The 56,816-nt window shown below is 38.9% G+C and carries 64 protein-coding genes (2 of these 64 running past the window's edge); 37 read left to right on the top strand and 27 right to left on the bottom strand.

Annotated features, from left to right (window positions below):
• The 34 genes from PHY84_RS03815 to PHY84_RS03650 all read left to right on the top strand — a co-directional run.
• A protein-coding gene (locus PHY84_RS03815) for a DNA mismatch repair protein (RefSeq protein WP_299857907.1) crosses the window boundary here: on the top strand, positions 1-2,251 show its 3' portion. It extends 764 nt beyond the left edge of the window; only the last 2,251 of its 3,015 coding nucleotides appear in the window; its start codon lies off the left edge, out of view; its stop codon occupies positions 2,249-2,251.
• 148 nt (positions 2,252-2,399) lie between these two features.
• Positions 2,400-3,497 (top strand): succinyl-diaminopimelate desuccinylase, encoded by a 1,098-nt coding sequence (dapE, locus tag PHY84_RS03810; protein ID WP_299857905.1) that lies wholly within the window; start codon positions 2,400-2,402, stop codon positions 3,495-3,497.
• A gap of 4 nt (positions 3,498-3,501) precedes the next feature.
• Positions 3,502-3,897: a thioredoxin family protein gene (locus PHY84_RS03805; RefSeq protein WP_299857903.1), complete on the top strand. Its 396-nt coding sequence runs from the start codon at positions 3,502-3,504 to the stop codon at positions 3,895-3,897.
• Between the two features lie 112 nt (positions 3,898-4,009).
• Entirely contained in the window at positions 4,010-4,384 is a 375-nt protein-coding gene (locus PHY84_RS03800; RefSeq protein ID WP_299857901.1) for a RidA family protein, read from the top strand.
• A complete protein-coding gene (locus tag PHY84_RS03795) occupies positions 4,381-5,601 on the top strand; it encodes a TolC family protein (RefSeq protein ID WP_299857899.1) in 1,221 nt (406 codons plus the stop codon). Before PHY84_RS03800 ends, PHY84_RS03795 begins: the two co-directional genes overlap by 4 nt.
• Positions 5,598-6,347, top strand: coding sequence for an efflux RND transporter periplasmic adaptor subunit (locus PHY84_RS03790; protein ID WP_299857896.1), 750 nt, complete (start codon positions 5,598-5,600; stop codon positions 6,345-6,347). The genes PHY84_RS03795 and PHY84_RS03790 overlap by 4 nt, the downstream gene beginning before the upstream one ends.
• Complete coding sequence (locus PHY84_RS03785) at positions 6,348-9,392, top strand: efflux RND transporter permease subunit (protein ID WP_299857895.1); 3,045 nt, start codon at positions 6,348-6,350, stop codon at positions 9,390-9,392.
• 130 nt (positions 9,393-9,522) lie between these two features.
• Positions 9,523-9,831, top strand: coding sequence for a 50S ribosomal protein L21 (rplU, locus tag PHY84_RS03780; RefSeq protein WP_299857893.1), 309 nt, complete (start codon positions 9,523-9,525; stop codon positions 9,829-9,831).
• Between the two features lie 32 nt (positions 9,832-9,863).
• Positions 9,864-10,121 (top strand): 50S ribosomal protein L27, encoded by a 258-nt coding sequence (rpmA, locus tag PHY84_RS03775; protein WP_299857891.1) that lies wholly within the window; start codon positions 9,864-9,866, stop codon positions 10,119-10,121.
• Between the two features lie 130 nt (positions 10,122-10,251).
• Complete coding sequence (gene obgE, locus PHY84_RS03770; protein ID WP_299857889.1) at positions 10,252-11,358, top strand: GTPase ObgE; 1,107 nt, start codon at positions 10,252-10,254, stop codon at positions 11,356-11,358.
• Positions 11,359-11,368: 10 nt separating this feature from the next.
• Complete coding sequence (proB, locus tag PHY84_RS03765; protein ID WP_299857888.1) at positions 11,369-12,133, top strand: glutamate 5-kinase; 765 nt, start codon at positions 11,369-11,371, stop codon at positions 12,131-12,133.
• A complete protein-coding gene (gene fmt / locus PHY84_RS03760) occupies positions 12,133-13,041 on the top strand; it encodes a methionyl-tRNA formyltransferase (protein ID WP_299857886.1) in 909 nt (302 codons plus the stop codon). The genes proB and fmt overlap by 1 nt, the downstream gene beginning before the upstream one ends.
• Positions 13,022-13,657, top strand: coding sequence for a biotin--[acetyl-CoA-carboxylase] ligase (locus PHY84_RS03755; protein ID WP_299857884.1), 636 nt, complete (start codon positions 13,022-13,024; stop codon positions 13,655-13,657). The genes fmt and PHY84_RS03755 overlap by 20 nt, the downstream gene beginning before the upstream one ends.
• The gene (locus PHY84_RS03750; protein WP_299857882.1) at positions 13,654-14,439 is read left to right on the top strand and encodes an AAA family ATPase; all 786 of its coding nucleotides are present in this window, start codon (positions 13,654-13,656) and stop codon (positions 14,437-14,439) included. Before PHY84_RS03755 ends, PHY84_RS03750 begins: the two co-directional genes overlap by 4 nt.
• Entirely contained in the window at positions 14,436-15,278 is an 843-nt protein-coding gene (locus PHY84_RS03745) for a ParB/RepB/Spo0J family partition protein (RefSeq protein WP_299857880.1), read from the top strand. The genes PHY84_RS03750 and PHY84_RS03745 overlap by 4 nt, the downstream gene beginning before the upstream one ends.
• A 120-nt stretch (positions 15,279-15,398) precedes the next feature.
• Entirely contained in the window at positions 15,399-15,821 is a 423-nt protein-coding gene (locus PHY84_RS03740; protein WP_299857878.1) for a FoF1 ATP synthase subunit B', read from the top strand.
• 9 nt (positions 15,822-15,830) lie between these two features.
• Positions 15,831-16,349, top strand: coding sequence for a F0F1 ATP synthase subunit B (locus tag PHY84_RS03735; RefSeq protein ID WP_299857876.1), 519 nt, complete (start codon positions 15,831-15,833; stop codon positions 16,347-16,349).
• Positions 16,350-16,883 carry a F0F1 ATP synthase subunit delta gene (locus tag PHY84_RS03730; protein ID WP_299857874.1) on the top strand — a complete coding sequence of 178 codons (534 nt, stop codon included), beginning with the start codon at positions 16,350-16,352 and terminating at the stop codon, positions 16,881-16,883.
• Positions 16,884-16,904: 21 nt separating this feature from the next.
• The gene (gene atpA / locus PHY84_RS03725; protein WP_299857871.1) at positions 16,905-18,422 is read left to right on the top strand and encodes a F0F1 ATP synthase subunit alpha; all 1,518 of its coding nucleotides are present in this window, start codon (positions 16,905-16,907) and stop codon (positions 18,420-18,422) included.
• A gap of 10 nt (positions 18,423-18,432) precedes the next feature.
• Positions 18,433-19,320: an ATP synthase F1 subunit gamma gene (gene atpG, locus PHY84_RS03720; RefSeq protein WP_299857869.1), complete on the top strand. Its 888-nt coding sequence runs from the start codon at positions 18,433-18,435 to the stop codon at positions 19,318-19,320.
• Between the two features lie 11 nt (positions 19,321-19,331).
• Positions 19,332-20,726, top strand: coding sequence for a F0F1 ATP synthase subunit beta (atpD, locus tag PHY84_RS03715; RefSeq protein ID WP_299857867.1), 1,395 nt, complete (start codon positions 19,332-19,334; stop codon positions 20,724-20,726).
• A 16-nt stretch (positions 20,727-20,742) separates the two neighbouring features.
• A complete protein-coding gene (gene atpC / locus PHY84_RS03710; protein ID WP_299857865.1) occupies positions 20,743-21,135 on the top strand; it encodes an ATP synthase F1 subunit epsilon in 393 nt (130 codons plus the stop codon).
• 9 nt (positions 21,136-21,144) lie between these two features.
• Positions 21,145-21,711, top strand: coding sequence for a MotA/TolQ/ExbB proton channel family protein (locus PHY84_RS03705; RefSeq protein ID WP_299857863.1), 567 nt, complete (start codon positions 21,145-21,147; stop codon positions 21,709-21,711).
• Between the two features lie 3 nt (positions 21,712-21,714).
• On the top strand, positions 21,715-22,107 hold the full coding sequence (locus PHY84_RS03700; protein WP_299857861.1) for a biopolymer transporter ExbD: 393 nt from the start codon (positions 21,715-21,717) through the stop codon (positions 22,105-22,107).
• Between the two features lie 85 nt (positions 22,108-22,192).
• Positions 22,193-22,864 carry a TonB C-terminal domain-containing protein gene (locus PHY84_RS03695; RefSeq protein WP_299857859.1) on the top strand — a complete coding sequence of 224 codons (672 nt, stop codon included), beginning with the start codon at positions 22,193-22,195 and terminating at the stop codon, positions 22,862-22,864.
• Between the two features lie 10 nt (positions 22,865-22,874).
• Positions 22,875-24,125: a Tol-Pal system protein TolB gene (tolB, locus tag PHY84_RS03690; protein WP_299857857.1), complete on the top strand. Its 1,251-nt coding sequence runs from the start codon at positions 22,875-22,877 to the stop codon at positions 24,123-24,125.
• Positions 24,126-24,196: 71 nt separating this feature from the next.
• On the top strand, positions 24,197-24,730 hold the full coding sequence (locus tag PHY84_RS03685; protein WP_299857855.1) for an OmpA family protein: 534 nt from the start codon (positions 24,197-24,199) through the stop codon (positions 24,728-24,730).
• Between the two features lie 11 nt (positions 24,731-24,741).
• Positions 24,742-25,668, top strand: a complete 927-nt coding sequence (locus PHY84_RS03680) for a tetratricopeptide repeat protein (RefSeq protein ID WP_299857853.1) — start codon at positions 24,742-24,744, stop codon at positions 25,666-25,668.
• A 43-nt stretch (positions 25,669-25,711) separates the two neighbouring features.
• Entirely contained in the window at positions 25,712-26,224 is a 513-nt protein-coding gene (locus tag PHY84_RS03675) for a peptidylprolyl isomerase (protein WP_299857851.1), read from the top strand.
• Positions 26,190-26,969: a Fis family transcriptional regulator gene (locus tag PHY84_RS03670; protein ID WP_299857849.1), complete on the top strand. Its 780-nt coding sequence runs from the start codon at positions 26,190-26,192 to the stop codon at positions 26,967-26,969. The genes PHY84_RS03675 and PHY84_RS03670 overlap by 35 nt, the downstream gene beginning before the upstream one ends.
• A 2-nt stretch (positions 26,970-26,971) precedes the next feature.
• On the top strand, positions 26,972-27,910 hold the full coding sequence (gene fabD / locus PHY84_RS03665; RefSeq protein ID WP_299857847.1) for an ACP S-malonyltransferase: 939 nt from the start codon (positions 26,972-26,974) through the stop codon (positions 27,908-27,910).
• 1 nt (position 27,911) lies between these two features.
• Positions 27,912-28,640, top strand: coding sequence for a nitrilase-related carbon-nitrogen hydrolase (locus PHY84_RS03660; RefSeq protein WP_299857845.1), 729 nt, complete (start codon positions 27,912-27,914; stop codon positions 28,638-28,640).
• Positions 28,637-29,329, top strand: coding sequence for a 5'-methylthioadenosine/adenosylhomocysteine nucleosidase (locus PHY84_RS03655; protein ID WP_299857843.1), 693 nt, complete (start codon positions 28,637-28,639; stop codon positions 29,327-29,329). Before PHY84_RS03660 ends, PHY84_RS03655 begins: the two co-directional genes overlap by 4 nt.
• A 16-nt stretch (positions 29,330-29,345) precedes the next feature.
• Complete coding sequence (locus tag PHY84_RS03650; protein WP_299857841.1) at positions 29,346-30,077, top strand: ATP-binding protein; 732 nt, start codon at positions 29,346-29,348, stop codon at positions 30,075-30,077.
• Here the strand turns inward: PHY84_RS03650 and PHY84_RS03645 are convergent.
• On the bottom strand, positions 30,067-30,558 hold the full coding sequence (locus PHY84_RS03645) for a hypothetical protein (protein WP_299857839.1): 492 nt from the start codon (positions 30,556-30,558) through the stop codon (positions 30,067-30,069). The genes PHY84_RS03650 and PHY84_RS03645 overlap by 11 nt on opposite strands.
• Positions 30,559-30,631: 73 nt before the next feature.
• Here PHY84_RS03645 and PHY84_RS03640 point away from each other — a divergent pair, with 73 nt between their 5' ends.
• Complete coding sequence (locus tag PHY84_RS03640; RefSeq protein WP_299857837.1) at positions 30,632-31,342, top strand: YebC/PmpR family DNA-binding transcriptional regulator; 711 nt, start codon at positions 30,632-30,634, stop codon at positions 31,340-31,342.
• Positions 31,343-31,358: 16 nt separating this feature from the next.
• Here PHY84_RS03640 and PHY84_RS03635 read toward each other — a convergent pair whose 3' ends face one another.
• From PHY84_RS03635 to PHY84_RS03550, 18 genes are all read right to left on the bottom strand, one after another.
• Positions 31,359-32,606 (bottom strand): type II secretion system F family protein, encoded by a 1,248-nt coding sequence (locus PHY84_RS03635; protein ID WP_299857835.1) that lies wholly within the window; start codon positions 32,604-32,606, stop codon positions 31,359-31,361.
• On the bottom strand, positions 32,606-34,297 hold the full coding sequence (locus tag PHY84_RS03630) for a GspE/PulE family protein (protein WP_299857833.1): 1,692 nt from the start codon (positions 34,295-34,297) through the stop codon (positions 32,606-32,608). The genes PHY84_RS03635 and PHY84_RS03630 overlap by 1 nt, the downstream gene beginning before the upstream one ends.
• A 54-nt stretch (positions 34,298-34,351) precedes the next feature.
• Positions 34,352-34,897, bottom strand: coding sequence for a hypothetical protein (locus tag PHY84_RS03625; RefSeq protein ID WP_299857831.1), 546 nt, complete (start codon positions 34,895-34,897; stop codon positions 34,352-34,354).
• The gene (locus tag PHY84_RS03620; protein ID WP_299857829.1) at positions 34,894-35,799 is read right to left on the bottom strand and encodes a CDC27 family protein; all 906 of its coding nucleotides are present in this window, start codon (positions 35,797-35,799) and stop codon (positions 34,894-34,896) included. The genes PHY84_RS03625 and PHY84_RS03620 overlap by 4 nt, the downstream gene beginning before the upstream one ends.
• Entirely contained in the window at positions 35,792-36,607 is an 816-nt protein-coding gene (locus PHY84_RS03615; RefSeq protein ID WP_299857827.1) for an ATP-binding protein, read from the bottom strand. The genes PHY84_RS03620 and PHY84_RS03615 overlap by 8 nt, the downstream gene beginning before the upstream one ends.
• Positions 36,604-38,205 (bottom strand): pilus (MSHA type) biogenesis protein MshL, encoded by a 1,602-nt coding sequence (gene mshL / locus PHY84_RS03610; RefSeq protein ID WP_299857825.1) that lies wholly within the window; start codon positions 38,203-38,205, stop codon positions 36,604-36,606. The genes PHY84_RS03615 and mshL overlap by 4 nt, the downstream gene beginning before the upstream one ends.
• A 9-nt stretch (positions 38,206-38,214) precedes the next feature.
• The gene (locus PHY84_RS03605) at positions 38,215-38,685 is read right to left on the bottom strand and encodes a hypothetical protein (protein WP_299857823.1); all 471 of its coding nucleotides are present in this window, start codon (positions 38,683-38,685) and stop codon (positions 38,215-38,217) included.
• Positions 38,685-39,323 carry a type 4a pilus biogenesis protein PilO gene (gene pilO / locus PHY84_RS03600; protein WP_299857821.1) on the bottom strand — a complete coding sequence of 213 codons (639 nt, stop codon included), beginning with the start codon at positions 39,321-39,323 and terminating at the stop codon, positions 38,685-38,687. Before pilO ends, PHY84_RS03605 begins: the two co-directional genes overlap by 1 nt.
• On the bottom strand, positions 39,320-40,876 hold the full coding sequence (locus PHY84_RS03595) for a hypothetical protein (protein ID WP_299857819.1): 1,557 nt from the start codon (positions 40,874-40,876) through the stop codon (positions 39,320-39,322). The genes pilO and PHY84_RS03595 overlap by 4 nt, the downstream gene beginning before the upstream one ends.
• Positions 40,873-42,177 (bottom strand): M99 family carboxypeptidase catalytic domain-containing protein, encoded by a 1,305-nt coding sequence (locus PHY84_RS03590; RefSeq protein WP_299857817.1) that lies wholly within the window; start codon positions 42,175-42,177, stop codon positions 40,873-40,875. The genes PHY84_RS03595 and PHY84_RS03590 overlap by 4 nt, the downstream gene beginning before the upstream one ends.
• Positions 42,178-42,180: 3 nt before the next feature.
• Positions 42,181-43,149 carry a L,D-transpeptidase family protein gene (locus PHY84_RS03585; RefSeq protein WP_299857815.1) on the bottom strand — a complete coding sequence of 323 codons (969 nt, stop codon included), beginning with the start codon at positions 43,147-43,149 and terminating at the stop codon, positions 42,181-42,183.
• Positions 43,146-44,024 carry a GTPase Era gene (gene era, locus PHY84_RS03580; RefSeq protein ID WP_299857813.1) on the bottom strand — a complete coding sequence of 293 codons (879 nt, stop codon included), beginning with the start codon at positions 44,022-44,024 and terminating at the stop codon, positions 43,146-43,148. Before era ends, PHY84_RS03585 begins: the two co-directional genes overlap by 4 nt.
• A gap of 8 nt (positions 44,025-44,032) precedes the next feature.
• Complete coding sequence (gene hslU / locus PHY84_RS03575; protein WP_299857811.1) at positions 44,033-45,361, bottom strand: HslU--HslV peptidase ATPase subunit; 1,329 nt, start codon at positions 45,359-45,361, stop codon at positions 44,033-44,035.
• Positions 45,352-45,903: an ATP-dependent protease subunit HslV gene (hslV, locus tag PHY84_RS03570; protein ID WP_299857809.1), complete on the bottom strand. Its 552-nt coding sequence runs from the start codon at positions 45,901-45,903 to the stop codon at positions 45,352-45,354. Before hslV ends, hslU begins: the two co-directional genes overlap by 10 nt.
• Complete coding sequence (gene rplI / locus PHY84_RS03565; RefSeq protein ID WP_299857807.1) at positions 45,903-46,349, bottom strand: 50S ribosomal protein L9; 447 nt, start codon at positions 46,347-46,349, stop codon at positions 45,903-45,905. Before rplI ends, hslV begins: the two co-directional genes overlap by 1 nt.
• Before the next feature lies 1 nt (position 46,350).
• Positions 46,351-47,088 carry a ferredoxin-thioredoxin reductase catalytic domain-containing protein gene (locus PHY84_RS03560; RefSeq protein WP_299857805.1) on the bottom strand — a complete coding sequence of 246 codons (738 nt, stop codon included), beginning with the start codon at positions 47,086-47,088 and terminating at the stop codon, positions 46,351-46,353.
• 23 nt (positions 47,089-47,111) lie between these two features.
• Positions 47,112-48,347 (bottom strand): argininosuccinate synthase, encoded by a 1,236-nt coding sequence (locus tag PHY84_RS03555; protein WP_299857945.1) that lies wholly within the window; start codon positions 48,345-48,347, stop codon positions 47,112-47,114.
• A 124-nt stretch (positions 48,348-48,471) separates the two neighbouring features.
• Positions 48,472-48,855 carry a flagellar protein FlaG gene (locus PHY84_RS03550; protein ID WP_299857803.1) on the bottom strand — a complete coding sequence of 128 codons (384 nt, stop codon included), beginning with the start codon at positions 48,853-48,855 and terminating at the stop codon, positions 48,472-48,474.
• A 27-nt stretch (positions 48,856-48,882) separates the two neighbouring features.
• On the opposite strand from PHY84_RS03550, the gene PHY84_RS03545 reads away from it, so the two are divergent.
• Together PHY84_RS03545 and PHY84_RS03540 are read left to right on the top strand one after the other, a co-directional pair.
• Complete coding sequence (locus PHY84_RS03545) at positions 48,883-50,166, top strand: MFS transporter (protein ID WP_299857801.1); 1,284 nt, start codon at positions 48,883-48,885, stop codon at positions 50,164-50,166.
• A 10-nt stretch (positions 50,167-50,176) separates the two neighbouring features.
• Complete coding sequence (locus PHY84_RS03540; protein WP_299857799.1) at positions 50,177-51,028, top strand: DUF808 domain-containing protein; 852 nt, start codon at positions 50,177-50,179, stop codon at positions 51,026-51,028.
• Between the two features lie 2 nt (positions 51,029-51,030).
• Here PHY84_RS03540 and PHY84_RS03535 read toward each other — a convergent pair whose 3' ends face one another.
• The 8 genes from PHY84_RS03535 to PHY84_RS03500 form a co-directional block, all read right to left on the bottom strand.
• Positions 51,031-51,357, bottom strand: coding sequence for a hypothetical protein (locus PHY84_RS03535; RefSeq protein ID WP_299857797.1), 327 nt, complete (start codon positions 51,355-51,357; stop codon positions 51,031-51,033).
• Positions 51,351-52,499 carry a HAMP domain-containing sensor histidine kinase gene (locus PHY84_RS03530; RefSeq protein ID WP_299857795.1) on the bottom strand — a complete coding sequence of 383 codons (1,149 nt, stop codon included), beginning with the start codon at positions 52,497-52,499 and terminating at the stop codon, positions 51,351-51,353. Before PHY84_RS03530 ends, PHY84_RS03535 begins: the two co-directional genes overlap by 7 nt.
• Entirely contained in the window at positions 52,486-53,148 is a 663-nt protein-coding gene (locus PHY84_RS03525; RefSeq protein WP_299857794.1) for a response regulator transcription factor, read from the bottom strand. Before PHY84_RS03525 ends, PHY84_RS03530 begins: the two co-directional genes overlap by 14 nt.
• An 85-nt stretch (positions 53,149-53,233) precedes the next feature.
• Positions 53,234-53,482, bottom strand: coding sequence for a hypothetical protein (locus PHY84_RS03520; protein WP_299857792.1), 249 nt, complete (start codon positions 53,480-53,482; stop codon positions 53,234-53,236).
• A gap of 59 nt (positions 53,483-53,541) precedes the next feature.
• Positions 53,542-54,255, bottom strand: a complete 714-nt coding sequence (locus PHY84_RS03515; protein WP_299857790.1) for an ABC transporter ATP-binding protein — start codon at positions 54,253-54,255, stop codon at positions 53,542-53,544.
• A gap of 1 nt (position 54,256) precedes the next feature.
• Positions 54,257-55,402 (bottom strand): ABC transporter permease, encoded by a 1,146-nt coding sequence (locus PHY84_RS03510; RefSeq protein WP_299857788.1) that lies wholly within the window; start codon positions 55,400-55,402, stop codon positions 54,257-54,259.
• The gene (locus PHY84_RS03505) at positions 55,399-56,544 is read right to left on the bottom strand and encodes an efflux RND transporter periplasmic adaptor subunit (protein WP_299857786.1); all 1,146 of its coding nucleotides are present in this window, start codon (positions 56,542-56,544) and stop codon (positions 55,399-55,401) included. The genes PHY84_RS03510 and PHY84_RS03505 overlap by 4 nt, the downstream gene beginning before the upstream one ends.
• Positions 56,541-56,816 carry the 3' portion of a TolC family protein gene (locus tag PHY84_RS03500; protein ID WP_299857784.1) on the bottom strand. The gene runs 966 nt beyond the window's last position, so the window shows 276 of its 1,242 coding nt (coding positions 967-1,242); its start codon lies off the right edge, out of view; the stop codon is at positions 56,541-56,543. Before PHY84_RS03500 ends, PHY84_RS03505 begins: the two co-directional genes overlap by 4 nt.

The following is a 56,816-nucleotide window of genomic DNA, read 5'->3' as shown; positions in this document are numbered from 1 at the left end:
CTCTCTTCTCTCTCCCATAGAGCACTTGGACTTGGAGCGAAGTCCGATGATTACGGAGTCTTTGGCGATTTTGATTCATTTTGTCATAGAGCATGATATACATATCGTCCAAAAGCTTGACTATCCAAAAATCATCGATAACAGACGCTTTATGTATCTTGGCAACAACGCTTTTGAGCAGATGAGTGTTATCTCCAAAGATAGAAACGAACTGACACTGCTGAGGCTTCTTGACAAGAGTGCAACTGCGATAGGACGCAGGCTTTTAAAAGAGAGACTTTTAAACCCCATTATGGAAAAAGAGGAGCTTGAACGCCGATATAACCTTATAGAAAAAGTTGCACCCCATGTACGCTATCTGGATGAGGTTATGCGTGGGATTTATGATGTGGAGAGACTCTCCCGCAGGCTATATCTGGGCAGACTGCACCCATTTGAGATAAACCACATTTACGATTCTATGCTTAGTGTAAAAGAGCTTACAGGATACGCAAAAAAGCACAAAATACAAAAAATCCCTTTTCACGAGAGCGAGGTGGATGAGTTTTTGAGAGATATCTCCAAAAGTATAGATTTGGATATCTCCCGCCGTTTTACTACTGCAACCATTGATGACAACTTCTTGATGGGCGGCGTGGATGAGGCTATCGACACGCTTGTCAAAGAGAACCAAACGATGCTTATAGCCTTTGGCGACATGATGTCAAAGATAGAAGCAATGCTTGAGGCAACGGGTGCAGGTGGTGCAAACTCAACGGTGGCACTTGGTCTTTTGGAAAAAGAGGGGTACTACATCTCTTTAAGCAAAAACAGATTTTCGATGATAGAGAGTGAGTTTGTCAGAAGCGAGGAGTTCAAAAAATGTGTGATAAAAAAGTTTACCAACAGTGTAAAAATCACCTCTGATTTTACAGATGCTCTCTCAGACCGCCTGATGAAAAACCGCCGCAAGATAGTTACCTTGGCAAAAGAGAGATTTGTACAGCTTCAAGGAGTGTTTGAAAAACGTTACGCACTCCTTTTTGACCGTGTTATCGCCTATGTTGCCGATTTGGATGTCGGAGTAAGTTCCTCAAAAGTAGCTCAGATGTACAAGCATACAAGACCGATGATAGTGGATGTAAAAAGAGATGAGAACTTTTTGCAGATGATGCAGTTGCGTCACCCGCTCATAGAGATTCAGGAGCGAGGCGGTCTGTATGTTCCAAACGATATCGTGATGGGCAACCGTGAGTATGTTGATTTGCCGCACCCAAAAACGGTTATGCTTGAACTATCTGTTCATGATGGGCATCAGATAAACGGGGTTTTGCTTTACGGCATCAACTCTAGCGGCAAATCCTCTCTTATGAAAAGTATCGGACTTGCCACGCTTATGGCTCAGGCAGGATTTTTTGTAAGTGCTTCGGCTATGAAATTTTCCATTTTTGATTCGCTATTTACCCGCATTGTCTCAAGGGACAACCTTGCAAAGGGACTCTCAACCTTTGCCGTAGAGATGCTTGAACTCAAAAATATTTTTAACCGTGCTGGTGTACGCTCGCTTATCCTCGGCGATGAGATAAGCCACGGAACAGAGACGCTCTCGGGTGTTGCCATAGTCTCAAGTGCTATCATCAAACTTGCCCGTATGCGCTCGCTCTTTCTTTTTGCGACACATCTGCATCAACTCTCCACGATGCGAGAGATACGTGCACAAAAGAATGTCGTGGATCTGCATCTAAGTGTTGCGTATGACGAGGCGCAGGACAAACTTCTCTTCAACAGGGTGCTTCAAAGCGGGAGCGGAAGCAGTATCTATGGTTTGGAATTTGCAAAGTCTCTCCACATGGACGGTGATTTTTTAGATATGGCAAACAAGATTCGCAAAAGATTGGCAAAAGATTTTGATGAGTTAGAACTGCTTGTCAAGAAAAAAACAAGCAAGTACAACAAAGAGCTTTATGTGACAAAGTGCGTTATTTGCGGTGCTATGGCGGAAGATGTCCATCACATCAACCACCAATCTTTGGCAGACAGCAGCGGTTTTATAGGGCATTTTCACAAAGACGCAAAACACAACCTTGTTCCTCTTTGCAAAGAGCACCACAAAGCCATCCATGACGGAGCTATAAAAATAGATGGTTTTATGATGACAAGCAGCGGTTTGGAGCTAAAGTTTGAAGAACGTTTGAGTAAAAAAGAGGTGCAAAAAGCACAAGAGCCGGAGATAAACGAATCAAATGGATTTGTGCTTGATGACTGGGACTAGACAATAGACTTCTTGCAAAACTAAAAACACATTCACTAAGGCTTCACGGTGGGTACCCCAAATCTAGCTTGCTAGATTTGACCCTTCCGTTGCAGAATCGTTCATTTAGTTTTTAGTTTTGCAAGAAGTCTAATAAACAGGATAAACAATGAAAATAATCGAACTTTTTAAATATATGATAGAGCAAAAGAGCCAAACACCCGACGATGGGGGACTTTTGGATTTTATAGCAGAGTACCTTGGAGGTTTTGAAGCAATCCGTGTGAATGTTGAGGGTGTAAAAAATCTTTTTCTATTTAAAAAATTTGGCGAGGGAGAGCATCTCTGCTTTGCTGGACATGTGGACGTAGTGCCGGCGGGCGATGGGTGGAGTACAGACCCATATAAAGCCGTTGAAAAAGACGGCTATATCTATGGACGAGGCACGCAAGATATGAAAAGCGGCGTTGCGGCGTTTGTTCAAGCACTCAAAGATACAAAAAAATTTAACGGAACGCTCTCTCTTTTGCTTACTTCCGATGAAGAGGGCGAGGGGACGTACGGCACCATAGAGATGCTGAACTATCTCAAAAAACACAACATGCTTCCAGATGCCGCAGTGGTGGCGGAGCCGACATGTGAAGCGGTTTTTGGGGATGCCATCAAGGTTGGACGACGCGGATCTATTAATGGCTACCTTACGTTAAAGGGTAAACAGGGGCATGCGGCATACCCAGAAAAAGGGGTCAATCCCATAAATCTTATCGCTCCAAGGCTCTCAAATATGGCAGGAGTAGATTTGGATGGCGGCGATGAGTTTTTCTCTCCAAGCAAGTTTGTCATCACAGACATAAGAGCGGGAATGCAGGTGACAAATGTCACGCCAAATGAACTAAAGATGATGTTTAATATCAGAAATACAACGCTCACAACTCAAGAGGATGTGCATACGTTTGTGGCAAAAAACCTTGAGGGCTTGGAGTATGAACTTGCTCTCACGCAAGGCTCTTACCCTTTTATAACCGACACGAGTTCAAAAGTGGTTAAAAATATTGATGCGGCGATAGAGGGAGTAACCCACATAAAACCAAAACACTCAACAGCAGGCGGAACTTCCGATGCCAGACACATGGCTCCGCTTGGTATAGACGTTGTCGAATTTGGCGTAATAAATGATACAATTCATGCCGTAAATGAGAGAACTTCGAGCCAAGAGGTAGAAAAACTCTATGAAGTTTTCAAAAATCTTATAGAAAATTGGGAGTAGAAAAATGAGATTTATAGTTCTTATGATGGCACTCTTTGCGATGCTTATGGGTGTGGAGCTGAAATGGGGAAGCGACTATGAAGCGGCGCTTGCAGCGGCAAAAAAAGAGAAAAAAGATGTCTATCTCTTTTTAGGTTCTGAGTATTGCAAATATTGTGAAAAATTTAAAGAGGAGGTTTTGGTACGCAAGGATGTGGAGGCAAAACTCAAAAAAAAGTATGTTTTGCTCTATCTCTCCAGAGATATCGATGACATCCCCGCACATCTTGAAACCAAACCCGTACCAAGACACTACTTTTTAAAGAGTGACGGCAAAATCATCTACACTACCATCGGCGGCAGAAGCCTTGAGGGATTTGATGAGATGTTGGCTGATGTCGATGAGATGAGAAAAAATTAAAAACTCTTAACATCTGCCTATTTATGAGGCAAGCTTTAGTGACCATAGCGGTCTTAGCGTAGGTAGCGGAATTACTTCCGATACCGTTATAAATAAAATGAGGATAAAAAAAATGAAATTCGTACAAACAAACAAAGCGCCATCGGCAATAGGTCCATACTCACAAGCAGTAGTGGCGAACGGAATGGTTTTTACATCGGGGCAAATAGCACTTACACCTGAGGGTGTTATGCTTGAGGATGATGTCGTCGTGCAGGCAAAACAGGTTCTTAAAAACCTTCAAGCGGTTTTAGAGGAGGCAGGAAGCTCTATGGGCAGTGTTGTCAAAACAACCATCTTTTTAGCATCCATGGATGACTTTGCAACCGTCAATGAGATTTACGCTGAGGCTTTTGGTTCTCATAAACCTGCACGCTCTACCGTGGCGGTTAAAACACTTCCTAAAAATGCTTTAGTAGAAATCGACGCCGTTGCTCTTGTCGGATGAAAAAAGCACTTTTGCTTCTTCTTCCCGCACTTATGTTTGGGGAGAGTCTCAAATACATCTTAGAGTATGCAAGCCAAAATAACAATCTCTTAGAGGCGAAAAAACTGACAAAAAGTGCAAAAGAGCATGAGGTTGCATCCAAAAAAAGTGATTATTTTCCAAAGATAGATATCGGAGCTTCTTACCAAAACAGTACCGATACCACCCTTTTTCAGATACAAGATATCTATACGTTCTATGGCAAAGTCGGAGTGGATATTTACGACGGCGGCGCAAAATCTGCACTTTTAAAGAGAGCAAAAGATGAGCTTGGAGCAGCCTCTTATGATGTGCAAGAGACCAAAGAAGCTCTTTTGCTTAATGTCGTCAAAGATTTTTATACCCTCAAAACACTTCAAGCACGCCTTAGCGCACTTGAAGATGCAAAAAGGTCTCTTTGGGAACAAAAAGAGAGGGTAAGATCGTTTTACGATGCAAAAATGGCAACACAGGATGATGTTGCAAGACTTCAGGCTTCGTATGACCAAAAGAGTTATGAGATAGAGTCGCTTCATTTTGAGATATTGCGCGTAAAAAAATCTCTAACGCTTCAAGTAGGCAGGGAGATAGAGGATTTTGAGCCCTCTGTATTTAACGAAAGCATATCGTATGAACCAAAGAGTTCTCTAAAATCGCTAGAGCATAAAGAGAGTGCGCTAAAAAGCGGTGCAGAAGCGCTAGAGAGTGTCTATGCTCCAAATATAAAGCTAGAAGAGAGATACACGCTGTATGAGTATGGCGATATCGCTTCAAACCATCCGGCGAAGATAGATAAACAAAATGTTCTTATGCTAAATCTAAATATGAGAATCTTTGACAACGCAACTGCAAAAGAGGCAAAAGAGGCACTTCTTTTGGATGCAAAAGCTCTAAATGAGGAGATAAAGTACCACGCAAAAGAGCAGAAGATGCTTTATGAGCTTTCCATCGCAAGAACAGCATCGCTCAAATCCAAGATAAAAAGTGCAAAAAGTGCTTTGGTTGCCGCAACAAGCGCATTTACAACCATAAACGAGAAGTACAGCGCAGGAATCGTTGATTATGTGGTTTATCTCGATGCGCTGAGTGCTAAAACGGACGCACTCTCTCTTTATGAGAGTTCGCTTTGCGATTTGCAGATAGCTTATGCAACAAGCTGCTTTTACGGCGGTAAAAAACTTCAGGAGTGTGTAGAGTGAAAAAACTGTTTTTTGGATTATTGCTTTTTTTTGCGCAACTTCATGCCGAGGAAGTTTATGCAAACTTTTTCGTCAGAGCGCATCAAGATGCGACACTTGCCTTTCATGCAGGCGGGATTATCAAAACACTTCACGCAGATATTGCGCAGGGTGTAAAAAAAGGGAGCTTGGTAGCAGAACTTGCCAACGAGGAGCAAAAAGCTCTTTTAAATGTTGCAAAAGCGGATGTCGAAAATGCAAAAGTTGCACTCAAATATGCCCAAAGAGATTATGAGAGAGGACAAAAAGTGAAACATCTGCTTGATGAGGCACGCTTTGATGTTTACGAACTTTCCTATGAAAAGGCGAAGACAGCACTCTCTCTTGCGCTTGCAAACCTCTCCTATAAAGAAGCACTTTATAACAAAACGCTTCTTCAAGCTCCGTTTGACGGAACTATCTATGAAAAAAACGCAGAAGTCGGGGATGTGGTCACGGAGATGTCGCCAAAGAGCGTTTTTAAGATTTTAAGCAAAAAGAGAAAACTTGTTTTGGAGTTTGACCAGAAGTATTGGAAGAGCGTAAAAGCGGGGCAGGTTTTCAAGTATAAAGTAGATGGCGATACAAAAGAGTATCAAGGTGTGATAACAAAAGTCTATCCGCATGCAGATGCAAAGAGCCGAAAAATCAGTGCCGAGGTTGAAGCAGGAGATTTTGCGATTGGGCTTTTTGGCGAGGGCACTATAGTTACAGAGACGACAAAGTAGATGTTTAAGAGAGCTATAACACGACCCATAGCGACATTGATGTATGTCATCACGCTTGTTATCTTTGGATACATGAGCTACAAAGCGATGCCCTCTGCACTTTTCCCAAATGTTGACTTTCCCATAGTTACCATCCAGACAAATTACCCAGGCGCAGAGGCCAGCACGATAGAGTCGCAAATCACAGATGAGATAGAAGAGGCGATTTCAAGAATCGGCGGGGTTGACAGCATCACTTCAAACAGCAGTGACGGCGTGAGCATCGTTACGGTAAAATTCTTTTTAGAGCGTGATATTGATGAAGCGACTAACGATGTCAGAGACAAAGTTTCAGCCATTAAACTTCCAAAAGATGCCCAGACGCCGCTTGTAAGCAAACTGGACATCGGCGGCGCGCCAATTATCAATATTTTTTTAACCGCCAAAAAAGAGAGCCTTCAAAACCTTATGCTTTTTGCAGATGAAAAAGTAAAACCGGCACTTCAGAAGGTAAACGATGTCGGTGCTATCAACATTGTGGGCTACAAAGATAGAGAGATAAAGATATTTCCCCATGCAGAAGCCCTGAACAAGTACGCCATAACTATTGCGGAACTAAATGATGCAGTTGCAAAGGAGAACCTCAAGCTCGGCGGTGGCAAGCTTATCACAAAGAGCCAAGAGTTTGTACTTGAGACAAAAGCAGACGCACTCAGCATTGAAGCGTTAAAAAATATCAAGATAAAAGAAAATATACGGCTAAAAGATATAGCAAGTGTTGAAGACTCTCTAAGTGATGCCAAAAGCTATGCTTCTTACAACGGTGTAGAGGGCGTAATGCTTGAGGTTCAAAAAATATCGGGAACAAACACCGTAGATATCATCAAGCGTGTCAAAGAGGCGGTGCCAAAACTTCAGTTGATGGCAGGAGAGAGATTTGGCGTGGAGGTTCTAAACGACACCTCTACGTTTATCTTGCACTCTTTGAGCGATGTTGTGTTTGACCTTGTTTATGGTTCGATTTTGGCGGCAATCATAGTTTTTGTCTTTTTGCGAAATTTCACCATCACTTTTGTCTCCGCACTCTCCATTCCGTCCTCTATTTTCGGCACATTTGCGCTTATGGACTATATGGGTTTTGAACTCAACAAGATGACGCTCATAGGACTTACTCTTGCGATTGGGATTATTATTGACGATGCTATCGTTGTTATCGAAAACATCTATAAAAAGATGGAGGAGGGTTTAGGCAAATACGAAGCGGCATACGAGGGGACAAAAGAGATGGCTTTTACCATCATGGCTATCTCCGCTATGCTTCTTGCTGTTTTTATCCCCGTCTCTTTTATGAGCGGAATCGTCGGGAAATTTTTTGAGAGTTTTGCCATGACGGTTGGTTTTGCCATCATCATATCTTACACTATAGCCCTTAGTTTTATACCGAGTTTAAGCGCACGGGTTTTACGCAAGGATGAGAGCAGATTTTATAGCCTTACCGAGCCTTTTTTTAAAGCTCTTGAACGCATTTATGAAGCACTTCTGCTTCAAATCTTGCGCCGAAGATACACAACGCTTATAGTTGTTTTTGCCCTCTTTTTTGTCTCTCTTAGTCTTTTTCCAAAAATCGGTATGGACTTTATCCCAAAAGAGGATAAGGCGGAGTTTGAGATAAAAATCAAAGCAGATGCAGGCATCTCTCTTGAAGAGATGATTCGCAAATCAAAAAGTGTAGAAGATGTCGTAAGAAAAGAGCGTGATGTTGCATATACAACTCTGAGTATCGGCTACAATGCAATGCAGGAGAAACACAAAGCACTCATCTATGTCAAACTTGTTGAAAAAAAACAAAGAGAGCATGACCAAGAGGAGGTTATACAAGATTTTAGACAAAAACTCGAACCCTTTAAAAAAGAGATGTTTATAACAGCTTCTGCCATTCCAAATATCAAAGGTGCGGGTGTTTCAGTGCCGTATCAGATAGTTTTAAAAAGCGATTCGTTTGAAGCACTTGAAGAGGCGAAGAAAAATCTAGTCGCACATCTGGCAAAAAAAGAGGGTTTTGTAGATATCGACACCGATTTGGATGAGCAAAAACCCAAAATCGACATCAACATCATAAGAGAAAATGCCTCACTTTTGGGCGTGTCCGCTTCACAGATTGCAGAGGCTGTTGCTATCGCATTTTCAAGCGATTTGGAGATTTCCTACTTTGAAGAAAACGGCAAGCAGTACGATATTACGCTGAGACTTAGTGACGCAAACAGAGTAAGCCCAGAAGATATCAAAAAGCTTCAAGTACGTGCAAAAGACGGCTCTTTGGTCTATCTTGACGGTTTGGTTTCGTTTGAGAGCTCACAGACGCTTGGAGCTATCAACCACTTTGACAGACAAAGGGAAGTAACCATCTTTGCCGACTTTTTCGGGCTTGACTTGGGCGGAGCGGTAAACTACACCAAAGAGAGTCTTGAGGAACTTTTGCCTCAAGGCGTGGAGTACCGTTTTACCGGATTTGCGGAGGAGATGGTAAAAACTGCACAAGCATTTGGCGTGGCTATCGGACTGAGCGTTATTTTGATGTTTATTATTCTGGCGATACTCTATGAATCGCTTATTCAGCCACTTATCATCATGGTAGCGCTTCCGCTAAGTATTATCGGTGTGATGCTCTCGCTCTATCTCTCAGGACTTCAATTTAGCCTTTTTGTTATGATTGGCTTTATGCTGCTTATGGGGATGGTGGGCAAAAACGCAGTTTTACTTGTTGATTTTGCAAACCATGCAGTACGTAACGGAAAAAGTGCCGATGATGCACTTATAGAAGCAGGAGAAAAGAGGTTGCGCCCCATCCTTATGACTACTATCGCTATGGTCTTTGCCATGCTCCCGCTTGCGCTGAGCACAGGACTTGGCAGTGAAACAAAAGCGCCGATGGCGCTCTCCATCATAGGAGGACTTCTAAGTTCCATGATTCTCACTCTTCTGGTTGTCCCAGCCATCTATAAAATCATAAATCCATTAGATATATGGCTAAAAAGGTTCTATCAAAATGAAAAGATAGAAATATAATGATATGATTAAACAAAACTTAAAGCTTGTGAGAGTATAATTCCGAACTTTTTGTAGAAACGAAACCGATAAAAGCATTGACAGTATGCTTTTAGAGGCTATAAGTATTTAAAGATTTAAGGAATTGTATATGTACGCAATTATCAAAAACGGTGGAAAGCAGTATAAAGTTCAAGAGGGCGATATCTTATTGCTAGATAACATGTCTCTTGAGCCAAAAGCTTCAATCGAAATTAAAGAAGTTCTAGCTGTGAATGCAGGTGAGCTTAAAGTGGGAACGCCTTTTGTAGATGGTGCTGTTGTAACTGCTGAAGTTATCAATGAGGGTCGTGATAGAAAAGTTATGACATTCAAAAAACGTCGTCGTAAAGACTCTAAAGTTAAAAGAGGCTTTAGAAGAGATTTTACTCGCGTACGTATCATAAAAATCGCAGCGTAACTAGCGCCGCAAATTAACGAAGGAGATTCAAGATGGCACACAAAAAAGGTCAAGGTAGTACACAGAATAATCGTGACTCGGCTGGTAGAAGACTTGGTGTAAAAAAATACGGCGGAGAGGCTGTAGTGGCCGGCAACATTATCATTCGCCAAAGAGGAACTAAAGTTCACCCGGGTAAAAATGTCGGTATGGGAAAAGACCATACGATTTATGCTCTTGTTGATGGTGTTGTAACTTTTCACAGAAAAGATAAAAAACGCCAACAAGTTTCAATCGTTCCTGCTGCGTAATTTCTAATATTTGGGTTTTTCCCAAATATTTCTCTTCAACATATTAGGTTTTGCACCTAAATAATTTAAATATTTAACAATTTACTTTTTAGTATAGTCTGTTTTTAAGTATTAATATTCAAGGATTTTCATGTTTACAGATAGCGTAGAACTTACAGTTTCTTCAGGAAAAGGCGGTCAAGGATGCGTCTCTTTTCGTCGTGAAAAATTCGTAATCAACGGCGGGCCGGACGGTGGAGACGGCGGCAAAGGCGGAGACATCTGGTTTAAGTGTGACAACAACACGCATACTCTCTCCCACTTCCAAAAAAAGATGCACATAAAAGCAGAAAACGGCGTTCAGGGCGGAAGCTCCAACATGGCAGGAAAAGCCGGTACTAAAAAAGTTATTATCGTTCCTCCGGGTACACAGATAATTGACGTAGAGAGCGGCGAAGTTTTGTTTGATATGCTTCAAGATGGGCAAGAGGTGCTTTTTATCACGGGCGGAAGAGGCGGACTTGGCAATACTCACTTCAAATCTTCTACAAAACAGCGTCCGACCTATGCGCAACCGGGAGAAAAAGGAGAAACAAAAACGATTAAGTTGGAGATGAAACTTATCGCAGATGTCGGTTTGGTCGGTTTTCCAAATGTTGGAAAATCTACACTTATCTCTACTGTTTCAAATGCACGTCCGGAGATTGCAAACTATGAGTTTACAACCCTCACACCAAAGCTCGGGCAGGTAAATATAGGTGATTTTGAGTCTTTTATCATGGCGGATATTCCGGGTATTATCGGCGGAGCACATGAAGGAAAGGGTCTTGGTATCCAGTTTTTAAGACATATCGAGAGAACAAAAATTCTTCTTTTTATGGTTGATTTGGCATCATATAGAGATCTCAAAGAGCAGATAGAAACACTAAAAGCAGAAGTTGCGGCATTTTCTGATACTTTGGCAGGCAGCAGTTATGCCATAGCTCTTACACGTGCAGATGTCGTTTCACAAGATGAATTAAATGATTTGGTTAACGGCTTTTTAGAGACCATCGGCGTGAGTGCTTCCCATGAGAGAGAGAGCGGTTTTGATACGTCACTTCCATACTTTATCCAAAAAAGCGCAGATGTGACACTTGGGTATGACAAATCCATTCCATATTTTGTCGCACCTATCTCATCGGCGACAAACAAAAATATAGAGCCGCTCAAGCATGCACTCTTTAACCTTGTTCAAGTAAACAGATACAGCAGATAGAGAAGAGTAGATGAGAAGAGTAGTTGTAAAAGTCGGAAGTGCAGTGCTTACGCAAAACGATACGATAGCACTGCAAAGAATGAAAAACTTAGTCGATTTTTTAGCAGAGCTAAGAAAAGAGCATGAGGTTGTCTTGGTTTCATCAGGTGCGGTAGCGGCTGGATATACGGCACTTAGGCTAGACAGAGGCATCCTTCAAAACAAACAAGCCCTTGCTTCCATCGGACAGCCTATTTTGATGAACAAGTACGCAAAAAAATTTGCCGAACACAACATTCTAACAGCACAAGTTTTGGTTACTGCTGCAAATTTTAACGATGATGACGAGTGCAGAAGAGTCAAAGATACTATCGATACGCTTCTCTCAAACGGTGTTATTCCCATTATAAACGAAAATGATGCAACAACAACAAAAGAGCTTGTAGTCGGCGACAACGACCAACTCTCCGCCTATGTTGCAAAACATACGGCTTCTTCGCTTCTTATTATCCTCTCTGACATAGATGCTTACTATGACAAAGACCCAAGAAAATTTGAAGATGCAAAAATTTTAAAAATTGTAAACAGTATTGATGCAGATGAGCTTGAAAAAGAGGCGAACCCAAACAGCGCTTTTGCAACTGGCGGTATAATTACAAAACTCAAAGCTGCAAATTATCTCTTAGCACACAAGATTGATATGGTACTTACAAGCGGTTATGACTTGAGCAGCATTAAAAGTTTGATGCTTGAGGGCAAACATCTAGGCGGAACTCTCTTTACAAGAGGTGCTTAATGAAGATTATCTTTATGGGAACGCCTGAATATGCAGGACGAATTTTAGAAAAAATTATCACGACAACAGGCATAGAAGTAGTTGCGGTCTATACGCAGCCTGACAAGCCGGTCGGACGTAAAAAAATTCTCACTCCCCCAATTGTAAAAACAATCGCACTTGAAAACGGTATTCAAGTTTATCAGCCTCAGAGACTTAGAGAAGAAGATGTAGTTAATGAGCTGGAAAAAATAGAGTGTGACTATATCGTAGTTGCCGCTTATGGACAGATATTGCCAAAAGAGATTTTAAACCACGCTCCGTGTATTAACCTTCATGCCTCTATTTTGCCTCAATACAGAGGCGCAAGCCCGATTCAGCAAACGCTTTTAAACGGGGACACCACAACAGGGGTAACTGCCATGTTGATGGATGAGGGTCTTGATACAGGCGATATTATTAAAATAGCCACAGTTGATGTAGGCGCAGATGAGATGGCGGAGTCCCTTTTTGAAAGACTTACGGATGTTGCATCCGATTTAACCATTGATGTGCTTCAAAACTTCACAGCCTTTGCACCGCAAAAACAAAATGAGACTCTTGCGTCACACTGTAAAAAAATTACAAAACAAGACGGTGAGGTAGCCTTTGAGAATGCAGAGGTGATTTTTAACAAGTACCGTGCATTTTCACCGTGGCCGGGGGTCTATCTTGCTTCAGGATTAAAACTCAAAAAGATAGAACTTATTGAAAATAAGAGCCAAAATGAGAGCGGTAAAATCCTTCAAATTAACAAAGATGCTATTGTAGTAGGGTGTAAAAATGGAACCGTTAAGATTTCACGTGTGCAACCGGAATCAAAAAATGAGATGGATATACTCTCTTACATCAACGGAAAAAGATTAAACGTTGCAGATACTCTTTCTTGAAAGTATAGACTCAACGCAAAAATGTCTCAAAGAGCTGATTGTGCAGGGAAAAGTTACTCCGCCATGCGCTGTAGTTGCCTCTATTCAGACCAACGGAGTTGGAAGCAGAGATAATGTTTGGCAGGGAGAAGAAAATAATCTTTTTTTATCTTTTGCTATACCTCTTTGCGATTTGCCTCAGAATCTCAAACTAGAATCCGCCTCTATCTATTTTTCCTGCATTATGAAAGAGACCCTTGAGGAGTTTGGTTCAAAAGTTTGGTTGAAATGGCCTAACGACTTTTATATAAATGACAAAAAAATAGGCGGTATGATTACAAATCTTGTAGGTGAATGCATAATTTGCGGAGTTGGACTCAATCTCAAAAATGCACCGGAGGGTTTTGAAAAACTAGATGTTTATGTTGAAAGAGAAAAGCTTCTTGAGAGCTATTTTTTTAATGTAGAGAAAAAGAGATTATGGAAGCAAGTTTTTAGTAAATATAAGTTAGAATTTTACAAGAATCAAAACTTTTATACACATGAAAAAAATTTAATAATTTCTTTAGGAGAGGCAGCACTTCAGGGTGATGGCTCAATCGTAATCAACGGCGAGAGGATATATAGCAGACGATGAGTGAAGTGATTGTAATAGCAAATCAGAAAGGCGGTGTTGGCAAAACAACTACAGCCGTGAACTTAGCCGCATCCCTTGCTGTTGCAGAAAAAAGAGTGCTTCTTATAGACTCAGACCCTCAGGCAAATGCAACAACTTCTTTAGGATTTCACAGAAACGATTATGAGTTTAACATCTATCATGTACTCATCGGTACTAAAAAGCTTAAAGATATTATTTTAAAGTCAGAATTGCCGACTCTTCATTTGGCACCGTCAAATATCGGCTTGGTAGGGATAGAAAAAGAGTATTATGATGCTCAAAATTCCAAGGGGCGCGAGCTGCTTCTAAAAAAAGCACTTTTGACTGTTATGAAGGATTATGACTACATTATTATTGATTCTCCGCCGGCACTGGGTCCCATGACGATTAACGCACTCTCTGCATCAAATTCAGTTATCATTCCTATACAGTGTGAGTTTTTTGCGCTAGAGGGGCTTACTCAGCTTTTAAATACGGTAAAGCTTGTAAGAAAATCTATCAACCAAAAACTGATTATCAGAGGGTTTTTGCCAACGATGTTTAGTGCACAAAACAACCTCTCCAAGCAGGTTTTTGCAGATTTAAAGCAGCACTTTAGCAGTAAACTTTTTAAAGACGCAAGCGGCGAAGTTATAGTAGTCCCAAGAAATGTAAAGCTGGCAGAGTCCCCATCGTTTGGAAAACCGGCAATTCTATATGATGTAAAATCAATGGGTTCAGTCTCTTATCAAAATTTAGCACAGGCAATTATAGAAGCATGAAGTCACAAAAACTAGGAAGAGGATTAGGTGAGCTTTTAGGAGAGATAGGAGAAGCCTATGAAAATGAAGTTTCTCAAAAAGATTCCATTGTAGAGATTTCTGTTAAAGACATACGACCAAATCCATTTCAACCAAGAAAACATTTTGAAGAGAGTTCTCTTTATGAACTTGGTGAATCAATAAAAAATGACGGACTGATTCAGCCAATTATTGTAACTGAAGATTTTGACGGCTATGTTCTTATCGCAGGAGAGAGAAGGCTTCGTGCGTCAAAACTGGCGAAACTAAAAACTATTCGTGCTATTGTTTTAAATAGCGATGAACAAAAAATGCGACAATTCGCTCTGATAGAAAACATTCAAAGAGATGAGTTAAACTCTATAGAATTGGCACACGCTTATGGTGAACTTATTAAGCTTCACAACATCACTCAGGATGAACTTTCAAATAAGATTCATAAGAGCAGAACACACATAACAAATACATTGAGACTTTTACAACTTTCTCAAAAAACACAAAGAGCGCTTATCGAGAAAAAAATAACAGCTGGGCATGCAAAAGTTTTAGTAGGACTTGATGAGAAGCAACAACAACTTATGGTGGATTCTATTGTAGGGCAGAAACTTAGCGTAAGAGAAGTTGAGGCAACAATAAAAAGCGTAAAAAATCCAAAAGCCGAGTCAAATATAAAAAGAGAAGAGCTGGCTTATGATTTTCAAGTTTTAAAAGAGAGACTTTCAGGACTTGGGTATGTGACAAAAAGCTCAACCAAAAGCATAACAATAGAATTTGGTAATGAAATGCAAATTGAACAATTTCTTCAACTCATAAACGCTTAAGATGCCATTCTAATTGTAAATATTATTTATGAATAATATAAAAAAAATTTAAAAATTTTATCAGTTTAACAATTCTTTTAATTTTAACATAGTATAATCACGCAACTTTTAGGAGGTGCTATGTTAGATATAAACCCGATACTACTTGTTGCTACATTAATCGTGTTTCTTACTCTTATTGCCGTTCTAAACAGTTGGCTTTACAATCCGTTGTTTGCTTACATGAGCAAAAGAGATGAAGACATCAAAAGAGACTTGGAAAAAGTAGGTTCTAATGATGACGAAATCAATGAGCTTGAGTCAAAAGCGCAAACAATAATTACAAATGCCAAATTGGAAGCTGCGGCCCTGAGAGAGAAAGTTATTACGGATGCTAGAGAGTTAGCAGAGAGTAAATTAGAAGCAAAACGTGCTGAATTAGCTAGTCAGTATTTAGGGTTTGAGCAATCACTTGCTCAAGCTCGCGAGCAGTTGAGTAGTGATTTAAAATCACAAATTCCACTGTTTAGAGAAGCTGTAAAAGCTAAATTTAGTCAAATATAAGGATGTGATGTGAGTAGAGTTTTAGTATTTATGCTAATGATATCGACATATGCATTGGCATCTAGTGGAAGTGCAGAGCATGCAGGTACCGACATTGTACAAAGAACAGTCAACTTTTTGCTGTTTGCTGGACTTATTTGGTATCTTGTTGCTGAGCCGGCAAAAAATTATTTTGCATCCAGAAGCAATGCTATTGCTGATGAGATGAAAAAAGTTCAAGATAAGTTAAAAGAGTCTGTCTCTCTTAAAAAAGAGGTTGTTGCAAAGGTGAGTGCGGCTGAAAAGTTTGCAGAAGAGCTGGCAATTAGTTCAAAAAAAGAGAACAAGATTTTACACGAGGCGATTATAGCTCAATGTGATGCCGATATGGAAGTAATGGCAAAACAACAAGTTGCGCTTATGGAATTTGAACAAAGAAAAATGGTTAGGGACGTTGTTGAAAATATATTAAGCGATGTTCTAAGTCAAAGCGATGATTCTTTCGATAAAGAAGCTATGGCAAATGTTATCTTAAAGAAGGTGGCGTAGATGGAAGAGTTGATTGCAAAAAGATATCTTAAAGCCATAAAACAGCGTTCTAATGCGCAAGCAATGGAAGATATGGCTTTAATATTTTCTGTTTTAGCTAAAGCATTTGATAATGAGAAATTTAATCAAATTATCAATAATCCGGATGTAAGCAAAGACCAAAAATCAGAGATTTTATTAGCAGCAGTTAAATCAGCTGGTTATAAAGATGTTGAAAACTTGATTAAATTACTTGCTGAAAACAATCGAATCTCTATTATTCCTGCTATCGCAGAAGTAATGAGAAAAGATATTGCCCAAACGAAGAAAATTTATAACGGTATCGTGTATAGTGATAGCGCTATAGATTCAAAAGTTATAGAAGATTTGGGCAATGGGCTAGGCGGTAGATTTGATTCTAAAATATCATTAGAGTTTGTAAAAGATGACTTTAGCGGTATAAAAGTAGATGTTGAAGACCTTGGTGTAGAGATTGGTTTCTCAAAAGCAAGAGTTAACAGTCAGATGATAGAACATATTATAAAAGCAATTTAACTTCATGAGAGGAGATGTGTAGTGGTAGCAAAAATTCAAGCTGATGAAATCAGCTCAATAATTAAAGAGCGTATTGATAACTTTGAACTAAGTGTTGATATTAATGAGACAGGTAAAATCGTTTCGTATGCTGATGGAGTTGCACAAGTTTACGGACTAAGCAATGTTATGGCAGGCGAGATGGTAGAGTTTGAAGAGGGTACAAAAGGTCTTGTTATGAACCTTGAAGAAAGCACGGTAGGTGTTGTTGTTCTTGGGGCTGGATCTATGTTAAAAGAGGGGCTTTCTGTAAAGAGATTAGGTCGTCTTCTTCGTGTGCCTGTAGGTGATGCGCTTCTTGGTCGTGTTGTAAACGCACTTGGTGAGCCAATCGACGGAAAAGGTCCGATTGAGACAACTGAAACTCGTTTCGTTGAAGAAAAAGCACCTGGTATTATGGCACGTAAATCAGTTCACGAGCCAATGGCAACCGGTATCAAAGCGATTGATGCTCTTGTTCCAATCGGTAGAGGTCAAAGAGAACTTATTATTGGTGACAGACAGACCGGTAAAACAACAGTTGCACTTGATGCTATTATCAACCAAAAAGGTAATGGTGTTGTTTGTATTTATGTTGCAGTTGGACAAAAAGAGTCAACAGTTGCACAGATTATCCGCCGTTTAGAAGATCATGGCGCAATGGAATACACAATAGTTGTATCTGCAACAGGTTCTGAAGCTGCTGCTCTTCAATTCTTGGCTCCATATACGGGTGTTACTATGGGTGAATATTTCCGTGATAGCGCAAGACACGGTCTTATTGTTTATGATGATTTGTCAAAACACGCTGTTGCATACCGTGAGATGTCTCTTATTCTTCGCCGTCCTCCGGGTCGTGAAGCTTATCCGGGAGATGTTTTCTATATTCATTCTCGTTTACTTGAGAGAGCTGCGAAGGTATCCGATGAGAGAGGTGCCGGTTCTTTAACTGCCCTTCCGATTATTGAAACACAAGCAGGTGACGTGTCGGCGTATATTCCTACTAACGTTATCTCTATTACAGATGGTCAGATTTTCCTAGAAACTGAACTCTTTAACTCAGGTGTTCGTCCGGCGATTAACGTTGGTCTTTCTGTTTCTCGTGTCGGTGGTGCTGCTCAAATCAAAGCTACAAAGCAAGTTGCAGGAACATTAAGACTTGACCTTGCTCAGTATCGTGAACTTCAAGCGTTTGCTCAGTTTGCATCCGATTTGGATGAGACATCTCGTAAGCAGCTTGAGCGTGGTCAAAGAATGGTTGAAGTTCTTAAGCAGCCTCCGTTCTCACCGCTTTCTGTTGAAAAACAAGTTCTTATTATTTTCGCAGGAAATGAAGGTTTCTTTGATGATATGAGTCCATCAAATGTTGTTCGTTTTGAAGCTGAGCTATATCCATTTATTGAGGCTTCATATCCTCAAATTTTTGAAAGCATCAGAAGCACTTCAAAAGTAGATGATAGTACAAATGCATTAATGAAAAAAGCACTTGAAGAGTTCAAAGCTAGCTTTATAGTAGCATAAGGATAGGTTTATGGCAAGCTTGAAAGATATTCAAAGACAGATTAAAAGTGTTTCTAACACTCAAAAGACGACTCGTGCGATGAAGCTTGTGTCAACTGCAAAGCTTCGCCGAGCAGAAGAGCTTGCAAAGCGCTCTCGTCTTTACGCTGCAAAGATGAATCAGGTTATTGCCGAAATTGCTGGACGTATTAAATGTAACAAAGTTGGTGGTATTGATAATCGCTGTTTTGCAGAGATTGAAGATCAAAAAACTGTTGACATTGTTTTTGTAACGGCTGATAAGGGTTTATGCGGCGGTTTTAATATTCAAACTATTAAGGCTGTTAAAAAACTTTTGGCAGAGTATAAAACAAAAAACATCAAAGTACGTTTACGTGGAATCGGTAAAAAAGGGATAGAGTTTTTTAAATATAATGAAATTGAGCTTTTTGATGCAGTTGCAAATCTTAGTTCAAAGCCAGACAAAGAGAGATCTGATAACTTTATTTTATCTTCGATTGAAGATTTTAAAGGTGGTAAGATAGATGGTCTCTATCTTGTTTACAATGGTTATAAAAACATGATTACTCAAGAGTTGCATGTCAATAAAATTCTTCCTGTTGATGCTTCACAGTTTGAGTGTTCAGAAGCTGAGAAGTCACTTCTTGAAGTAGAGGCTGAAGATGAAGAGAAGATGCTTGATGCATTGGTAGATAGATATGTTCAGTATGCAATGTACTATTCGTTGATTGATTCTGTTGCAGCTGAGCATAGCGCGAGAATGCAAGCGATGGATACAGCAACAAACAATGCAAAAGAGATGGTAAAATCGCTCAATGTTCAATACAACAAGGCGAGACAAGCAGCTATTACCACAGAGCTTATAGAGATTATAAGCGGTGTTGAGTCTATGAAATAATGGAGAGAAATATGATTGGAAAAATAAGCCAGGTTATGGGTCCGGTTGTAGATGTTGATTTTGAGGGTTACCTTCCGATAATCAATGAAGCAATCGAAGTTAATTTAAATGTAGAGGGTTCACAAACTCGCTTGGTGCTTGAAGTTGCAGCACATCTAGGTGACGGTCGTGTAAGAACGATTGCTATGGATATGAGTGAAGGTCTTGTGCGTGGTATGGATGCAGTGGCTACAGGTGCTCCTATTAAAGTTCCTGTCGGCGAGAAAGTACTTGGTCGTATCTTTAACGTTATCGGTGAGACTATTGATGATGGTGACCAAGTAGCAGATGCTCCAATGTGGTCAATCCACCGCCAACCTCCAAAGCTTGTTGATCAATCAACAAGAACAGAGATGTTTGAGACCGGTATCAAAGTTGTTGACTTACTAGCTCCTTATGCTAAAGGTGGAAAAGTAGGACTTTTTGGTGGTGCTGGTGTTGGTAAAACAGTTATTATTATGGAACTTATCCACAACGTTGCAATGGGTCATGACGGTCTTTCAGTTTTTGCAGGTGTTGGTGAGAGAACTCGTGAAGGAAATGACCTTTACCATGAGATGAAAGAGTCAAACGTACTTGACAAAGTTGCGCTATGCTACGGTCAGATGAGTGAGCCGCCGGGTGCACGTAACCGTATTGCTCTTACAGGTCTTACAATGGCTGAGTACTTCAGAGATGAAAAAGGTCTGGATGTATTGATGTTTATCGATAATATCTTCCGTTTTGCTCAGTCTGGTTCAGAGATGTCGGCACTTCTTGGTCGTATCCCTTCAGCTGTTGGTTACCAACCGACACTTGCTCGTGAGATGGGTGCATTACAAGATCGTATTACATCTACTAAAAATGGTTCTATTACATCTGTTCAGGCAGTTTATGTTCCTGCGGATGACTTAACTGACCCTGCTCCGGCTTCTGTTTTTGCTCACTTGGATGCGACAACGGTTCTTAACCGTAAGATTGCTGAAAAAGGTATTTACCCTGCGGTTGATCCATTGGATTCATCTTCAAGATTGCTTGATCCGCAAATTTTGGGTGAAGAACACTACAGTGTTGCTCGTGGTGTACAGCAAACTCTTCAAAAATATAAAGATTTGCAAGATATTATCGCAATTCTTGGTATGGATGAACTTAGTGAAGATGATAAAAACATCGTTGAACGTGCTCGTAAAATTGAGAAGTTCTTATCACAACCGTTTTTCGTTGCCGAAGTATTTACAGGTTCTCCTGGTAAGTATGTTTCATTAGCAGATACAATTAAAGGATTTAAGATGATCCTTAGTGGTGAATGTGACCATATGCCAGAAGGTTCTTTCTATATGGTTGGTGGTATAGATGAGGCGATTGAAAAAGCTCAAAAAATGAAGTAATTCATAAAGGACTGACATGGATAAGTTAAAACTTGAAATCCTAACTCCTAACGGCGTCATCTATAATGGTGAGGCTATTAGCGTAACTCTTCCAGGCGAAGAGGGAGAGTTTGGGGTTCTTGCGGAGCACTCTTCTTTGACTACACTGCTAGAAGCCGGTGTAATTGATATAGAGAAAGAGGATAAATCAGTCGAATCAGTTCTTATCAACTGGGGAGTAGTCCAAGTTGATGAGAAAAAAGTTATTGTATTGGTTGAGGGTGCCGTGGCAATTCGCGGTGATAGTGAGAGTGCGGTTGCAAAAGCACTTAGTGATGCAAAAGAACTCATTGAGTCTATCAAAGACAACAACCCTGCAATTGCTACTGTTAGTGCAAGATTAGAGTCAGCAGCTCAAAATTTACTTTAAACGCTACTGATGTTTAACGATATAATTGATTTTTATATTAAGAGCCACCCAGTTACTCTGGGTGTTTTAGCTCTTTTGGCAATTTATTTTATAGTATTAAATTGGGTATTCTTCTACAGATATTTTTCTCTTAATAATTGGCTTGAAATTGAAGGTAAATCACTGGAAAGTTTGTTGATGGGTGCTTCAAGCGTCAGCCACCAATCTTTTTTAAATAATTTTCTAAAATCAACTTCTGGGGTCAGTAAAGAGATACTTTCACTTGGATTGTTGGCAGCAACAAAAGAGTCAACAAAAGGACTCTCAATACTTTCTGTTTTTGCATCTACTACTCCTTTTATCGGTCTTTTTGGGACAGTTGTATCAATTTTAGATACTTTTACTCATATTGGTCAGACAAGTGGCGGAATGTCACTGATTGCAGGCGGTGTTTCAGATGCGCTTGTAGCTACGGCAGCAGGTATATTTGTTGCAATTTTTGCATATACATATCATCAAATTCTTAAGAGAAAATCGTATGAGCTAATCAGTTTTCTTGAGATGCAAAGTGATGCTATCCAAGCAAGAAAAGCATAGTTCATGGCTTACAATTGGGATGATAAACCTGAACTAAACATTACTCCATTAGTGGATGTAATGCTTGTTTTATTGGCAATTATGATGGTTATTGCGCCTAGTATGATTTATGAAGAGAAAATAAATCTTCCACAGAGTTCAAAGACAAAATCTTTGACTAAAATACCCCCTGTTCATATAACAATAGATAAAAATAAGAATCTGAAAGTAAATAAAGACAATTTTGAATTGAATGCATTTTTAGACAATTTTTTTCTCTACTCTAAGCAGCTAGATTTGAAAGCAACAGTTTTAATTAGCGCAGATAAAAGTTTGGATTATGGTGTTGTAATGTCTGTTCTTGGTGCAGTTAAACAGGCAGGTTTTGTAGAGGTCTCATTAGCAACGAATGGGTAACAAGGACTCCTATTTTTATCTAAGTGGATTGATATCAATTTCACTTTTTCTTTTCTTTATGGCGCTTTTTTTTGTTGGTATCATTATGTCCAGTGATATAAAAAGTTATGCTTTGCAAAAAGATGATCAAATCTCTATTTCTGTCAATATGGCTAATATTCAAGTGAACAATGTAAAAAAAAGTGTTGAAAAGCCTGTAGAGAAAGAGGTTGAAAAACCTGTTGTCAAAGAGGTGCCAAAAGAAGAAGCGATAGTAAAAACGCAAAAAAAAGAGATAAATATTGACAATCTTTTTAGTAAAGTAACAACAAAAGATATAAAAAAAGATGATAATGTAACAAAAAAAGAGTTAGATAAGCGAGTAGCTCAGGAACTTTCAAAAAAAAGCACAAAAGCCGAGGAGAATCAAGTTGAATCTCTTGCCAGCAAAATGGAGAAGATTAACTCGCAGGTTAAGTCGGATAAAGCATCTAAGGCTTCCACCGGTAGCGATGTAAATGAATATCGTGCTACAATTCAGGCGCTTGTTTATGAGAACTTCTTTCCGCCGGAGAACTCTCAAGGAAAAGTAGCTTTAGCTGTAATAGAGCTTGATGCATTTGGAAAAATGATTGATTTTAGGATTTTGAACTATGCAGGCGATAGTTTGTTTGATAGCGAATGTGAAAAAATCAAAAACAGATTAAAAACTGTTTTATTTCCAAAAAATCCTGACAATAAGTCGGGTATATATAAAATTCAATTGATATCAGAGTAAGGAGTACATTGTGAAAATTATTATTTCAGTTTTGTTAGTCATAGTTTCATTGTTTGCGAGTGATGCTACTATTGATGTTGTAAAAAAGGCGGATTCACTGCCAAGTATTGCTATCGAAGATGCTTCTGTTAGTTATGATGCAACTTTTAAAAGTAAATTTTTTAAAACTATTGCCGCAGATTTAAATGTTTTAACAATTTTTAATGTTGATAAATCATACCGAAACGTAAATTTTGATGCGTCTGAAGTTCTATATGAAAACAAAGATATGAATTATGTTTTACGATATAAGTTAGTGCAAGATGATGCCCGTGCTTTTAATGTTGAGATGAAACTTATGCGTAAAAATGACGTGGTTCTCACTAAAAACTATAAAGTAAATAATCCTGATATTTATATGTTTGTAGCGCATACTATGGCTTATGATATCAATGAGTTTATGGGTGAAAATCCCGTAGAGTGGATGAAGAGAAAAGTTATTTTTTCAAGAATGATTTCTCCGCAGGTTAGTGAATTGGTAGTGGCAGATTATACATTAACATATCAGCATGTTGTTGTAAAAGGCGGTTTTAACATTTTCCCAAAATGGGCAAACAAAGAGCAAAGTGCATTTTACTACACTTCGCTAGCTGAAAAGATACCAACACTAAAATATATAGACTTAAAAACAGGAAAAAGTAGAATCATTAAATCATCAGACGGAATGATGATATGTTCCGATGTTAGTGAAGATGGTTTGAAGTTACTGCTGACTATGGCTCCAACTGGGCAACCTGATGTTTTTTTGTATGATGTAAAAACACAAGCAACGAAAAAACTTACCAATTTTGCCGGCATAGATGTTGGCGGACAATTCTTAGGTAATGACAAGGTCGTTTTTGTCTCTGACAGATTGGGCTACCCAAATATATTTTCTCTTAGTATAAGTTCAGGAGCTGTTGAACAGATAGTTTATTATGGAAAGAGCAACTCAGCTTGCAGCGTGCATGGTAAATATATAGTTTATAAGGCAAGAGAGAGTTCTGAATCATTTTCAAACAATACATTCAACCTTCATCTAGCATCAACTGAGACAGATTTTGTAAGAAGACTTACAGCTGTGGGTGTAAATGAATTTCCTAAGTTTTCGGCAGATGGCGATGCAATTATCTTTGTGAAAAATTATCAATCTCAAAGCTCGGTAGGCATTATTAGGCTGAACCACAATAAAAACTTTCTTTTTCCGTTACAAGTAGGAAAAATTCAGTCGATAGATTGGTAGAATTTTATATTTTAAATAAATTTTAATTCTTTTTCGATATAATTGCGCAAACTAAACACAAGGTAGTAAAAATGAAAAGTATAGTTCTCGCAAGTGCTGTAACAGCACTTTTGGTTTTAAGTGGTTGTGGTGATAAAGAGCCGCAAGTTGAGGCTACTGATGCTGCTGTTGCAACTCAGGCTGCTCCTGTACAAGCTGCTCCATCTGTAAAAGCACCTGTATCTTCTGTAGTAGCAGAAACAGAAGCTGAGTATATGGCTAGAATTGAAAAAGAGATGAAATCAATCTATTTTGATTTTGACAAGTTTAATATCAGAGCAGACATGACATCAAATGTTTCTGCTGACGCTTCTGTTGCAAACACTAAAGCAAGCAAATTCCTTGTAAAATTAGAAGGAAACTGTGATGAGTGGGGTAGTGATGAGTATAACTTCGCGCTAGGTCTTAAAAGAGCAGAGGCTGTTAAAAAAGCACTAGTAGCTGAAGGTGTAAATGCTAGCCGTGTTTCTATGGTAAGTTTTGGTGAGAGTAGCCCTGTGTGTACAGACAAAACAAAAGAGTGCTGGGCACAAAATCGTAGAGTTGATTTCAAACTTCTACCATAATTAGCCATTAGATGAACTTAAAAGTAGTTGCTTTATTAGCAATCGTTCTGCCTTCGTATTTACTCAGTGCCGAGCCATCAGCGTTCGGTGCTGGTGATTTAAACAATCCTAATCCTTATGGTCTTTCTTCAACAGAAGCGACACTCCTTGAGACTAAAAAAAATCTTCAAAAAGTTGTTGTAAAAAGCAATAATCAAGCAAATGAAGTTGATTCACTCAGAGAAAGAATCGATGGGCTACAGACCATTATAGAATCAATAAGTTCTACCAGTCGTGAAAACAAGCTTAAGTTAAAGTCATTAGAGGATGAACAAAAATCCAAGAGCGGTGCAAACAGTGAATATAATCAGCGTATTTCCGACTCTATCCAAATTAATAGCAAAGAACTAGAGAAGATAAATCTTCAGATAGTAGAGATCTCTAAGCTTATTGATGAAATTAATAAATCTTATGTACGCAAAGATGAGTTTAATGCATTGGTAAATGATGTAAATAAGTTTAAAGATCTTTTATCAAAAGAGCTAAAGACAGCTCCCAAATCAAAACAAACTGATACTAAAGAAACAAAAGAGCTTTCTAGTGCTGATTTAGAAAAAAAAGCCAAGCAGCTATATGATAAAAAAAACTATAAAGAGTCTATAGCAATCTACAAAGAACTGATTGATAAAAACTATAAGCCTGCAAATGCTTACTATATGGCAGGGGAGATAGAATACTATAGCAACCACCATGAGGAGGCAATAGCATATTTTAAAAAGAGTGCAACGCTTCATGATAAAGCCGGCTATATGCCAACTCTTCTGCTTCATACTGCCATTTCAATGGAAAAAAGCGGTGATAAAAAAAATGCTCAAATGTTTTACGGTGCTGTGGTTTCTCAATATCCACAAAGTTCGCAAGCCGATATAGCAAAAAAAAAGTTAAGCTCAATCAAATAATAGTTTGATAAAATCCGTAAATTAAATTAAAAGGTACTTTGCAATGGCAATAGAAAAAAATCAAATCGTTTCAATCGAGTATGAAGTAAGTGATGGTGAACAAGTTGTAGATAGCAACATCGGCGGAATGCCGCTTGTATTTATGTTTGGCAGAGGTCAAATTATTCCCGGGCTTGAAAATGCAATTGCAAACATGGCAATCGGTGAAAAAGCAGAGGTTCTCGTAAAGGCGGAAGACGCATATGGGGCGTATGAGCCGGAGGCAAAACAAGAAGTTCCAAGAGATCAGTTTGCAGGAATAGAATTAGAAGTCGGAATGACTTTATATGGACAAGGCGAAGATGGCGGCACTGTTCAAGTTGTTGTTCAAGATATTGGTGATGAGAGTGTAATTATAGATTTTAATCATCCGTTGGCAGGAAAGGACTTGGTGTTTTTAGTAGGAATTAATAACATAAGAGAAGCGTCTGCCGAGGAGATGATGAGTGGAGTCCCTGTAGAAAATCAACAAGAGAGTTGTTGTGGTACTAGTGGTGGCTCAGGTTGTGGATGCTAATTATATAACGGCTTCTGCATCTTCTTCGCAAGCATTTAAAACAGCTACACTACTAAAAACACTTAGTGTTAATGCTATTATAAGGGGAGAGAGCGGAGTGGGTAAAAGCTCACTTGCACGCTTTATACTTCCTGACGCACCTATCTTAGATGCATCTCATTATGATGAGCTTTTGCTTGCCCTTGAAAGTACAAGCCAAGTTATTATTGTTAATTTGGAAAACTCGCCAAATATTAAGAGAATTCTGGAATTTGTTGTCGCACACAATATTAGAATTGTTGCAACAGCCGCTCATCTTTATAATCATGAGATGGTAGATAAGGTTTTCAGTATTAAATTGGATATTCCATCGCTCAAAGAGAGACCTGAAGATGTAGCTCTTTTGATGCAAAAATTTATTAAAGAGGCTTCTTCCCTTTTCGGTCCGATTGAAACGCTAAAGATGAATGAGATTAAACCGGACTTGAGTAAAAACTCTCACTCTTTGAGAAAGCAGATAATGATACACTATCTGCTTCAAAATATCAATGAGCGAGAGTTGATGGAAATTGTCGAAAACTATCTGTTTGATAAGCTTGGTTCAAATAGTGATTATAAAAACTTTTTACATCTCTATGAGGTACCGCTTATCAATTCAGGGCTTCGAAAATTCAAATCACAATTGCAACTCTCTGACAAACTTGGTTTAAACAGAAACACGTTAAGAAAAAAAATAGCGGATAATGAAAAATATTTTAAAGGATGAAGATGAAAAAAATAGCGATGATTTTTGCAGGGCAAGGTTCTCAGGCAACCGGTATGGGGAAGGACTTTTACGAAAACTCTGAAATTGCAAAAGAGATGTTTGAAGAGGCGGGAAAGAGAGCAGGGTTGCACTTTGACGAGCTGATTTTCGGCGAACATGATTTGTTGGGTCAGACTGCTTATACTCAACCGTCTATTCTTTTGATTCAAATGATTGCATACCGTCTTTTTAAAGAGAAGTGCCCCGAAGTAAAAGCTGAGTTTTTTTTAGGACACTCGCTCGGTGAGTTTTCTGCGCTTTGTGCAAGTGGTGCGATTAGCTATGTAGATGCAGTTGAACTTGTTCATAGACGCGGTCAATTAATGCAGGATGCTTGTGCAGATATTGAAGCCGGAATGATGGTTGTTATGGGGCTTGATGATGAAGCGGTTGAAAAGATTTGCTCCGATGCACAAAGTGATGGAAAAAAAGTTTGGCCGGCAAACTACAATCAAGACGGACAGTTGGTTGTTGCAGGTATGAAATCGGATCTTGCTTCGTTAGAGCAGACATTTAAAGATGCGGGTGCAAAGCGTGCACTTCTTCTCAATATGTCAGTTGCAAGTCATTGTGAACTACTCTCTCCCGCTCAAGTTCCTTTAAAAAGCTTGATGGAGAGTATGATTAACGATAGTTTTGAAGCTCCTGTAGTCTCAAATGTAACAACAACTCCTTATGCAACAAAAAAAGAGGCGGTAGAGCTTCTAACAGAACAGTTGATTAAGCCTGTGAAGTATAAACAGTCTATTGAAGCAATTGCTAAGGATATAGATGTAGCTATAGAGTTTGGAAACGGAGCTACTCTTAAGGGATTAAACAAGAGAATTGCACCTGAGCTTGAGACTTATACAATCTCAGATATGAAATCCTTAGAAGAAGTAGCTGCACTTCTTTGTAAATAAGATGAGAGTAACAGTTGCTCAAATAGCGCCAAGGCTCAATCGCTCAAATCTTGCAGATGCAATTTCGATAGTTTTGGCACATAAAGAAAAAAGTGACTTGATAATTTTTCCTGAACTCTCACTCAGTGGTTATATGCTTCAAGATAAACTATTTGAGGATGCATGGTGTATTGATGAGCTTGATGATTTAAGAGATCTGAGCCTCTATATAGATATTGTAGTGGGCGTTGCTTTGCGTGATGGAAATGATTTTAAAAATTCGGCACTCTATTTTTCCGGAGGACGGCTTTTGTCAAAACATGATAAAGTACATTTGCCTAATTATGGCATGTTTGAAGAGGCGAGATATTTTTGTGCAGGCAAAATTTTTGAGAGTTTTTTAACGCGATTTGGCAGAGTCTCTATGGTTGTTTGTGAGGATTTATGGCATAAAAGCGTTCATAAAGATTTGATGGAACAAAATCCTGATTACGTTATCGCTCTTGTTGCTTCTCCTGCACGCGGTTTTAGCGATAACGGACTTGAGATTGAAGATAAGTGGTATGAGATTATAAAAACAGTTGCTCAAGAGTGCATGGCAAAACTTATATTTGTCAATAGGGTCGGTTTTGAAGACGGTCTTGGCTTTTGGGGCGGAAGCTGTATTGTTGATACAAAAGCAAATATAATTCATAAACTGCCACGTTATAAAAAAATAGTAGAGACATTTGAAATAGAAGGAAATGTATGAAAATAGCCATTATGGGAGCGATGCCCGAAGAGATTGCACCGATACTAGAGAAGTTGGGTTCTTATAAAACTATAGAATACGCCGGAAATAGATACTATGAAGCAGCATATAGAGGCGTTGATTTAGTTATCGCTTACAGTAAAATCGGAAAAGTGTTTTCTGCACTTACTGCAACTACGATGATTGAACATTTTGGAGCGGATAGATTGCTTTTTTCAGGTGTTGCGGGAGCGATATCTTCTACTCTTAAGGTCGGAGATTTGATAGTGGCTACAAAACTATCACAACATGATTTGGATATTACGGCTTTTGGTCATCCGTATGGTTATGTTCCCGAGGGAGCGGTTTTTGTTGCAGCAGATAAGCAGATGATAGAGCTTAGTAAAAAAGTGGCATCAGAAATGGGCAAGTGTGTTCAAGAGGGCATTATCGCCACCGGTGATCAGTTTGTAGCAAATGAGGAACGAAAAAACTGGATAGGTGCAACATTCGGTGCTGATGCTCTTGAGATGGAGGGCGGAAGCGTTGCGGTAGTTTGTGATGCGTTAGGTGTTCCTTTTTTTATTCTTCGCGCTATAAGCGATGCAGCAGATATGGATGCAAGCTTTAGTTTTGATGAATTTTTACAGACAAGTGCTCAAGAGAGTGCAGAGTTTGTTATGAAAATGGTAGATCAGCTTGTCTCTTAAACCATCAAAAAAAATTATGAGCAAGCTTGGTAAGACAAATGCTGAATTTGAACTTATAGAAGAGGGTGACAAGATTTTAGTAGGCCTTAGCGGGGGTAAAGATTCACTCACGCTTGTTCATGCACTAAAAGAGCAGCAACGCCGTGCTCCGTTTCGATTTGATTTTATTGCTGTAACTGTGTCGTACGGAATGGGTGAAAACTATGATAAACTTAAAGCTCACTGCCAAGAACATGGCATAGAGTATGAGGTGTATGATACAAATATATATGATATTGCAGAGGATAAAATCAGAAAAAACTCCTCTTTTTGTAGCTTTTTCTCCAGAATGAGAAGAGGGTCTTTGTATAGTGCCGCTGAAAAGTTTGGATGCAATAAGGTGGCACTCGGACATCATATGGATGATGCTGCGGAGAGTTTTTTTATGAATTTTATCTATAACGGGCAGCTTAGAAGCCTTGCTCCAAAGTATAAGGCAGACAGGGGTGTTACTGTTATTCGTCCGCTAATTCAGATGAGAGAGCGTCAACTTTTAGCCTTTGTACAAGAGAATCATATAGAGACCATCGGCGATGAGGCGTGTCCTTCTATGCGCTTTGATATAAAAATGCCGCATGCAAGGGCGCATACAAAAGAGATGCTTTCTAAAATGGAAAAAGAGTTTCCATCACTTTTTACTAGCTTGAGCGCAGCTTTTCAAAATATATCAAAAGATAGTTTTTTTCAAAAAGAGTTTTTTAATATTTAGACTCTATATTTGCTTCATCTTTTTCAATTTGTGATTTTTTCTCATGAAGGGTCTCTTCTTTAAGTGTTTCCAAAAACTCTAAAATATTTTCTTGGTAAGAGATGCAGTCCCTATCGTGTGTGTATGCTACTAATTCTTTAAGAGAGTCTATATCTATTTTTTTAGCATATCTTGGAACCTGTCTGAGTTCTCTTTGGATGTTTGATATAAGTGTATCAATGCTTAGTTCATTGCTCTCTTTGATTTTTGTAACAAGTTCTTTTGTTGAAAGTATGAGAAGATTTGCTCTCTCTTCATCGTTTTTGTAAATCTCCATACCAATTTTTTTTACTGTTATATAATTTTCTACTTTTGCATCTTTATTTGCGGCAATTAGCAGGGCAAAAAGTTTGGCACGAAACTCAAGTGAACCATGATGATGTACAAACAATTCGCGAAATGCACTAAAAAAATGGTGTTTGATAAGAAAAATTAGTCGCATTAAATCCCCCGTACGGTCTAATATGCTATTATACATTTTTGATTTTTAAAGTGAGTGTAAATTAGGAGTACGCATGGGAAGAGCTTTTGAGTATAGAAAGGCATCAAAACTAAAGAGATGGGGGGCGATGTCAAAGTTGTTCCCAAAACTTGGAAAACTGATAACGGTTGCAGCAAAAGAGGGTGGAGGTGATCCGGATAGCAACTCAAAACTTCGTACGGCGATACTTAATGCTAAAGCCGAAAATATGCCAAAAGAGAATATTGAAGCAGCAATCAAGAGAGCAACATCAAAAGATATGACAAATATGCAAGAGGTTAATTTTGAAGGGAAGCTTCCTCATGGCGTACAGGTTTTCATAGAGTGTATGACTGATAATAACACAAGAACTGTTGCAAATGTTAAGAGTATCCTTTCTAAGAACGGCGGAGAGATGCTTACAAAAGGTTCGCTTGATTTTATGTTTGAGAGAAAAGCGATTTTTGAGTTTGACCTAAAAGATGGTATGGATATTGAAGAGCTTGAACTTGAGCTTATAGATGCCGGACTTGAAGAGATTGAGGCAGAAGAAGGTGTGGTTATCGTAACCGCGGATTATACAAGTTTTGGAGCAATCAGCAGTGCGCTTGAAGGGATGGGGGTAGAGATAAAAAAAGCCAACCTAGAGAGAATGGCGACAAGTCCACTCTCGCTTACTCCAGAACAACAACAAGACATCGACAAAGTATTAGAGAGACTCGAAGACGATGACGATGTTCAAAAAGTTTTTACAAATATTGCATAAAAAATAGGATAAATTCCTATTTTTTACCCATAACCGCATTACCCATATCCCACATCGGCAAGAAGATACCAAGAGCAAGAAGAAGAACCATGCTGGCAAGCACAAAGAGCATTATCGGCTCAATTGCCTCGGATAGACCATCGATAATAGCATCAAAGCGCATTTTGTAATACTCTGCTACTTTTCCAACCATCGTATCGAGAGTACCGCTCTCTTCACCTGCGCTTATCATCTGAATAATCATATTTTCAAAAAGCTTTGTATCTTCTAGACCCTCATGAAGTGAAGAGCCTTTTTCCACCGCTATTCTGACGGAAGAGAGTTTGTTTTTCAGTGGAAGGTTGTCAATCATAGAAATTGCTGTATCAAGAGCTTCTGCAATAGGAATACCGGCACGGATAAGCTCCGAAAATACAAGTGTAAATCGGCTAAGGGTCGCAAACATTATGATGTTTTTTATGAGATATGTTCTTAAAAGAACTTTATGCCACCCATACCGTATCTCTTTGTTATTGTTCACCAAATACCTAAAAATAATGAAGGAGAAGAAGAGCACGGCAACGACATAAAGCCCATAATTGTTAAAAAGATACTCTAATTTTAGTAGTATGAGTGTCGGTAAAGGAAGCTCAGCATGAAGCTTTTCAAACATAGTCTTAAAGTTTGGGACAACATACGAAATTAAAACTGTAAATGCAACAGCCATTGCAATCATAACGTTTCTTGGGTATGCCATCGCTTTTTTAAACTTGATAACGTTAGAACGAATCTCTTCAAGCATGTTAGCAAGAGAGTATAAAGCGTCGTCTAAATTACCTGTTTTTTCACCAAGCTGTACCATCGCTATGGCTAGGTTTCCTAGCTCAAAACGAAAATTGTTCATTGATTTGGAGAGTGAATGTCCGGAGTTGATATCTTCTGCAAGTTTGCTAAACACAAGCTTAAGTGCTTCGTCTGTTGTTGATTTTGCTATTTCACTGAGTGAATCATAGATAGAAATACCTGCATTTGTCATAACAGCCAACTGTCTAATAGAAGCGATTAGAGCATCAGGTTTTATTTTTCTTTTTTTGACGTTGCTTAAGAGATCGTTTTTTAGTCTTTTTAGCTGTGCATCAAGAGGCTCTTGCTCTTCTGAAACTTTTAAAATTATGCCTGAATACTTTAGCTTCGTAAGATCATGAGCTTGTTTTCTATCTTCGGCATACATCGCAATTTGCTCTTTTTTACCTCTGGTAAGTATAGTCGCTATAAAGTACTTCATTATTTTGCCACCCTTAAAATTTCTTCTAAACTTGTTACACCGGCAAGAGCTTTGCTGATACCGTTTTCTAATAATCCTACAAATCCATCTTTCAGAGCTTGTGCATGAATCGCTTCTACTGATGCATTTTTTGCAATAAGAGATGAAATTTTCTCATTGACAACTAAAACTTCGCAGATCATTTCCCTGCCCATATACCCTGTTTCCTTGCACTCTCTGCACCCTTTTCCGATATAAAATTTGCTATCGGGAGGGATGATGTCTTTAAACTCCTCCAATGCAGATGTGGAAACCCTCTCCTCTGTTTTACAATTAAGACATATTTTTCTTACAAGCCTTTGCGCCTGTATGGCAACCAAAGAACCACTGATAAGATAAGGGGCAATTCCCATATCCACCATACGAGTTACTGCACTGATGGAATCATTTGTGTGCAGAGTAGATATAACCAAGTGACCGGTTAAAGCGGCTTTTACGGCAATCTCAAGTGTTTCTGAATCACGAATCTCACCAATCATAATCTTGTCAGGGTCTTGTCTAAGGATAGATCTGAGTGCTGCTGCAAATGTAAGTCCTACTTTTGGATTTACCTGCACCTGCTGAATTAGATTCATTCTATACTCAACCGGGTCTTCAACTGTTATGACTTTGTCTTCAACATTCCTAAGTTCATTAAGAGCTCCGTAGAGCGTTGTTGTTTTACCGCTTCCTGTTGGACCCGTAACAAGTATGATACCATAAGGAGTTTTTAAAGCTTTTAAAAACTTTTGATAACTTACTGCGTCCATTCCGGCATCTTCAAGTCTAACAAGTGCTTTTTGTTTGTCAAGCACCCTCATAACAATAGATTCGCCATAGAGAATAGGAAGTGTAGAGATACGATAGTCATACTCCCTGCCGGAGACCATGGTTGAAAAACGCCCATCCTGAGGTTTTCTTTTTTCTGCAATATCAAGGTTTGCAAGGAGCTTAAGCCTAGATGCAAGAGGTGGGTAGATGTCTTTTTCAAAGATAAAAATCTCTACCAATTTTCCATCAATACGGGTTCTGACAACACAGTTTTTTTCTGTAGGCTCGATATGCACATCACTCGCCCTGTCTTTTATACAAGCGCTTAAAATAACATCAATAAGAAGAAGAATGGAAGAGGCTTCTTGTTGTTCCTCAATGGAGTTTATGGAGTTAAGCTCATCTCTTATTTTTTTTACAAGACCTTTAATGCTGTCTTTTAATTCTACTTTGAAAAGATAAGAATCAATTTGTCTTCTGGTTGCTACTGCAATTTTTACAGGTTTTTTTGGAAAAAGTCTCTGTAGAGCCTCGTGTGCTTCAATATCCAAAGGATCGCAAAATGCAACCGTAATGCTTAACTCATCTTCTGTAATCGGAAATGCGTTGTATTTTTTTAGTTGTGTAAGTGAAACTTTTTCAGTAAGTCTGTAATCCATATCAATAGAGTCCAAATCAAGAAACGGAACATTCTGTTTTTGGGCTAGTTTGGTAAGGACATCTTTTTCTTGAATATAATCATAATTGTCAATAATTGATAAATGGTACTCACCGGCTTGGATTTTGTCAACAATGAATCTAATTAACCTGTCCATTGTCATAAAGCCGGAAATAGTAATATCTCTCAAGATAAGATTGCTATCCAGACCTTTTGCAATTAATCTATCAACTTGACTCTTCATAATAGAGCCGTTAGCCAATAAATCCGACGTTATCCTGTCCAACATACGTATTTCCTACCAGTAGATATGTTTTTTTATGCTAACTGAATTGTAAAACTCTTCAATAACTACTTTGTCTATTTTACCATCTTTTAAAATATAAAGCTTATATTTTAACGCACTGTCATTTTCATCTTCAAATATATAATACTCTTGTTTTTGGGCATTTGTCTTTTTTGTATAAAAATCGAAAACTTTTGATAAAACATAATCTGTCTTTGGCAAATTTAGCGATGAGATATCATAATCATCCAGCATTGCATGATAAAGAAGTTTTTTTTGCAGCAATATCGTTGAGAAATAAGAGGCATTTGCACGGGCTTCTTTGGAGTATTTCAACGTTGTGATGGCAACTGAGAGGCGATCAATATAATCTATGTTTAAGCATGCAAATGAGTACAAAGATACATACTCTTCATCTTTTGAGTTATCGCTAAAATTTTTAAAACCAAGATTGCATGCCTCTTCGTACTGTTTGTTTTGAAAAAGATGAAGAAGGTCTCTTTTTGTGTCTGCATATAAACTAAGCGTTAACAATATAAATACTATAGCAACTTTCATTGGAATTTCCCTACCTTGATTTCCTCTAAAAGCTGTTTTGCTTGTGGAGAGTTTGAATGAGAGATATACTTTTTAAGTGTTTCTACCGCCATCTCTTTTTTATTTAATTTTACAAGTGACTTGGCAAAGAGAATCCAGCTCTCCTCAATGTTCTTATTAATGTCATTGGTTGCCAATGCATAGTTGTAAGCTTGCTCATAATCACCAAGCTGATAATATTTTTTTGCAACAAAGAGACTAAGTGCAGGATTGTGATTGACATTGAATCTTTTAATAACATCTGCTATATCTTTTTGCTCATCCCTTCTTGATATACTTATAGAACCTTTTTTTTCCTCTTTGGCTATCGGAATTTCCGGTTCTTCCATCTTTATCGGCTCAATTTTTTCTACTTTTATCTCTTGTATGACCGGTTTTATCTCTTCGGCTACAACAACTTCTTTCTTTTTATTTGAGATGACTTCCAAAGAGTGGTTTTTTGGAGCAGTTGTGTCAATTTTGGAGATAAACTCCAATGATGGAGTAAGAACAACTCTTTTAATCTCCTCTTGAATTTCCGGTTCTTTTTTGATTTCTTGAATGCTTTGTGTATTCTCTTTTGCTTCCACAGAATTCTGAGCAATAGCAGTCTCGTTTATCTCTTGGGCTTTCTCTTGCGGTTTCTTGTCTTCAACCAGAAGCGCTTCGGAGTTGTTTTTGTCCAGAGGGGTGGCGCGCAGAGAAGCAACCTGCACATCTGCTTGTTGTATGTTTGCTACTAATTCTTCTTTTTGATATGTCAAAACAAAAAAAGCAGCCCCAATCAATGTGGCTCCCACAACGGTAGATAAAACAATAAAAGGAAGCATGGAATTTATTTTATATTTCTTATGTCTTTTTTCTAAATCATGAATATTAAGCATCTATAAGTCCTGTATGAATAGCTGCCATTTCAATGTATTTGGTAGAAATTTCATTTTGGTTTATTTTAGACGGGTTGTTGTTGGCATAATAGAGATAGATATCAAAGAGGGTATAGACTATTTTGTTGACATCTCGATAGTTCCCATCTGTTAATTTGTGGATTAAATCTATAGATTTTTGTGTAAACATACTTGCCGTGTCTATACAGTTAACTTTCATAAGTTTTTTTTGAATATAAATTTTAAGTTCTGCAGCGGAAGCATTTTCTAGCTTAATGCTCTCCCAGATTCTGGTTTGAAAATGCTCTTTTGCTATAATATCCTCTTTTTCAGTCTTATGAAGAGCAATAACAAATTTTACTTTGCGTGTATCTGACAGAAGCCTGATTTTTTCCATCATTGGAGTTGTATATAGCTGTGCCTCATCTAAAAGGATAAGCGGAATTGCAGTCTCTCCAAGCTCTCTGTTTTCAACAACCTTGATAAATTGTGTAAAGTTTAGCTCCCCTTCATAACGCATATCGTAAAGATCTTGAGCGAGTGTTTTAAAAAACTCACTCTCATCCAAAATGGGTGTTTTGTAGAGGCAAACTTTCTGAGAAGACTCAAGACTTTCATGAAGTTTTGAGAGAAACATACTTTTGCCCGTTCCCGGCTTTCCGTAAAGAAGAACCATTTTGAGAGGTTTTTCAATAGAATTTCTTAGAGAGTCATATATAGCCGATAACTTCTCAAAATGGATGTAATCTTTAGCATCGACAGTATCTAAAAAAACATCCCTTGAGTTTTCATAGATACTCTGTTTCAATCATTCTCTTTTATACTGTCTTTTGTAGCATTGATACCATCTTTGGTGTTCAGTAAAACTTTGTCAGGAAGTCCCTTGTAGCCTAGTTCTGAAAGTGAAACCTCTTTTTTGCCTTTTGTAATGATGCGTGGCTCAATTACAATAACAAGCTCTTGTGTTGTTTTTGATTTGTTCTCATACTTGAAAAGATAGTTAAGTATAGGAATGTCACCGAGAATCGGTACTTTATTTACATCAACGAAGTCATGCGTATTGATAAGACCGCCTAAAATAATGCGGTTTCCATCCTTTACAGTCACAACCGAGGAGAGTTGACGGCGGCGAAGATCCGGCGGCATAGTCCTGTCTGCTCCCGCAATTGCTGCTATATCGCTTGTAGTTTCTGAGAGAGAAGGGTTAATCTTAAGTGTAATCATATTGTCATCTGAAATTTCAGGGGTGATGTCTAAAAGTACACCCGCAAACACTGATTGTAAATCCTCGCTTGTGCTTTGCGTACCGCTAGTTGTTCCTGAGAGTGTCTCTGTGCTGATAATTTTGTAAAAATACTCTGTACCTGCAGTTATAAGTGCCGGTTGGTTGTTAAGTGTTAGGACTTTTGGGTTAGAGATAGAGCTAACATCTCCCTGAGTTTTAAGGAATTTGATAACTTCATCCAAGCTGCCTTTTGCTGAGAGCTGAAATGCATGCGCATTGTTTACGGCTTGTTTGCCCATTGTGTCAAATGATGTAACTCCCAAGACACCGCCTTCGTTTGTAAATTCTATAAGATTGTTTTTGCTGACATAGTCAAACCCTAAATCAATATTTTGAAGCTTATAAAGTTGAGACCAGTCAACACCGGTTGTCTTTCCTTCACTCAGTGTAACAGAGAGAAGTTGCACATCAATAAGAACTTGGAGTTGCACTTTATCTTGTAGTTTTTTGAGGTACGACTCAAATCTTTCCATCTGCTTGACGGTCGCAGTTACAGTAATGATTCCGGCATTTTTGTTTATTACAGGTGGCTTTGCTTCATATAAATCTTCAGGCCTATTAAGCACTTTTTGAAGCTCTAAGTCAAGTTCGTGCCAAAATGCAACTTCATCTGAACTGTCAACCTTCATTCCTGACTTACCGGCACTTCCGCCGCCTTTTTCATTGCCTGTGGTAGCAGTAGTCGTTGTTCCCGTAGTTGAGGCTGTACCTGCTCCTTCTGAGGATAGTGTAATGTTGGTCTTTGATTCACTTTTTCTCTGAGAAAGAATATAGTCAATGTTAAACATCTTTGTCTCAAGATAAGCAATCTTTAAAAGATTGTTTTCAAGAGTGTATGTAAGGTTGTTTTCTTTGAGTACAATTTTAAATACTTCATCAATCGTTAAATTATTCAGATTTGTTTTATTTAACGTCGTATCTAAGAACTTTTGCGCATTTGGATCGGTAACAATGATACTAAAGCCACACTCATCACTAAGCTGTTCTATAAAATCAATTATCTTAGTCTCTTTTGTAGAACTAATGCTAAAGAGTTCATAAGTACAATCACCTGCATAAACACCGCTTGAAAGAAGAAAGGTTAAAAGTGTTGAAGACACTGCTGTTTTGATAAGTTTCATGAATCTGCCCTACTTATTTTTGAATTTTAGAGTTGGTTTTTTAGTTGCCGTTGATAAGAAAATCGTCTTATCGCCTTTTTTGTTTTTGAGGATAACAAACTGTCTGTCTATCTCTGAGATGGTGTACTCGCTCACTATATCGTTTTGTTTGTACCAATTCCCATTAATCATTGCTGACGCATTGATGATGGTATTTAGGCTGAAATCGGCACTTGTGAGTTCTTTTTTCTCTTTTTTAGCATCTGTGGCTGCTTTTTGTACCGTAGGAGCACCACTGGCAACAGAAGCAGCACCGTCTTTTTTGGCATCTTTTGGCTTGTTTTTATTGAGAAAAACAAACGGGTTATCAACCCCTGAGACCACAACGCCTTTTCTTGGCGGTTTAATCGCTGCAATCTGCTCATCCACCCAATCTAATTCAGTAGCTAAAAGAGCATGAGACAAAAACAGCGTGAGTAATAATATGAATACAGTTTTCATTAGTATGTAATCCCCCAAACCGAAATGACAATTTTTGAATTAAGTCTCTCTTGAGCCTTAATATCTAAATCGTGAACATCTACTACCAAGTTACTTTGCTCTAAAGAGTTAATAAACTTCACAGTATCTACATAATTCCCGGTGACATCAAGAGAGATGTCCAATACATGCCCAAATGATGCAGCATTATTAAGAGAGTAGGTGTTGACAAAGTTAAGTATCTTGATATTATGATTCTTTGCATGAACGGAGACCGAGTTGAGATACTCACCCCATGCCTTTTCGTTGTAAATAAGAGATGAAATCTCTTCTATCCTCTCTTTTATATACTTATTTTGATCTTTTTGGACAACCAGTTCATTTTCCAAACCTTTAATATCTTGTTCAAGTTTGGCAACAACAGCCTCAGTATTGACTTTAAGATAAATTTTGTCCGCATCAATCTTTGCCGCAACATCGGCAACTTTTTGTTTTACTGCCTTAAATTCATTTTCCGAACTCTCATAAAAAGGGTACGCAACAGCAGAAAAAATCGCTAAAATCATGATATAAACCATGTATTTATCTTTTTGCGACTTTTCTTTAAAGAAAGTATCTATTTTTTGCAAAAACTCTTCAATCATCAATTTGAAATTCATAGCAGACTCACTTTCAACTCACCAAAGTATAGTTTTTCTTCACTGTTGAATGATATCTCATTGATAGAGAAGTGAAACTTTCCTCCGTATGTTTTGGTTAGATATTTAATCAAATCAGTCATCTTCTTGTCGCTGGAAGAAACCAGACCAAATTTGAAATCTTTAGAAGCTTCACTCTTCTCGCTTTTCTCAACTTCTGAGTAAAAAACAGTTTCCAAATTAACATCGTAAGCGTTAAAATCTTTTGTGAGTATTTGTAATAAATCAGCTTTCATCGGATAGTTGACTTTTACGTCATGAATTTTGATGAGTGTATTTTTTTTATCAATATACTCTTGTTTTTCATTGTCAACTAATTGGGCAATCCTCTTCTTTTCAGCCTCTTTGTTGTTTATGGTCGCTTCTCTGGTCAGTTTCATAATATGAACATTTTTGTACTCTTCTTCAAGCAGTTTGTACTGTAGAGATTGTGCATACGTGAGAGTCCAAAAGGAAGCAGGATATAAAAAGGCAAGTAGGAGCGCAGCAACAGAAAAGAGTATCGCTTGTCCACTATCCCTTTGTGTGAACTTTGGAGGGCGATGATAAATAGTAAAATCACATGCATATCTCTCTTTTTCCGACAGAGACGCATATAGATGCATAAGTGCATGAAAATGGTCTATATGAGTTGTTTCACTGCTTAGATATCCATAATTGAAGTTAAAGCCGCTGCTTCTAATGCCAAGTTCAACTTCTGCCATCTCATCTATCTTAGTCAATGACGGAAGCTGTGTGTCAATATAAATAGAATCGATTTTCTCTATATCCAAGGCTCTTTTTACGTAAGTCAAGACATCGTTTATGTTTGCAAATATCTCTTTGTAGAGTTTAATAACAAATGTTTTATAGGGGCTGTCAGTTGTTTTTAAATCTTCATAAGAGAGAAAGCGGATGAAATCCTCATACTCAACCATCTCACCATATAGCTCACAAAATCTCTCGTGCATCTGAGCAAATGAGTAATTGATAGATTTTGTGTAAACAAACCCTTTATCATTATATATGGTAATAAAGGTATCGTTTTCTTGAAAATAGATAAAACAGTGAACACCGCTATCTTCAATAATGTTTTTTGCATAAAGAGATTTTAGAAGTAGAGGTGAGGGAATAATATAGTCAATGTATTTGACTTTATCCACACTATTTTTAAAAACGTCATCTATAACAATAGGATCTATTATAAATACATGAAAGTTTCTATTGTCTTCATCAAGTCTATTGAAAGTTTCTATGTACTCAATTCTGTACATCACAGCCTGATCAAGACCTAACTCATCATACGCTTTATTATATATGGCATCATATAAATCATCTTCCGGGATGTTTTTGCTTACCGCTATGTTGCTATTAATAAAACTCTTTGTATTGAGATAAGATATGACATACTGTTCTTTGTCATACGTTGCAGAAGTTATCGTGTTTAAAGCACCGGAAACCCCAACAACATAATCACCTTTGTATGGATTGATAGAAAGTACACTGGAGAAAGAGTGTTGTTCTTTTTTACTCATTTTTCATTATCCTGTCTAAAATGAACTTTGGACATAGAGCAAAATTCATCATTTTTATAAAACTCAATTCTGTAAACAAAACCGTTTACATCTATAGAGAATCTCCTATCAAAATCTTGGAGTTTGATATCTATACCACTCTCTTCAACTTGACCTGCTGCCTTATAACCAATGATATTGACGCGATAACCATCTTTTTTGATGATTTTAAAATCGTCACTTACAAAAAAATCTGAAGTATGATTGAGAGAGGTTCTTTCTCCGTCAACAATAACTTCAAACTCTTTCTCTTTTTCACAAGGCTCCAACATCTCAAAGTATTGAGGGCTTAGAGTCGTTACCTTTTTGTTGCCTATGTAAACAACAAAATTCTGCCCCTCTCTAACAACGCTCCCGAGCGGGTTAGAGAACTTAAACGCGTTACTTTCTGATTTTATCGGAATAAAGCTTAAAAATTTTTTTATATTTGACAAATCAATAAAAATGTTGTTGTTTATGCTTAAATCACCATAGGTGTCAAGTATCGCAATAAGATTTTGCTCATTTAGTTCAAACGTTCTCTCAAAAGAGATATTCATAATCTTCATAAACTCCTCTATTGCCAAGAGATGGTAAAAAACTTTTTGAGAGAGTGATGGGAGATTTTTGCTGCTCTCTATAGCAAAGGCAGGTTTGTTGTTTGTTACTGCAAAATAGGTTAATGAGAGTTGCATGGCTTCATCGTCAAATTTTGTATTTGTGTTTTTTACATCAAAGGTGTGATGTTCTTCTATGAGTTTTTGGTTGATTCTATCTTTTATATCAGCGGCAATTTTGTTTAAGTCTCCAAAAGGCTGGTCTCTAAGATCACACTGGTCTATAACACATGTCTGTCCCCAAGCATTTGGGTTGAAAATATTTCCTTTGTTTGTTTTTCTGTAAAATCCATTCCCATCGTGTAGGTTTAAGACCAACGAGATATTTTGCTGCGTGATGATTTTTTTGATTTCTTCAACAGTCTTTCTATCTTTGTCACCATTTTCAATAATGGCAAATTTTCTATTCATATCTCCATGAATGCCTCTGTTGTTTTTTATGATGCTATCTTGATTGAGATTTGGAACTATCCAGAGATTTTTTGAATTTATTTTATAGTGTGTTGCCAAAATAGATGCGGCAAAATAACCTCCCGGTTCATCACCGTGTATGCCGCCTATGACAAGGAGTGTCGTGTTTGAATCATTATTCTCTTTTTTTATCAGTTTAACATCTCCGTGCAGAAGCGTTAAAAAGAGGAAAAAAGATAAAAAAAATAGTTTCATTGCCTATTTTTCAGTAATTATTTTGATTTTTTTATTTTCGTCAAGCATCACAATGAGTACTTTTTCACCATCAAATTCAAATGTATCAGATTTGTAATGTTCTTGAAAAGAGATTTCAAATATATTTTTGCTGTTAGGGTAGGGTATAACATTGATATTGTTGAATACAATCTTTTTTTTCTCTCTTTTTTGAAAAATCCTTGTTTTGTAGGTTGCAAAATTTTCTCTATTCATTCCGTCAAATCGAACAAATTCAGGAGCATAGAAATTAAGGTAGCCTTTTATATCATCATATATCCATGTATAGCGCCATGCATAAAGTTGAGCTAGAACAGAAGCAAGGGTCTCTTTTTCTATATCCATTTTTACAGAAGCTTCATCAATAATAAGAAGAGTTTTTGTTATGTCAATATTGTTGCTTAAACACTCTATGCTTGAGTTGTTGATTGCGATACATCCTCTGGTAAACTCATCTCTGTCTTGTTCTGGCAAACCGTGTATCCATATGCCAGAGCCATTTTTGCCTTTATATGTATCATAAATATTAGGGTATGATGTTACAAAAGCAAACGGTCCGTAAAATGGATCAAGTTTTGTCTCTTTGGAGAGTTTTTTAACAATTTGATAGATGCCGGTTGGAGTTCTTAAATCTCCCTCTTTGACCTTGTCACCTTTGAGTTTTCCCGTAAAAGCGCTATATTTTTTTTTAGACTGGAAATTTTTATTTTCATCGAGGGAGTATAAATGAAGGGTTGATTGTGATTTATCGCATGCAAGTATATTTTTATATGACTCTATGTATCCAAAAGCAGTGTCTCTATGTTCTACTTGGGTTTTCCAGTACTCCTCTTTGGATAGCTCTGAATCAAGTTGTTTTTCAATATCTATAGTGCCGTGCATCCTATAATTTGTAAGTATCTCATTTGCCCATAATATATGTAGGCTTAGTAAAAAAAAGAGTGCTACTTTCATGAGTTGTAACCAATCTCCTGTAGATATGATTTGTCTTTTGTCCACCCTTTTTTAACAACCACTTGTAAGTCAAGATATGCTTTTTTGCCGCTTAGACGTTCAATCTTTTCTCTTGCGTATTTTCCGATTCTCTTTATACCCTCTCCGCCACGACCGATGATGATGCCTTTTTGAGACTCTTTTTCTACAATGACGGTAGCTATGATTCTGTCTATATTTTTCTCTTCATAAATCTTCTCGATAAGTACATCGGACTCATAAGGAATTTCATCGCTTACGTTTTGAAAAACGCCCTCTCTGATAAAGCCTGCATAGATGTCTCGTACAAGTTCGCTTGTGAGATCTTCGGGATCAAAAAGATATGGAGATTCAGGTAAAAGTTTTGAGATGGTGTCTAGCAAATCTTTGTGCCCGACTTTTTTAGGTACGGCTACCGGGATGAGTGCTTCAAAATGGTCTGAAAGAGCATTGTACTGCGCTATCTTTTTAAATAGTTTTTCTTGAGATACTTGGTCTATCTTGCTTAATACTATTATATGTTTTACTTTGGAGTTGTTGAGTTTTAAAAATTTTTCATAGTTTTCAATGCTGTCTGTGATGGGAGCAAGATAGACTATCAAATCACAATCGCCCATCGCTTTTAGTGCTTCATCAAGCATAAACTGATTGAGGACTTTTTCTCTCTCATGCAGACCCGGGGTATCGACAAAAATGATCTGCGCCTCGCCATGCATGACAATCGCATTGGATCTTTTTCTTGTGGCATTGGCTTTTTGGCTTACCATTGCGATGTTTTCGCCCAAAAGGGAGTTCATAAGGGTGCTTTTTCCTGCATTTGGACGACCGATAAGTGAGACGAAGCCTGCTTTAGTCATATTTTTTCCTATAAGATATATCTTGATAAATCATGGTTTTCAACAACGATATCAAGCTTTTGATGTACCAATTCTGCTGTGACGATAAACTCTTTGTCTTTGTACTCTTCAGCATGAAAACTTACATCTTCCAAAACTTTTTCTAAAACAGTGTGAAGTCTTCTTGCACCGATATCTTCGGTTACTTCATTTGCTCTATGTGTCAGTTTTGCAATTGCACGAATCGCCTCATCTTCAAATATAAGCTTCATGCCCTCTGTGCTAAGGAGTGCTTCGTACTGGTTAAGAAGTGAATTTTTTGTTTGAGTGAGTATTTTGTAAAGTGTCTCTTCCGTTAAAGATTCAAGCTCTACTCTTAACGGAAATCTGCCTTGAAGTTCAGGAATCAAATCGCTTGGTTTGCATAGATGAAATGCGCCTGCTGCGATAAAGAGAATATGGTCTGTGTTTATAACGCCGTATTTTGTGCTAACGCTGCTGCCTTCAACTATGGGAAGCAAATCTCTTTGAACTCCCTCTTTGCTTGGGTCGTTTCTGCCTTGTGACTTTTCACTTATAGCGATTTTGTCAATCTCATCTAAAAAGATTATACCGCCATTTTCCGCACGTCTGAGAGCTTCTGCGTGGATGGAGGTTGTGTCGAGAAGTTTTGAACTTGCTTCTGCTCTTAAAATCGACTTTGCATCTCGTACGGTGACATCTTTTTTATTGTCCTCTTTGCTCATTTGGGCAAAAACTTTTGAGAAAGACTCTTGAACTTTTGCCATCTCCGGCGGGAGGTTGGTGTCATTAAACTCTACGTGGATTTTTTGTACTTCAAGCTGTATGATTTTATCGTCCATTTCTCCATTTAGAACTCTCTCTTCCATTGACGCCAAAAGTCTTTGGTAATCATCTTTTTTACTCTCACTCGCACCCACGGGAAGAGGGGGAAGAAGTTTTTCTACTATCTTGTTTAAAACATAGTTTTCAATTTTCTCTTTTTGTTCTTCCTCTTTTTCTGCTTTTACGATACCAATAGAGGCAACGACCAAATCTCTAATCATAGATTCGACATCACGACCGACAAAACCGACCTCTGTATATTTGCTTGCTTCGACTTTGATAAAAGGAACTTTCATCATCTTTGCAAGTCTTCTTGAAATCTCTGTTTTGCCGACACCCGTTGAGCCTATCATGAGGATATTTTTTGGCGTTATGTCGTTTTGAAGTTCAGGACTTAGCTGCATTCTTCGATACCTTGTTCTAAGGGCAAGAGCAATGGTTTTTTTGGCATTGTGCTGTGAAATAACGTATTTGTCTAGGTACTCGACTATCTCTTTTGGGGTTAATTGCAACTCTCTTCTCCATCTAGTGTAAGAATTTTAATGTTGTGATTTGTGTAGATACATAAGTCTGCTGCGATACTCAAGCTCTCTTTGACAAGTTCTACTTCATCTAGCGAGGCATGTTTTTTTAGCGCACGTGCGGCAGAGATAGCGAAGTTGCTGCCGCTTCCTATAGATGCAATTTGTCCGTCTTCAGGTTCTACAACATCGCCGTTTCCTGTGAGGATAAAAATATGTTCGTTGTTTAAAACAATCATCATGGCTTCAAGGCGGCGAAGTACTTTGTCTTTGCGCCATGCTTTGGAAAATTCAACGACTGACTTTAAAATATCGCCTTTTTTTGCCTCTAAAAAATCTTCAAACATATCAAAAAGGTTAAAAGCATCCGCCGTACTTCCTGCAAAACCCGCTAAAATTTTGCCGTTGTGGAGTGTACGGATTTTTGTGGCATTGCCTTTTAGGACACTATTTCCAAAAGTGACTTGCCCGTCACCTCCAATTACAGCCTTGTTTTTGCCTTTGTATGCGAGTATGGTAGTTGCATCAAACATTATTCGCCTACAACATCCACATGTAAAACGGCATGAATTGCATGACCTAGTTTAAGGTCAAGAGTATGCTCTCCAAGACTTTTGATAGAGAGTTTGTCTGTGATGTGTTTTTTGTCAATCTCAATAGAATGTTGTTCTAAGAGGGCATGTGCAACTTCATCTTTAGTGATAGAGCCAAAAAGATGTCCGTTTTGCCCCACTTTTTTTCTGATTATGATTTTAGCTTTATCAAGTTTTGCAGCCAACTCTTTGAGCGATGCTATCTCTTTTGCTAAGTTTTCAGCCGCAAGTCGCTCTTCTTCTTTGTGTTGTGCCAAAATCTCGGTTGTTGCGTGCTTTGCAAAACCTTTTGCTATAAGGAAATTTTGACCGTAACCATCTTTAACCTCTTTGACTTCTCCAGCTTTACCGAGTGTTTTTACATCTTTTATCAATAATACTTTCATTTTATCTCTCTATTTCGCCACCGTATGAGACGATGCCGTAAGTTAAATTGCCCATTTTTGTATATCCCATATCCCGCAAAATTCTTGCACAGTGCGCACTTCTGCTTCCGACATGGCAGTAAACTATAATATTTTCATTTTTGCTAAGTTTTGCATTTTCAAGTGCTGCGAAGAAACTGCTTGTCGGAACAAGTTTGTCGGCTCCTTTGATATGCCCCATCTGCCACTCCATGTGCTCACGGACATCAACAAGTTTAAAATCAACCATGCCAAGCGTTCTTGCTTCAAGTAAAGATGTTAACTCATCGCTATCAAGTTCTCTCTCGTTTACAAGTGTTTGTGCCTCTTCTTTTGTAAGCCCTCTTGAGTGCGTATGAACTGCCTCTTCCATTCCCATTTCAGCTGCTTTTTTTGCCGCATACTCAGGTGTGCAGTAGATACCGCAGTGACAAACTCCATCTTCGGGAATCTCTCTCTCAATAGCAGGTTTACATGGGCAGATACGATCCTCTACACTTTTTGGTTTGCCATCAACTGTTTCAACCATGAAACATGGACAAAATCTCTTGCCGTACATCATCTTGTTTCTGGCAAGACCCATCTGTACGCCTTCGTTAACTTCTGCTTGAGGATTGTAAACCCAGCCAAATTGCTTGTTTACTTTGTCGGTAAACTCTATTGTTTTTTGCATCTCCGCCTGAAATTCAGGGGAGTTCATATCTATCTTGATAATGCTCATCTCTCTCTCCTTGTGGGGGATTTTTATTTTCTAGCTTTTCCGGCAATGATAAATCTAAGTGCATTTAGCTTGATAAAGCCTTGAGCATCTTTTTGGTTGTAAACCTCATCTTTTTCAAATGTACAGTATTCAGGGTTAAATAGTGATTTTTTAGACTCTCTTCCCACAACGCTCACGTTTCCTTTGTAGAGTTTAAGTCTGACCGTTCCCTCTACATGCTCTTGAGTTTTGTCGATTGCCGCTTGAAGCATCTCTCTCTCAGGGCTGAACCAGTATCCTTGATAGATGAGTTTTGCATATTTTGGCATAATCTCATCTTTTGCGTGTGCTGCTTCACGGTCTAATGTGATAGACTCAATCGCACGGTGTGCTTTGAGCATAATCGTTCCGCCCGGTGTTTCATAGCATCCGCGGCTTTTCATACCTACATATCTGTTTTCCACTATGTCTGCTCTGCCGATACCGTGTTTGTTACCGTAATCATTTAGAGTTTTAAGTATAGTCGCAGGGCTCATAGCTTCGCCGTTTATAGCGATAGGGTCGCCGTTTTTGTACTCGATAGTGATATATTCTGGAGTATCTGGAGCGTTTTCAGGCGAAGTTGTCCAAAGCCACATAGACTCTTCAGGCTCTGCGTTTGGATTTTCTAAATGTAATCCCTCATAAGAGATATGAAGAAGGTTTGCATCCATTGAGTATGGAGAGATTTTAGGATTTCCGTTTTCATCCATATGTTTTTGGGAGATTTCTATGCCATGCTCTTTTGCGTACGCTAAAAGCGATTCTCTTGAGTTTAAATCCCACTCTCTCCAAGGAGCGATAACGGTAATGTCAGGGTTGAGTGCAAGATAGCCAAGTTCAAAACGAACTTGATCGTTCCCTTTGCCTGTTGCTCCGTGGCTTACAGCATCCGCTCCTACTTTTTTAGCTATTTCTATCTGTTTTTTTGCGATTAACGGTCTTGCTATAGAAGTTCCAAGCAGGTATTCGCCCTCATAGATAGCGTTTGCTCTAAACATAGGAAATACATAGTCTCTTACAAACTCTTCTTTAATATCTAATATAAAGATATTTTCAGGTTTGATTCCCATCGCCAAAGCTTTTACACGCGCCGGTTCTACCTCTTCGCCTTGCCCAAGATCTGCGGTAAAAGTTACAACTTCGGCATTATAAACATCTTGTAGCCATTTAAGAATGATACTTGTGTCAAGCCCGCCGGAGTATGCAAGAACTACTTTTTTAACTTCTCTTTTCATGATAAAACCTTTGTAAGCAAAATAATTTGCGCGATTTTACTATAAAAAGTATTAAATGACGGTTAGCAGGCAGGTTTGTTATAAAAAGCCAAACGTTTGAAAAGCGGGAATCTCAAAAGGGGTTTACTCACCCTTTTGAGTCAAATAGTATGCCTGTTACTTCACGCATTTTTGGGAGAAAATCTGCTGCTTGTTCTGCCGGAAATCTGCGTATCATTTTGTTTGTTTCAGATTCAATGACCGATACAAAAAAGATATCCTGCTGATCTACACCAAACTTTATGTTCGTACTCATCGGTGCGAGTGCTTTGTTGAGTTGCTCTACCAAGTCCTGTACTTGATCTTTTGAGTTAATTTTTTCAGAAGTGCTTGAAGTCTCTTTTTGCATCTCCTTGACTAAATCAACCTGTTTTGGTTGCTGCACTTTCGCCTGCTCCGCCGCAGCTTGCTCTGCTTGTGCTGATTTCATCTGAGATTGCTGTTGTCTTGCAACGTTTGCTATGCCATCCATGACCTGCTCCTTACTCTTTTAAGAATTATGCTTAAAGCCCAAATCGGCAGAAAAAAAAAAGAGTTTAATTTTTTTGTAACTTTTTTTACTTTTGTTTATGCTACCCTTGCACTTATGAATAGCTATATAGAACTTCTCAAATCAGAACCAATCCTAAGGCGCTTGTCGCTTGTACAGCTTATCTCCTATTTTGGGGCATGGTTTAGCAATGTTGCTATCTATACGCTTCTTTTGCAGATGAAAGTTTCTGCTGAGGTTGTGGCATTTACGGCTATGTTACATTTTCTCTCAGGAATTATTCAAGCTCCTTTTTCAGGCTCTGTTATAGATAGTATGAAACCAAAAAAACTTCTGCTGATTTTAATCGCATGTGAGATATTTGCAACGCTTTTTCTTGTTTTTGTGGATGATGTGTCTGACCTTTGGCTTTTATATATGCTTATATTTTTAAAAATGGCGGCGGCTAGTTTTTACTTTACTACCGAAATGTCGCTTTTGCCCAAAATCCTTGGGGGAGAGAGGCTGCAAAAAGCAAATGAGCTTCACTCTATCATCTGGTCATTCTCTTACACTTTAGGGATGGCACTGAGCGGATTTGTCGTTTTTTGGCTTGGGATAAAAATAGCTTTTGTGCTGGACGCGCTAATGTTTGTAGTCGGTTTTTGGCTTCTTTATACGCTAAGGCTTGAGACGGATTTTATAAAAAGCAAGGAGAGTTTGTTGCGGATGATGGGCGATACATTTAGGTATCTCAAAAAAAATCCGCATGCGCTTCATCTGATGGCACTTCATGCATTTGTAGGTTTGACTGCATTTGATGCGCTGGTGGCTTTGATGGTGGAGAAATACTACGCTTCCATTATCGCAACATCGCTTGCGCTTGGGCTTTTGCATGCTTTTAGAGCTTTGGGGCTTGTGGTCGGACCTATCATCATGGGCAGATTTGTCAACGACAAGAGGCTGGTTTATGTTTTTGTCGCACAAGGCTTTGCGATTTGGCTCTGGGCGTATATGATGGAGCATTTTTACCTCTCGCTCTTTGCAAGTGTGATAGTGGGCTTTTTTACAACAACGCTCTGGTCGCACACTTACACGCTTTTGCAAAAAAATATAGATAAAAAATACTACGGACGCATAGTGGCATACAATGACATGCTCTTTTTGTCTATGGCGACATTTACATCTTTTATGATAGGATTTTTGGCAACGGACGGTTACTCGCTGGAGTTCATAACATGGCTCATGGGAGCAGGGTTTTTAGTGGGTGCGTTTTATGTGCGTTGGATTTTGAAAACGCAGAATTTAAAATAAGGGGAGATAAATGGCATCAGGAATTTTTTTACTTTTAGATGATATTGCAATGCTTGCTGATGATGTGGCGGTGGCTAGCAAGATGGCTACTAAAAAGACGGCGGCGATACTTGGGGATGATTTGGCGGTAAATGCACAAAAGGCGACTGGGTTTGAGCAGTCTAGGGAGTTGGCGGTTATCTGGGCTATTACTAAGGGGTCGCTTAAAAATAAGGTGATTATCTTGCCTGTGGCTTTTGTCTTAAGTGCGGTTGCTCCTGCTCTTATCACGGTTATCCTTGTTTTTGGTGCGCTTTTTTTGCTTTATGAGGGGGTGGAGAAGATAGAGGAGTGGCTTTTACACAAAGAACATCATGAAGATAAAGAGGAGCTGCTGAACTCCACGCCTGAGACTATTTTGGAGATTGAAAAAGAAAAAATCAAGTCGGCGGTTTTGACTGACTTTATCCTCTCTGTGGAGATAGTCGTTATCGCTCTTGCTGCTGTGGCGGAGAAATCTTTTGGGGTACAGGCTGTCTCTACGGTTATAGTGGCTTTGGTGGCTACTTTTGGGGTTTACGGGTTTGTTGCAATGATAGTGCGGATGGATAATGTCGGTTTTTGGCTTATCGGTAAAGGGTATGAGAGAAGCGGTGCTTTACTTATAAATGCTATGCCAAAAGTGATAAAAACGCTTGCGTTTGTGGGAACTTTTGCCATGATTTTGGTTGGTGGCGGCATCATTGCGCACAAGGTGGAGTTTTTGCACCACTACTTTTTAGAGGGTGTTCCTGCCATAGTCAATGAAATGCTGCTTGGATTGGTTATCGGTGCGGTTGTTTTGGCGGTTGTAAAGGTTTTTTATATGGTGAGAGGGAAGTAAGTCTAATAAATCCTCTCTTTGATGTTAAACATTTTGTAGTAGATATCTATCATCTCTCTTAGCGTTGCATCGTCGAGAGTTGTTTTTTCTTTGACGCCAAATCTGTTGATGTACTCGTACGGGAGAACGGATTTGTCGGCACTCGGGTTTTTGAGGTAGTCAAAGATTGCCTCTTTGATTTTTCGTTCGCTGCTATGATTTTGGGTGTATTTTTTCATCATCATTGCAAATTTGAAGTCTTTGCTGTGGCATTTTAGGCAGTTCTCTTCAAAGCTTGAGGCACTCATAAAAGTTGCAAGTGTAAGGATAAGAAGCGTTATTTTTACCATGTGAGTGTTACCTTTGTTCCTTTTTTTTGCTCCGAATCTATAACAATACGTATGCCGTACTCATCAACGATAGACTTGATAATGCTGTAACCGATGCCAAAACCGCCCTGTGTTTTGTCAAATCTGCTGTATCGCTCAAAAATCCTGTTTATCTCTTCTTGGCTCATGCCATTCCCCTCGTCTTGTATCACAAAAGAAGATGGCAATAACGTAATGGTGATGGTGGTGGCTTTGTTGGTGTACTTTATGGCGTTTGAGAGAATGTTGTCGATGAGACGCTCCATCTTTTGTCTGTCGGCAAAAAAGAGAACATTATCTTGGAGTGTTACATCAAGCGTGAGTTTTTTTGCATTTGCCGTGTCCAAGAAGTAATGTACTCTTTGGCGCACAATTTCTGAGAGGTTAAGCGTTTGGTTTTGTGATGCGACTTGATGGTTTAGAAGCAGATAGACCAAATCCTGATAAAGATTGGAGATAGTCATGGACGCTGTTTTGATGCGTTGGAGCTTTTTCATAGACTTTTCGTCACACTCTTCACTGCCAAGTGTTTCAATGTTGGTAAGAATAGTCGTGATGGGTGTGTTAAGCTCGTGCGTGGTCTCTTTGATAAAGTTGTCAAGCAGATGCAGCGTGCTGCGCAGAGGTCGCAAGACAAGTTTTACAAGAAAAAAAGAAGTTACAAGAGCGATTAGAACAACAAGAAGAGCGGCTATAACAATATCGCCTATGATGTGAAGCGGCTCTTGTTTTTTCTCTATCACGGCATACGCACCGCCGAGATAGTATGGTTTTAGCGGAGCGATGTAATAAACATTGTCTCCTTGAAAAAAAAACTCCTGTTCCAGATTTTTAGGCATTTTTTGGAGTGTTGAGAAGATGAGGTTTTTATCTATGTCGTAAATAGCGCTTTGAAATTCTCTAAATCGTGGGTATTCGTACCTTGTGTCGCTGTTTTTATGAACCCCAAGAAGCTTCTCCTCAAGCACTAAAGCATAATCTTTTAAAACTCTCTTCTCTTGATGTTCACGCTCATCAAGTTTGTAGAGATAGTAGCTGCTAAAAAGTGTAAAAATAAGCAGGAGCGTGGAGCTGAGGTAGAGACCAAGCACATAAAAAATAGTCTGTTTTTCACTCTTGTACAAATTTGTACCCCACTTTTTTAATACTTAAAATCCTCTCTTTTCCGAGATGTTTGCGCAGGTTTTTTATGTAGGTTCTAAGACTCATATCGCTGTGTGGAGATTCAAAAGACCAGACATTTTGGTAAATTTCTTCAAAAGAGACGCATTCGTTTTTATGTTTGAGGAGCAGTTTTAAAAGCAAAACCTCTTTTGGGTGAAGCAGCACTTTTTGGTCATGCAAAATCAGTTCATGAGTAAGTGTGTTGAAGTTGATACCTTGCGTGATTTGCGTCACTTCGTTTTGAATCTTAAACTCCCGCTTTAAAAGTGCTTTGATACGAAAAAGCAGCTCTTTTAAAACAAAAGGTTTTTTGATGTAGTCATCCGCACCGACGTCATATCCTTTTGAGAGGTCGTCTATACTGTTGAGTGAAGTGGTAAAGATAGCAGGCGTTGTTATGTTTGCACCACGCAACTCTTGAAGAAGCTTAAATCCATTGATGTGAGGGACATTGACATCTAGCAAAAGCATGTCGAAATTGTCTCTGTAAATCGCTTCCAAAGCCTCTTCGCCGTCATAAACACTTACCACTTCAAATCCCTCATCGCACAAAAACTCCGTAATCGTCTCTGAGAGGGCAATATCATCTTCTAGGTATAAAATTTTCATAAAAGATTATACCTAAAATCTTTTTTATGCATAAACGCTTTTCATCTGCATCTGCTGCATTATACCGTTTGAGTGAATTTCCACCCTATCTTCTCCCGCCGCCGCTGCCGTTTGCACCTTTGTACTGGTTGCCGGTACCGTCTTTTGGACCTGAACCTGACTGCTCTGATTTTCCTGAGCGATTTTGGTTTTTGTTTCTTTTTTGCTCTCCTGTACCGTCTTGCTTTTGAGTACGCTCCTGCATCTGTTGCATTTTTGCTTCATGTGCAGCAAAACTCTCCTCTGCCATACTAAAAGTACCAAGTAGCACTAACGCGAGTAAAATTTTCTTCATTTTGTATCCTTAGTTTTGATTTGACACATTATGATACAAAGTAGTGAAATAATTGTGGATTAGATAATCCTCTCAGCATCTAGCGTATGAAAAATAATCCCTCTGTTTTCTATCTTCATGATTTTGTCAAAATATGGAAGGATGCGGTCGTCGTGGGTTACGGTAATAATGGCGACATTTTGTTCCTCGGCTATTTTTTTGAGCATCTTGATAACACTTATGGAACGCTGGGCATCAAGGGCGGCGGTTGGTTCGTCGGCTAGGATGATTTGGGGGTTGTTGGCTAATGCTCTGGCGATGGCTACTCTTTGGTTTTGTCCGCCTGAGAGCTGTGATGGCATGGCGTGGGCTTTATCGGCGATGTCGAGGTACTCCAAGAGTTCCATCGCTTTTTGTTTTGCTGCTTTTTCGCTTACTTTGTTGGTTTGCGGCAGAAGCGTGATGTTTTCTATAATGTTTAAAAATGGTATGAGATAGTGGGCTTGGAAGATAAAGCCTATCTTTTCTCGGCGGATTTTACGTGTATCTTTAGCCGTCCATCTGTTGTCGTAAACTTTATCTTCTCCCAACCAAATCTCTCCGCTTGTAGGCTCTTGCACGCATCCTATCATCATAAGAAGCGTGGTTTTTCCTGCACCGCTTGGAGCTATGAGGGCTACTAGTTCCCCTTTTTTTATCTCAAACGAGGCATTTTCTATGACTTTGACAAGGTTGTCGCCTTTACCGAAGTTTTTGACCAAGTTTTCTACTTTTATGGCTGTTTCTTTTTGCATTTCACCCTCCTATCGCCGCTGAGGGGTCGGCGCTGATAACTTTTTTGACACCTACAAAAGAGGCGAGTATGGAAGCGATGATAACGACACCAAAAAGCGCCCACGCATCCGGTATCTCAAGCACGATGCGTTTTGGAAACTTGTCATAAGTGAGATGAGAGAAGATGTTTCCAAAGATAAAAGCAAAAACGCCAAGAAGCAGCGTCTCTTTGACAATCATGGAGATGATAAGCAAGTTTGGAAGCCCCATTAGCTTCATAATAGAAATCTCCTTCATCTTCTCCAGTGTCATGGTGTAGATGATAAGTGCGATGATGATGGTAGAAACTACAATCAAAATAGCGGTAAAAAGTCCTATCTGTTTTGCTGATTTTTCTATAAGATTTTTTGTCAAAATCATCTTTTGCTGTGCGGCGGTATAGACGCTTTTGTGCTGCCATTTGCGTATCTCTTTTGCGACATCGTTCACATCATAACCTGTTTTTACACGAGCCACGATAACGTTGACTACGAATGTTTCAGAGTTTTTTACCCCTCTGGCTTCATTGTTTTGAATCTCTTTGTTTGAGTAGGAAAACTGCAAATCCTGAGCATCTTTGAGGCTGATATAAACAAGCGGGTCGCCGCCGTTGGAGACGGTGCTGTGGGTGATGCCTACAACGGTGTAGAAGTTGCGTCCAAGCTTGATTTTGTCATCTAGCTTAAAGCCTGTTTTGTCTGTAACGACGATTTCGTAATGGTCGTTTTTAATGTCTCTGCCCTCAATCAGCCTCTTTGGATTGACAGGGTTGATGAGACCTCTTATATCATACCCCACCGCCACGACACGCACCGGTTTTTCTGGGCGCGGAAGCTGGATGTTTTGAAAGGTCATCGCCTCGCTTGTCTCTATGCCCTCCATCACATAGATGATATCTTTTAGGTCTTCATAAACTCTGGATGATTCGGCAAAAGGTCCAAGCGTGTCTTCCTGTACTATCCATAAATCCGCACTGATATCATCAAGCAAAATCTCTGCATCCACCATCATCCCACGGTAAACGCCAATCATGATAAGGACTATCCCAAGCAGCATCCCAACACCCATAGCGGTGACTAAAAACTTGCCAAGTGTGTGCTCTATGTCTCTTTTAGCTAAATCAATCATCGAAAAATCTTCATTCCATCACTAAGCGGTTTGTTGTTTATCTTTGGCACTAAAAGCTCCGCACCAATCTCTATGCCGGAGCCAATCGCCGCCTCTTCATCATTTTGCGCCAAAACAGATACCTCTTTGAAGTAGGCTCTATCACTCTCTGCCACCCAGAGACCTTTTTTACCGCTGTATTTGCTTAAAAGTTTCAGCGGTACTTTTAGAACATCTTTATGTGTCGCTATGTGAATGTTCACCTCTGCTTGTTCGTTGATATAAAAAGTCTCCGGTGTAGCGTCAAAACCGATGTTTACCTCACGCTCCAAAGTCACGGCGTTGCTCATGGCAACTACACGCTGAAGTGTTCCTTTTAGCTTTTCGTTTGGTTTTGAGCGGAGTTTGATGGATGCGTCTTGTCCCACTTTTACATTTTGTGCAACTCTCTCATCTATGTTCGCCCTCACCCATAGCGTGGCAGGGTCAACTATCTTGAAGATAACGGTTGAGGGCAGAACATAAGAGGCTTTTTCCGCCTCTTTTGAGATAACATAACCATCGATGGGAGCGTAAACTTTAAGCCGCTCAAGCTTTGTCTGGAGTGCTTCTATGTTTTTTTGCATACGCTGCTCTTCTGAAGCGGCGGAGGCGATTTTTGCCTTTTGTGCGTTTACCTGCGCTTTGATGTTGTCTATGTCGCTTTTTGCTTTGTCATACTCTGCCTGAGAGACAAATTTTTGCTCCAAAAGCTTTTTGTATCGCTCGTGTGTAGCTTCAAGAAGCACCTTTTGCGCCTCCAAACTCACTATATTCTCTTTGGCTGAAGCGGCTTCATGAGAAGATTTTTGAAGTGTCGCTTTTGCCTCGCCTATGAGTGATGGAAGCTCAACCGCATCAATGCTAAGAAGTAAATCCCCTTTTTTGACCCACATTCCCTCATCAAAATGTATCTCCTCTATGCGTCCTCCGCTCTGTGCAGTGATGGCATAGATGTTTTTTGCGTCAACATTTCCGATACCTCGGATGGAGACTTTGAGGTCGCCTTTTGTGGGTTGTGCTATCTCAAAAGTTGATTTGACAATATACACTTTTTTGTAAAATAGCGTGCCTCCTGCGATGATAACGGCGGCGATAAGCATGTACTTCATCCAACTTTTCATTTTTTCTCTCCTTGTAAATACTCTAAATTATTTTGAATGTTTTGGAGCGCAAATCTCGCCTCAAGAAGTCCAAGCTGTGCTTGAAGGTGAGTAGTTGCCGCATCCAAAACCTCTATGTAGGTTGAAAGCCCCTCTTTGTAGCGTGCTTCGACTATCTCCTTGGTTGCAAGGGATGAGTTGATGAGTGCTTCTTTTGCCTCAATGGTTGCCTTGTAACGCTTTAAATCGGCTATAAGTGTGAGTGTCTGCTCCTCAAGTTGGAGTTTTTTTGC

This window comes from Sulfurimonas sp. (assembly GCF_028694605.1).
In the GTDB taxonomy this organism is placed as follows: domain Bacteria; phylum Campylobacterota; class Campylobacteria; order Campylobacterales; family Sulfurimonadaceae; genus Sulfurimonas.
The sequence above is the reverse complement of the archived record's forward strand: the minus strand, read 5'-3'. Positions and strand labels throughout refer to the sequence as shown.

Excerpts from the sequence above, each read along its gene's own strand:
- PHY84_RS03540 (WP_299857799.1), top strand. The coding sequence starts at position 50,177 with ATGGCATCAGGAATTTTTTTACTTTTAGATGATATTGCAATGCTTGCT.
- obgE (WP_299857889.1), top strand. The coding sequence starts at position 10,252 with ATGTTTACAGATAGCGTAGAACTTACAGTTTCTTCAGGAAAAGGCGGT.
- PHY84_RS03590 (WP_299857817.1), bottom strand. The coding sequence starts at position 42,177 with ATGAAACTATTTTTTTTATCTTTTTTCCTCTTTTTAACGCTTCTGCAC.
- rpmA (WP_299857891.1), top strand. The coding sequence starts at position 9,864 with ATGGCACACAAAAAAGGTCAAGGTAGTACACAGAATAATCGTGACTCG.
- dapE (WP_299857905.1), top strand. The coding sequence starts at position 2,400 with ATGAAAATAATCGAACTTTTTAAATATATGATAGAGCAAAAGAGCCAA.
- PHY84_RS03805 (WP_299857903.1), top strand. The coding sequence starts at position 3,502 with ATGAGATTTATAGTTCTTATGATGGCACTCTTTGCGATGCTTATGGGT.
- PHY84_RS03635 (WP_299857835.1), bottom strand. The coding sequence starts at position 32,606 with ATGAAGTACTTTATAGCGACTATACTTACCAGAGGTAAAAAAGAGCAA.
- rplI (WP_299857807.1), bottom strand. The coding sequence starts at position 46,349 with ATGAAAGTATTATTGATAAAAGATGTAAAAACACTCGGTAAAGCTGGA.
- PHY84_RS03545 (WP_299857801.1), top strand. The coding sequence starts at position 48,883 with ATGCTTAAAGCCCAAATCGGCAGAAAAAAAAAAGAGTTTAATTTTTTT.
- mshL (WP_299857825.1), bottom strand. The coding sequence starts at position 38,205 with ATGAAACTTATCAAAACAGCAGTGTCTTCAACACTTTTAACCTTTCTT.
- pilO (WP_299857821.1), bottom strand. The coding sequence starts at position 39,323 with ATGAATTTCAAATTGATGATTGAAGAGTTTTTGCAAAAAATAGATACT.
- PHY84_RS03605 (WP_299857823.1), bottom strand. The coding sequence starts at position 38,685 with ATGAAAACTGTATTCATATTATTACTCACGCTGTTTTTGTCTCATGCT.
- PHY84_RS03630 (WP_299857833.1), bottom strand. The coding sequence starts at position 34,297 with ATGAAGAGTCAAGTTGATAGATTAATTGCAAAAGGTCTGGATAGCAAT.
- PHY84_RS03640 (WP_299857837.1), top strand. The coding sequence starts at position 30,632 with ATGGGAAGAGCTTTTGAGTATAGAAAGGCATCAAAACTAAAGAGATGG.
- PHY84_RS03680 (WP_299857853.1), top strand. The coding sequence starts at position 24,742 with ATGAACTTAAAAGTAGTTGCTTTATTAGCAATCGTTCTGCCTTCGTAT.
- atpD (WP_299857867.1), top strand. The coding sequence starts at position 19,332 with ATGATTGGAAAAATAAGCCAGGTTATGGGTCCGGTTGTAGATGTTGAT.
- PHY84_RS03705 (WP_299857863.1), top strand. The coding sequence starts at position 21,145 with ATGTTTAACGATATAATTGATTTTTATATTAAGAGCCACCCAGTTACT.
- PHY84_RS03550 (WP_299857803.1), bottom strand. The coding sequence starts at position 48,855 with ATGGATGGCATAGCAAACGTTGCAAGACAACAGCAATCTCAGATGAAA.
- PHY84_RS03595 (WP_299857819.1), bottom strand. The coding sequence starts at position 40,876 with ATGAGTAAAAAAGAACAACACTCTTTCTCCAGTGTACTTTCTATCAAT.
- PHY84_RS03535 (WP_299857797.1), bottom strand. The coding sequence starts at position 51,357 with ATGGTAAAAATAACGCTTCTTATCCTTACACTTGCAACTTTTATGAGT.
- PHY84_RS03750 (WP_299857882.1), top strand. The coding sequence starts at position 13,654 with ATGAGTGAAGTGATTGTAATAGCAAATCAGAAAGGCGGTGTTGGCAAA.
- PHY84_RS03660 (WP_299857845.1), top strand. The coding sequence starts at position 27,912 with ATGAGAGTAACAGTTGCTCAAATAGCGCCAAGGCTCAATCGCTCAAAT.
- PHY84_RS03510 (WP_299857788.1), bottom strand. The coding sequence starts at position 55,402 with ATGATTGATTTAGCTAAAAGAGACATAGAGCACACACTTGGCAAGTTT.
- PHY84_RS03560 (WP_299857805.1), bottom strand. The coding sequence starts at position 47,088 with ATGAGCATTATCAAGATAGATATGAACTCCCCTGAATTTCAGGCGGAG.
- PHY84_RS03505 (WP_299857786.1), bottom strand. The coding sequence starts at position 56,544 with ATGAAAAGTTGGATGAAGTACATGCTTATCGCCGCCGTTATCATCGCA.
- PHY84_RS03655 (WP_299857843.1), top strand. The coding sequence starts at position 28,637 with ATGAAAATAGCCATTATGGGAGCGATGCCCGAAGAGATTGCACCGATA.
- PHY84_RS03620 (WP_299857829.1), bottom strand. The coding sequence starts at position 35,799 with ATGCTTAATATTCATGATTTAGAAAAAAGACATAAGAAATATAAAATA.
- rplU (WP_299857893.1), top strand. The coding sequence starts at position 9,523 with ATGTACGCAATTATCAAAAACGGTGGAAAGCAGTATAAAGTTCAAGAG.
- PHY84_RS03520 (WP_299857792.1), bottom strand. The coding sequence starts at position 53,482 with ATGAAGAAAATTTTACTCGCGTTAGTGCTACTTGGTACTTTTAGTATG.
- PHY84_RS03745 (WP_299857880.1), top strand. The coding sequence starts at position 14,436 with ATGAAGTCACAAAAACTAGGAAGAGGATTAGGTGAGCTTTTAGGAGAG.
- fmt (WP_299857886.1), top strand. The coding sequence starts at position 12,133 with ATGAAGATTATCTTTATGGGAACGCCTGAATATGCAGGACGAATTTTA.
- atpG (WP_299857869.1), top strand. The coding sequence starts at position 18,433 with ATGGCAAGCTTGAAAGATATTCAAAGACAGATTAAAAGTGTTTCTAAC.
- PHY84_RS03685 (WP_299857855.1), top strand. The coding sequence starts at position 24,197 with ATGAAAAGTATAGTTCTCGCAAGTGCTGTAACAGCACTTTTGGTTTTA.
- PHY84_RS03650 (WP_299857841.1), top strand. The coding sequence starts at position 29,346 with ATGAGCAAGCTTGGTAAGACAAATGCTGAATTTGAACTTATAGAAGAG.
- PHY84_RS03525 (WP_299857794.1), bottom strand. The coding sequence starts at position 53,148 with ATGAAAATTTTATACCTAGAAGATGATATTGCCCTCTCAGAGACGATT.
- hslV (WP_299857809.1), bottom strand. The coding sequence starts at position 45,903 with ATGTTTGATGCAACTACCATACTCGCATACAAAGGCAAAAACAAGGCT.
- PHY84_RS03645 (WP_299857839.1), bottom strand. The coding sequence starts at position 30,558 with ATGCGACTAATTTTTCTTATCAAACACCATTTTTTTAGTGCATTTCGC.
- PHY84_RS03700 (WP_299857861.1), top strand. The coding sequence starts at position 21,715 with ATGGCTTACAATTGGGATGATAAACCTGAACTAAACATTACTCCATTA.
- PHY84_RS03795 (WP_299857899.1), top strand. The coding sequence starts at position 4,381 with ATGAAAAAAGCACTTTTGCTTCTTCTTCCCGCACTTATGTTTGGGGAG.
- era (WP_299857813.1), bottom strand. The coding sequence starts at position 44,024 with ATGACTAAAGCAGGCTTCGTCTCACTTATCGGTCGTCCAAATGCAGGA.
- PHY84_RS03675 (WP_299857851.1), top strand. The coding sequence starts at position 25,712 with ATGGCAATAGAAAAAAATCAAATCGTTTCAATCGAGTATGAAGTAAGT.
- PHY84_RS03785 (WP_299857895.1), top strand. The coding sequence starts at position 6,348 with ATGTTTAAGAGAGCTATAACACGACCCATAGCGACATTGATGTATGTC.
- fabD (WP_299857847.1), top strand. The coding sequence starts at position 26,972 with ATGAAAAAAATAGCGATGATTTTTGCAGGGCAAGGTTCTCAGGCAACC.
- PHY84_RS03695 (WP_299857859.1), top strand. The coding sequence starts at position 22,193 with ATGTCCAGTGATATAAAAAGTTATGCTTTGCAAAAAGATGATCAAATC.
- atpC (WP_299857865.1), top strand. The coding sequence starts at position 20,743 with ATGGATAAGTTAAAACTTGAAATCCTAACTCCTAACGGCGTCATCTAT.
- PHY84_RS03585 (WP_299857815.1), bottom strand. The coding sequence starts at position 43,149 with ATGAAAGTAGCACTCTTTTTTTTACTAAGCCTACATATATTATGGGCA.
- PHY84_RS03740 (WP_299857878.1), top strand. The coding sequence starts at position 15,399 with ATGTTAGATATAAACCCGATACTACTTGTTGCTACATTAATCGTGTTT.
- PHY84_RS03625 (WP_299857831.1), bottom strand. The coding sequence starts at position 34,897 with ATGAAAGTTGCTATAGTATTTATATTGTTAACGCTTAGTTTATATGCA.
- PHY84_RS03515 (WP_299857790.1), bottom strand. The coding sequence starts at position 54,255 with ATGCAAAAAGAAACAGCCATAAAAGTAGAAAACTTGGTCAAAAACTTC.
- PHY84_RS03800 (WP_299857901.1), top strand. The coding sequence starts at position 4,010 with ATGAAATTCGTACAAACAAACAAAGCGCCATCGGCAATAGGTCCATAC.
- proB (WP_299857888.1), top strand. The coding sequence starts at position 11,369 with ATGAGAAGAGTAGTTGTAAAAGTCGGAAGTGCAGTGCTTACGCAAAAC.
- PHY84_RS03730 (WP_299857874.1), top strand. The coding sequence starts at position 16,350 with ATGGAAGAGTTGATTGCAAAAAGATATCTTAAAGCCATAAAACAGCGT.